The organism is Sorangium sp. So ce426 (assembly GCF_051475585.1).
Lineage (GTDB): Bacteria > Myxococcota_A > Polyangia > Polyangiales > Polyangiaceae > Sorangium > Sorangium cellulosum_B.
This window is the reverse complement of sequence record NZ_CP150341.1, coordinates 10,798,187-10,855,482: the sequence shown is the minus strand read 5'-3', so window position 1 is coordinate 10,855,482 and position 57,296 is coordinate 10,798,187. Positions and strand designations below refer to the sequence as shown.

The 57,296-nt window shown below is 72.0% G+C and carries 50 protein-coding genes (2 of these 50 running past the window's edge); 26 read left to right on the top strand and 24 right to left on the bottom strand.

All coding sequences use genetic code 11. The features are described 5' to 3' along the window. Both WMF44_RS40710 and WMF44_RS40705 read left to right on the top strand, forming a co-directional pair. Positions 1–634, top strand: partial view of a hypothetical protein gene (locus WMF44_RS40710; RefSeq protein WP_437295428.1) — the final stretch only. Its footprint begins 1,175 nt before the window's first position; 634 of the gene's 1,809 nt are visible here — the last part of the coding sequence; the start codon falls outside the window, past its left edge; it ends in the stop codon at positions 632–634. Then, positions 631–1,800 (top strand): trypsin-like peptidase domain-containing protein, encoded by a 1,170-nt coding sequence (locus WMF44_RS40705; protein ID WP_437295427.1) that lies wholly within the window; start codon positions 631–633, stop codon positions 1,798–1,800. The genes WMF44_RS40710 and WMF44_RS40705 overlap by 4 nt, the downstream gene beginning before the upstream one ends. 266 nt (positions 1,801–2,066) lie before the next feature. On the opposite strand, the gene WMF44_RS40700 is transcribed toward WMF44_RS40705, so the two are convergent. After that, positions 2,067–2,861: a hypothetical protein gene (locus WMF44_RS40700; RefSeq protein ID WP_437295426.1), complete on the bottom strand. Its 795-nt coding sequence runs from the start codon at positions 2,859–2,861 to the stop codon at positions 2,067–2,069. 1,018 nt (positions 2,862–3,879) lie between these two features. On the opposite strand from WMF44_RS40700, the gene WMF44_RS40695 reads away from it, so the two are divergent. The 11 genes from WMF44_RS40695 (at position 3,880) to WMF44_RS40645 (ending at position 16,199) form a co-directional block, all read left to right on the top strand. Then, positions 3,880–5,877: a protein kinase domain-containing protein gene (locus WMF44_RS40695; RefSeq protein ID WP_437295425.1), complete on the top strand. Its 1,998-nt coding sequence runs from the start codon at positions 3,880–3,882 to the stop codon at positions 5,875–5,877. 35 nt (positions 5,878–5,912) lie between these two features. Further along, entirely contained in the window at positions 5,913–6,176 is a 264-nt protein-coding gene (locus WMF44_RS40690; protein ID WP_437295424.1) for a hypothetical protein, read from the top strand. After that, a complete protein-coding gene (locus WMF44_RS40685) occupies positions 6,169–6,876 on the top strand; it encodes a sigma-70 family RNA polymerase sigma factor (RefSeq protein ID WP_437295423.1) in 708 nt (235 codons plus the stop codon). The genes WMF44_RS40690 and WMF44_RS40685 overlap by 8 nt, the downstream gene beginning before the upstream one ends. A 64-nt stretch (positions 6,877–6,940) precedes the next feature. After that, a complete protein-coding gene (locus tag WMF44_RS40680; protein WP_437295422.1) occupies positions 6,941–8,014 on the top strand; it encodes a hypothetical protein in 1,074 nt (357 codons plus the stop codon). Between the two features lie 2 nt (positions 8,015–8,016). Then, on the top strand, positions 8,017–9,099 hold the full coding sequence (locus tag WMF44_RS40675; RefSeq protein WP_437295421.1) for a PEGA domain-containing protein: 1,083 nt from the start codon (positions 8,017–8,019) through the stop codon (positions 9,097–9,099). Positions 9,100–9,119: 20 nt separating this feature from the next. Continuing rightward, entirely contained in the window at positions 9,120–10,703 is a 1,584-nt protein-coding gene (locus WMF44_RS40670) for a PGRS family protein (protein ID WP_437295420.1), read from the top strand. A 206-nt stretch (positions 10,704–10,909) separates the two neighbouring features. After that, positions 10,910–11,506, top strand: coding sequence for a PEGA domain-containing protein (locus WMF44_RS40665; RefSeq protein WP_437295419.1), 597 nt, complete (start codon positions 10,910–10,912; stop codon positions 11,504–11,506). Between the two features lie 247 nt (positions 11,507–11,753). Then, a complete protein-coding gene (locus WMF44_RS40660) occupies positions 11,754–12,539 on the top strand; it encodes a PP2C family protein-serine/threonine phosphatase (RefSeq protein WP_437295418.1) in 786 nt (261 codons plus the stop codon). 106 nt (positions 12,540–12,645) lie between these two features. After that, a complete protein-coding gene (locus WMF44_RS40655) occupies positions 12,646–13,509 on the top strand; it encodes a helix-turn-helix transcriptional regulator (RefSeq protein ID WP_437295417.1) in 864 nt (287 codons plus the stop codon). Between the two features lie 420 nt (positions 13,510–13,929). Continuing rightward, positions 13,930–14,256: a hypothetical protein gene (locus WMF44_RS40650; RefSeq protein ID WP_437295416.1), complete on the top strand. Its 327-nt coding sequence runs from the start codon at positions 13,930–13,932 to the stop codon at positions 14,254–14,256. Beyond that, on the top strand, positions 14,253–16,199 hold the full coding sequence (locus WMF44_RS40645) for an ATP-binding protein (protein ID WP_437295415.1): 1,947 nt from the start codon (positions 14,253–14,255) through the stop codon (positions 16,197–16,199). Before WMF44_RS40650 ends, WMF44_RS40645 begins: the two co-directional genes overlap by 4 nt. Before the next feature lie 34 nt (positions 16,200–16,233). Here WMF44_RS40645 and WMF44_RS40640 read toward each other — a convergent pair whose 3' ends face one another. The 19 genes from WMF44_RS40640 to WMF44_RS40550 are packed head-to-tail and all read right to left on the bottom strand — an operon-like array spanning position 16,234 to position 34,919. Then, positions 16,234–18,450 carry an ATP-binding protein gene (locus WMF44_RS40640; RefSeq protein ID WP_437295414.1) on the bottom strand — a complete coding sequence of 739 codons (2,217 nt, stop codon included), beginning with the start codon at positions 18,448–18,450 and terminating at the stop codon, positions 16,234–16,236. 23 nt (positions 18,451–18,473) lie between these two features. After that, positions 18,474–18,689, bottom strand: a complete 216-nt coding sequence (locus tag WMF44_RS40635; protein ID WP_437295413.1) for a hypothetical protein — start codon at positions 18,687–18,689, stop codon at positions 18,474–18,476. Beyond that, positions 18,686–20,404, bottom strand: coding sequence for a tail fiber domain-containing protein (locus tag WMF44_RS40630; protein WP_437295412.1), 1,719 nt, complete (start codon positions 20,402–20,404; stop codon positions 18,686–18,688). The genes WMF44_RS40635 and WMF44_RS40630 overlap by 4 nt, the downstream gene beginning before the upstream one ends. 53 nt (positions 20,405–20,457) lie before the next feature. After that, positions 20,458–21,159, bottom strand: a complete 702-nt coding sequence (locus WMF44_RS40625; protein ID WP_437295411.1) for a phage tail protein I — start codon at positions 21,157–21,159, stop codon at positions 20,458–20,460. Further along, positions 21,156–22,184, bottom strand: coding sequence for a hypothetical protein (locus WMF44_RS40620; protein WP_437295410.1), 1,029 nt, complete (start codon positions 22,182–22,184; stop codon positions 21,156–21,158). The genes WMF44_RS40625 and WMF44_RS40620 overlap by 4 nt, the downstream gene beginning before the upstream one ends. Positions 22,185–22,201: 17 nt before the next feature. Further along, complete coding sequence (locus WMF44_RS40615) at positions 22,202–25,243, bottom strand: putative baseplate assembly protein (RefSeq protein ID WP_437295409.1); 3,042 nt, start codon at positions 25,241–25,243, stop codon at positions 22,202–22,204. 11 nt (positions 25,244–25,254) lie between these two features. Then, positions 25,255–25,674, bottom strand: a complete 420-nt coding sequence (locus WMF44_RS40610; protein WP_437295408.1) for a GPW/gp25 family protein — start codon at positions 25,672–25,674, stop codon at positions 25,255–25,257. Beyond that, on the bottom strand, positions 25,674–26,372 hold the full coding sequence (locus WMF44_RS40605) for a phage baseplate assembly protein V (protein WP_437295407.1): 699 nt from the start codon (positions 26,370–26,372) through the stop codon (positions 25,674–25,676). The genes WMF44_RS40610 and WMF44_RS40605 overlap by 1 nt, the downstream gene beginning before the upstream one ends. After that, entirely contained in the window at positions 26,369–27,430 is a 1,062-nt protein-coding gene (locus WMF44_RS40600) for a phage late control D family protein (RefSeq protein ID WP_437295406.1), read from the bottom strand. Before WMF44_RS40600 ends, WMF44_RS40605 begins: the two co-directional genes overlap by 4 nt. A 9-nt stretch (positions 27,431–27,439) precedes the next feature. Continuing rightward, the gene (locus tag WMF44_RS40595) at positions 27,440–28,144 is read right to left on the bottom strand and encodes a CIS tube protein (protein ID WP_437295405.1); all 705 of its coding nucleotides are present in this window, start codon (positions 28,142–28,144) and stop codon (positions 27,440–27,442) included. Then, positions 28,141–29,454, bottom strand: a complete 1,314-nt coding sequence (locus WMF44_RS40590) for a hypothetical protein (RefSeq protein ID WP_437295404.1) — start codon at positions 29,452–29,454, stop codon at positions 28,141–28,143. Before WMF44_RS40590 ends, WMF44_RS40595 begins: the two co-directional genes overlap by 4 nt. Before the next feature lie 20 nt (positions 29,455–29,474). After that, positions 29,475–30,062, bottom strand: a complete 588-nt coding sequence (locus tag WMF44_RS40585; protein WP_437295403.1) for a phage tail protein — start codon at positions 30,060–30,062, stop codon at positions 29,475–29,477. A gap of 49 nt (positions 30,063–30,111) precedes the next feature. Beyond that, a complete protein-coding gene (locus WMF44_RS40580; protein WP_437277268.1) occupies positions 30,112–30,228 on the bottom strand; it encodes a DUF6760 family protein in 117 nt (38 codons plus the stop codon). Between the two features lie 50 nt (positions 30,229–30,278). Then, entirely contained in the window at positions 30,279–30,653 is a 375-nt protein-coding gene (locus WMF44_RS40575; protein WP_437277267.1) for a phage tail assembly protein, read from the bottom strand. Beyond that, complete coding sequence (locus WMF44_RS40570) at positions 30,647–31,087, bottom strand: phage tail protein (protein WP_437295402.1); 441 nt, start codon at positions 31,085–31,087, stop codon at positions 30,647–30,649. Before WMF44_RS40570 ends, WMF44_RS40575 begins: the two co-directional genes overlap by 7 nt. A gap of 52 nt (positions 31,088–31,139) precedes the next feature. Continuing rightward, positions 31,140–32,402 (bottom strand): phage tail sheath family protein, encoded by a 1,263-nt coding sequence (locus WMF44_RS40565; RefSeq protein WP_437295401.1) that lies wholly within the window; start codon positions 32,400–32,402, stop codon positions 31,140–31,142. 12 nt (positions 32,403–32,414) lie between these two features. After that, on the bottom strand, positions 32,415–33,638 hold the full coding sequence (locus WMF44_RS40560; protein ID WP_437295400.1) for a phage tail sheath family protein: 1,224 nt from the start codon (positions 33,636–33,638) through the stop codon (positions 32,415–32,417). A 51-nt stretch (positions 33,639–33,689) separates the two neighbouring features. Then, positions 33,690–34,331 carry an MSCRAMM family protein gene (locus WMF44_RS40555; RefSeq protein ID WP_437295399.1) on the bottom strand — a complete coding sequence of 214 codons (642 nt, stop codon included), beginning with the start codon at positions 34,329–34,331 and terminating at the stop codon, positions 33,690–33,692. Positions 34,332–34,346: 15 nt separating this feature from the next. After that, complete coding sequence (locus tag WMF44_RS40550) at positions 34,347–34,919, bottom strand: DUF4255 domain-containing protein (RefSeq protein WP_437295398.1); 573 nt, start codon at positions 34,917–34,919, stop codon at positions 34,347–34,349. Between the two features lie 569 nt (positions 34,920–35,488). Here WMF44_RS40550 and WMF44_RS40545 point away from each other — a divergent pair. The 8 genes from WMF44_RS40545 to WMF44_RS40510 all read left to right on the top strand — a co-directional run bounded on the left by WMF44_RS40545 (position 35,489) and on the right by WMF44_RS40510 (position 46,256). After that, a complete protein-coding gene (locus tag WMF44_RS40545; RefSeq protein ID WP_437295397.1) occupies positions 35,489–37,060 on the top strand; it encodes an eCIS core domain-containing protein in 1,572 nt (523 codons plus the stop codon). Positions 37,061–37,215: 155 nt separating this feature from the next. Then, a complete protein-coding gene (locus WMF44_RS40540; RefSeq protein WP_437295396.1) occupies positions 37,216–40,497 on the top strand; it encodes an eCIS core domain-containing protein in 3,282 nt (1,093 codons plus the stop codon). A gap of 7 nt (positions 40,498–40,504) precedes the next feature. Continuing rightward, positions 40,505–40,819 (top strand): hypothetical protein, encoded by a 315-nt coding sequence (locus WMF44_RS40535; RefSeq protein ID WP_437295395.1) that lies wholly within the window; start codon positions 40,505–40,507, stop codon positions 40,817–40,819. 61 nt (positions 40,820–40,880) lie between these two features. Continuing rightward, positions 40,881–41,351 carry an HAD domain-containing protein gene (locus WMF44_RS40530; protein ID WP_437295394.1) on the top strand — a complete coding sequence of 157 codons (471 nt, stop codon included), beginning with the start codon at positions 40,881–40,883 and terminating at the stop codon, positions 41,349–41,351. 268 nt (positions 41,352–41,619) lie between these two features. Beyond that, complete coding sequence (locus WMF44_RS40525) at positions 41,620–41,895, top strand: hypothetical protein (RefSeq protein ID WP_437277258.1); 276 nt, start codon at positions 41,620–41,622, stop codon at positions 41,893–41,895. Between the two features lie 407 nt (positions 41,896–42,302). Next, positions 42,303–44,684 carry a 3-hydroxyacyl-CoA dehydrogenase/enoyl-CoA hydratase family protein gene (locus WMF44_RS40520; RefSeq protein ID WP_437295393.1) on the top strand — a complete coding sequence of 794 codons (2,382 nt, stop codon included), beginning with the start codon at positions 42,303–42,305 and terminating at the stop codon, positions 44,682–44,684. A gap of 9 nt (positions 44,685–44,693) precedes the next feature. Next, positions 44,694–45,875 (top strand): thiolase family protein, encoded by a 1,182-nt coding sequence (locus WMF44_RS40515; protein WP_437295392.1) that lies wholly within the window; start codon positions 44,694–44,696, stop codon positions 45,873–45,875. A 123-nt stretch (positions 45,876–45,998) separates the two neighbouring features. Beyond that, positions 45,999–46,256, top strand: coding sequence for a BolA/IbaG family iron-sulfur metabolism protein (locus tag WMF44_RS40510; protein ID WP_012240161.1), 258 nt, complete (start codon positions 45,999–46,001; stop codon positions 46,254–46,256). A 43-nt stretch (positions 46,257–46,299) separates the two neighbouring features. Here the strand turns inward: WMF44_RS40510 and WMF44_RS40505 are convergent, their stop codons facing one another. After that, complete coding sequence (locus tag WMF44_RS40505) at positions 46,300–46,467, bottom strand: DUF4215 domain-containing protein (protein WP_437295391.1); 168 nt, start codon at positions 46,465–46,467, stop codon at positions 46,300–46,302. Positions 46,468–46,789: 322 nt separating this feature from the next. Between WMF44_RS40505 and WMF44_RS40500 the strand changes: the two genes are divergently transcribed. The 5 genes from WMF44_RS40500 to WMF44_RS40480 all read left to right on the top strand — a co-directional run bounded on the left by WMF44_RS40500 (position 46,790) and on the right by WMF44_RS40480 (position 54,328). Beyond that, positions 46,790–48,859, top strand: coding sequence for an OmpA family protein (locus WMF44_RS40500; protein ID WP_437295390.1), 2,070 nt, complete (start codon positions 46,790–46,792; stop codon positions 48,857–48,859). Positions 48,860–48,941: 82 nt separating this feature from the next. Continuing rightward, a complete protein-coding gene (locus WMF44_RS40495; RefSeq protein WP_437295389.1) occupies positions 48,942–49,547 on the top strand; it encodes a hypothetical protein in 606 nt (201 codons plus the stop codon). An 81-nt stretch (positions 49,548–49,628) separates the two neighbouring features. Next, on the top strand, positions 49,629–51,434 hold the full coding sequence (locus WMF44_RS40490; RefSeq protein ID WP_437295388.1) for an acyl-CoA mutase large subunit family protein: 1,806 nt from the start codon (positions 49,629–49,631) through the stop codon (positions 51,432–51,434). 379 nt (positions 51,435–51,813) lie between these two features. Beyond that, complete coding sequence (locus WMF44_RS40485) at positions 51,814–53,547, top strand: ABC transporter substrate-binding protein (RefSeq protein ID WP_437295387.1); 1,734 nt, start codon at positions 51,814–51,816, stop codon at positions 53,545–53,547. A gap of 133 nt (positions 53,548–53,680) precedes the next feature. Beyond that, complete coding sequence (locus tag WMF44_RS40480; protein ID WP_437295386.1) at positions 53,681–54,328, top strand: hypothetical protein; 648 nt, start codon at positions 53,681–53,683, stop codon at positions 54,326–54,328. 43 nt (positions 54,329–54,371) lie between these two features. Here WMF44_RS40480 and WMF44_RS40475 read toward each other — a convergent pair whose 3' ends face one another. The 3 genes from WMF44_RS40475 to WMF44_RS40465 all read right to left on the bottom strand — a co-directional run. Then, positions 54,372–55,061: a c-type cytochrome domain-containing protein gene (locus tag WMF44_RS40475; RefSeq protein WP_437295385.1), complete on the bottom strand. Its 690-nt coding sequence runs from the start codon at positions 55,059–55,061 to the stop codon at positions 54,372–54,374. A gap of 182 nt (positions 55,062–55,243) precedes the next feature. Next, complete coding sequence (locus WMF44_RS40470; protein WP_437295384.1) at positions 55,244–56,473, bottom strand: AAA family ATPase; 1,230 nt, start codon at positions 56,471–56,473, stop codon at positions 55,244–55,246. Between the two features lie 65 nt (positions 56,474–56,538). Further along, positions 56,539–57,296, bottom strand: the 3' portion of a protein-coding gene (locus WMF44_RS40465) for an FKBP-type peptidyl-prolyl cis-trans isomerase (RefSeq protein ID WP_437295383.1). It continues 181 nt past the right edge of the window; the window shows 758 of its 939 coding nt (coding positions 182–939); its start codon lies beyond the right edge, outside the window — the gene reads right to left on this strand; it ends in the stop codon at positions 56,539–56,541.

Below are 57,296 nucleotides of genomic sequence, written 5' to 3'. Positions count from 1 at the left end.
GGAGATCGAGCCGCCGTCGCGCCGGAGCATCCCGTCCCGCCCGGAGTCGGCGAACGCGGCGGCCGACCGGTTCTGCCAGCTGCTCCGGGACGCGCAGGTGCTCGGCGCGGCGCTCAGCTTCCAGGAGCGGCCGGGCGTCATGGTGCTCCTCATCCGGTGCACGGTCTTCCGCGCGATCTACGAGCACGGCGAGGCGATGCCCGACGCGGTGGCGCACCTCTACCGCTGCACGGCGGCCGCGACCCGCGAGCTCATCCAGGCCGAGGGCGGCGCGCGCCGCGGGAACACCGCCGGCGTCGCGGAGCCGGCGCTCCTCGCGATGGAGCGGCTCGTGGCGATGCGCGGCCAGGTGCCCGAGGAGAAGCCGCTGCACATCGATCCGCTCACCACGGCGGCGCTCGCGCGCGAGCACCTCGGCCGCTACCTGCGCGAGATCGAGCGCGCGCCGGCCGACCCGATGCTCCGCCACTTCCTCGCGATCGGGGCCCTGTCCGAGCTCCTCGTGCGCACGAAGCTGCCCGCCAAGACCGAGCAGCGGCTGCGCGACATCGTCGCCTACGCGCAGCGGGACGGCGCCAAACCCGGCACGATCGAGCTCCTGATGACGGCGCTCTCGAGGATCGTCGCGCAATGACGTCGCAGCTGGCGGCGCACGGCGACGGCGATCTCGCGCTGCTCCACGAGCGCGTCGCCCGCGCTCGCCGCTCGGTGGTGGCGATCCGCGCCGGCGCGCTCGTGACGACCGGCTGGGTGGCGCTCGGCAACGGCGTCGTGGTGGCGAGCCGGCGCGGGCTCGGCTACCCGACGGAGGTCGCGCTGACGTTCGAGGACGGGCGGGGCATGGCGGGTCGGGTGATCGCCGCGGACGTGGGCCGCGACGTGGCGCTCGTCGCGCCGGCCGATCCGCCCGGCGTCGCGGCGCTCGCCGCGCGCGCGGCGGCCGAGCCGCGGCTCGGCGAGCGCGCCGCGGTGCTGAGCTGCCTCCCGGGGCAGAGCCTGCGCCTCGCGGTCGCGCGGGTCTGCCACGTGGCGCGCAAGGTCGACGGGCAGCTCCCGGCGTTCGAGCTCGACGTGGCGGCGCCCCTCGGCGCGCCGGTGCTCGATCCCGAGGGGCGGGTGATCGGCGTGGTCGCGGCGCCGTCCGGCGCGGCCGGGGAGCTCGCGGGTCACTGCGTGGTGGTCCCGGCGGGCGCGTTCCAGCCGCTGCTCGTCCTCGGGGATCGTCCGCTCGCGGAGCTCAGGGACCGGGCGCCGGTGTACCGCTGCCCGGCGTGCGAGGAGCCGTTCGACGTCGAGTGCGACCGGTGCCTGGGCTGCGGGCGCCTGCTGCCGCACGCGTACCCGCCGTGCCCGGCGCGCGCGGGCGTCGAGCGGGTGATCCGGCAGGGCCTGTCGGCGCTCGGGCTCATCGCCAACCGGGTGCGTGTCGGTCCGAGGGCGTGGCGCATCGCGCAGCGGCCGTACCCCACGGCGGAGGCGGCGACGCAGGTGGACATCGAGATTGACGAGGCGGGGCGCCTGCTGACGCTGCGCGCGCCGGTCGTGGGGCTGCCTGCGGCGAACCACGAGCCGTTCTACCGGTTCCTGCTCACGATGAACGACCAGACGACGGGGGAGTTCCGCGTGTCGCTCACGGGCGACGAGGTGTCGGCGTCGTGCGTGGCGTCGCTGGAGGGCTGCGCGGACCACGACGTGGCGCTGCTCATCGATGGGCTCGTGCAGATGGCCGACGAGTACCGGAGGACGCTGGCGGAGACGTTCGACGCGGCGCCCAGGTTCGAGTCGGCGGCGGGGCGCTGAGGGGGCGCAGGTCGAAAGCTTCCGACGCGCTCCGGAGGTCTCCGATGCGCTCCGGAGGCTTCCGGCGCGGAGGCGGGATGTGGAATTTGCCGGGGAATTCGTCCCCCGGCGCGCGTCGGACGGCGCCGTGGGCGCGGCGGACGCCGCCAAGTAGGCGAAATTTCGTGCTCCAGAGCGCGTCGGAAGCTTTCAGAGCGCGCCGGAAGCTTTCGGAGCGCGTCGGAAGGTCTCACCGGCGCGCCGGAGGCGCTGGTTTGTGAGCCGGATTACTCGACGTCGGTCGAGTGGGTCTCTTCGGCCGGCGAGGTCGGCTGGGATGGCGTGGCCGTGGGCTTGCCCGGGTTGGGCGGCGCGGCGGTGGGCTTGCGCTGGCGCGCCTTGCGGCTCGCGAGGCCGAGGCGGATGAGGTAACCGCGCTTCTTGATGACGGCGCGGGCCGTGGTCGACCACTCGTCGAACCAGGAGCGCAGCTTCACGAGCGCTTCGCGCCGGCGCGCGGTCTCCGGGAGCTCGGCCTGCTCGGGCAGAGGGGATGTCGGGCCGAGCGCGACGTCGACGAGCCGCTGGAGGCGCTTGCGCTCGGCCTTGTCGAGGCTGCGCGTCGCGAGGAAAGCGACTGCCTTCTTGTCGCTCTGCTTCGTTCCGGTGCGGCCCGGGTCGGTGCCATTCTCGAGGGCATCGAGCCTCGCGAGGAAGGTGGCCACTCCCTGGACGGCGGCGGTGCCGGTCGAGGGCGCGAGGTCCTTGAAGACATAAGCGTTCACATCGGGGAAACGCCGGCGGAGCGCGGCGCCATGACGGGTGAAGTTGGGCTCGTCCCACTGATCGAGCTCGCCCGTCGCGGCGCGCTGCGCCCTGGCATCGTCGGTATCGGGCGGCGCGCCGATCTTGCGGGGAGCGGCGAGGACATCGAGGAGCAGCGTGCGGCCCTCCACGATATCGTCATCGATCATCCCCGCTCCGGCCATCGACGTGCGAATCGCGGCGACAGCGCCGAGCCCCGTCAAGAACTTGGTGACGCGCTCCGGCGTCATCTCGAGGACTTCGTCTGAATAATCCATGCTGAGTTCCTCCCTGCCGACCGGGGGATCCGGACGGCGGCAATGAGAACAGAAGCTACAGTGGGTGTTTCGACGATTGGAAGAGGATTGTTGCGCGCGCGCGGCTGAGCGACCGTCGATTTTTTGCTCTACCGGCTCGGCATGGTCAGCGCTCCATGGATCTGACGGCACCATCAATGAGAGCACCCGATTCGATAACACGCGATGACACGCGATAACACGCGATAACACGCGATAACACGCGATGACACGCGGCGGACCGAGCCGGAGAAAGCCATTCCTGCAGCCATGGCCCCCGAGCGTGCAGCCACGGCTCCCGCCTGCGCGGCCATGCACTCGGGGAGCGCAGCCGCACCCGCAGGCGCCCATGATTTTCTCGAGACCGATCACTTTTCTGAGAAATCGGTCGCGCAGGGTCGATGATACCCGTGGAAGGTAGGGAGAGCGACGACCCCCTTCCGATGTCACGCCCGGGATCCGTCGCCACCACCATCTCATGCCTGCGCTCATGACCGCACTTGCTGGAGAGGAACCTGGCCGTGACCGCCCGCAGCTCGATCGAATGCTCGCTCGCGACCGTGCCCCTGGACGAGGTCCTTCGCGCCGGCGAGCGCGCCGCCGGGCCACCGGGTCGCGTCGCGCCCCCTCCGGCCCCGCTGATCACCGCGCCGCTTCCCGTGTCGTTTCGCCCGGATTCGCCTCTTCCCTGGCAGCCGTCCCAGGCGCCGCCCGCTTCCGTGGCGACGGCGCCAGTGCCCGTGGCGACGGCGCCGTCGCCGTTCGCGCCGGTCGCACCGGCGGCCGTCACGCGGCCTGTCGTGACGCGACCCATCGTGATCGAAGTGCCCTGTCCTCCGGTCCGCCGGGCTCCACGCTCCGATCCGACGGAGGAGCGCGCGTGCTCCGCGCGGGCGCTCGCTCCGCGTCCGCCTGCGCCGGTGGCGAGCTGGCTCGCCGTCGCCGCGACCGCGGCCTTCTTTGGTATGGTCGGCGCGCTCTTGATGCGGGGGTGGCTTGGATGAGTCAGGGCGAGCGCAGCACGCGAGACGACGACGCCGGGACGTCCTCGCCGCCGGCGACCTATCTTCCGGGGAGCACCGTCGCGGGCCACAGGCTCGTGCGGATGATCGGCGCGGGCGGCGTCGGCGTCGTCTACGAGGCGATCCACGAGTTCACGCAGCGGCGGGTCGCGCTCAAGCTGCTGCTCCCGCACTACGCGGGCTCCGAGCAGGTGCGCGAGCGCGCCCACAAGGAGGCCATCGCGCTCTGCCGGCTGCGGCACAAGAACATCGTCGCCGTGCACAGCGCCGACACGCTGCCCGACGGCACGGTCTGGATCGCCATGGAGCTCCTGGAGGGCCAGTCGCTCCGCCGGATCTGCCAGGTGGAGTCGCCGCTTCCGATCGCGCGGGCGCTCCACATCGGGATCGAGATCGCCGACGGCCTCGCGGCGGCGCACGACCTCGGGATCGTGCACAGGGACGTGAAGCCGGAGAACGTGTTCGTCGACCGGCACGGCGAGGTCAAGCTGCTCGACCTGAACATCGCGAAGATCCGGGTCGACGGTCTGCCGAGCACCCGGCCGGGCCAGCGGTTCGGCACGACGGCGTACACGGCGCCGGAGGAGTTCGCGGGGGATCCGTGCTCGCCGGCGAGCGATGTCTACGCGCTGTCGCTGGTGATCTACGAGCTCCTGGCCGGCCGTTACGTGTTCGCCACGGGCCGGGGCCTCTCGGGGATGCCCAGCGAGGCGCAGCTCGTGGCGGCGCACATGCTGCGGATGCCGGTGCCGGTGCACGAGGCGCTGCCGTCGATCCCGGACTACGTCTGGCCGGTGCTCCAGACCGGCCTGGCGAAGCGGCCGGCCGAGCGCTTCAGGCACGCCGGCGCGGCGGCGAGCGCGCTGCGCGAGCTCCGGGAGCGCTACCTGTCGGACGTGCGCGCCGGCCGGTTCGCCGCAGCGCCGGACCGAGGGGCGCCGGGGGCCCGGCGGGAGCACCACGGTCCGCGATCGCCCGAGCGGCTGATCACGGCGCCGCAGCCCGACGAGAGCCGGGTGATCGTCCCCGGGCCGGCGGCCTCGGCCGAGCTCGGCGGGAGCGATGCGCGCGAGGACGCGGACACGGCGCCGGCGGCGCGCGAGGAGGACGCGGCGCACGCCGCGCGCGAGGAGGGCACGGCGCGGCCTTCGGCTCCTCCGTCGCATCCGCCGCCGAGCGCGCCGCCGGGGGCCGACCCGGGCTGGCCGCTGCTCGTGACCCCCGGGCCGGTCACGGTGCGATCGTCCCCGGGAGCCGAGGGAGCGAGCCTCGTGGGACCTGGCCTGCCGGCGACGGACCGCGTCGCCGACCGGCGCTGGCGAGCGCAGCTCCTGCGCCGCTGCGCCGTCGCGGCGGTGCTGGCGATCGCCGTCTCGGGCGCCGCGACGGCGCTGTACATCCATGCGCGCCGCGAGCGCGCTGCGATGGCCGCCTCCGAGAGCGGGGCCGTGCCGGCCGCGTCTGCGGGCGGGGTCGTCGCGAGCGCGCCGGCGGCGCCGGCGCGCTCCAACGCCATGCACGCCACGCGCGCCGCCCACGAGAGCGGGGCGCCGCCGGACGCGCGCGTGCCGGAGAGCGCAGCCGAACCCCTCGGCGTCGAGGCGTCCGAGGCCGCGCTGTCACCTCCCGCCGAATCCACGGGAACGGCGGCCCGACCGAGCGCGCCTGCGGAGGCGAGCACGCCGGCGCAGGCGAAGGCGCCACCGCAGACGAGTGTGCCGGCGCCGCCGAGCGCGCCGGCGACACGGGCGCGTCCGGTCGCGGGGGCGGCGCGCGCGCCCGCACGGCGCCCGTGGGACTGGCTGTTCACGCCGAAGGGGCGCGGCGGGCGCGGCGGGCAGAAGGACATCGCCCCGGACGAGGAGGACATCTACCCGATGCCCTCGCGCGGGCGCGCCCCGGCGCCGGCCGGGCCGGCACCGCCCCGGGACAGACGACACGAGGAGCTGCCGTTCGGGAACAAGCCCAATTTCTGAGGGTGAGCGCAGAGCAACGAGCAAGGAGCGAAGACATGTCGAACGACACACCCAGCACGAATGATCCTTTCCTCGACGAGGTCGTGGAGCGGGGGCTCGCGCCGTACCGCGGGAAGGTGTCGCCCGAGCAGCTCGAGACCATGCGCGAGATGCTCGTGGAGGCGCTCATCGAGGACGAGGTCGGGCGGGACTTGCTGGACCGGGCGCGGCCTCGCGCCACGCCGATCGGGAGCGGCGTGGAGACCCAGGAGGGCGCCCGGGAGCCCCGGCGCAAGGCGGGGAGCGACGAGGATGGCTGACCCCGAGGGGCGGCTCACGCCGGCGCAACAGGCGCTCGTGGCCTCGGCGCTGCACGAGGTGAGCCTCGCGGCGTGCAAGTTGGCCCCGAAGCTCCGCAAGCACCTGTCGTCCGACGAGCTGATGTCGCTCGGCCGGGCGGGGCTCGTCGAGGCGGCGCTCGCCTACGATCCGGCGCAGGACGACAGCTTCCCGCGCTTCGCGCGGCACCGCATCCGGGGCGCGATGCTCGACGGCTATCTGGGGGAGGCCGAGGAGCAGGATCGGGTGATCGCGCTCTGCCTGAAGGGCGGGTACGACTACCTCGGGCGGAGGCGGCGGCAGGGTGACGTGATGACCGACATGGACGGCAAGGCGGAGGAGCGGCTCCTCGACCACGTGGACGCCCTCGCGGCGTGCCTGTTCGCGACGGCCGCCGGGATGGCGAAGCCTCCGACCGGAGAAGAGGCGCTGTCGCGGCGCGAACAACACGCCCGGGCCCACGCGCTGCTCCGGAGCGCGCTGGCGAAGCTGACGCCGCGCGAGGCCGAGGTGCTGTCGATGCACTACCTGGAGGGGCGGCCACTCCTGGAGATCGGCGGCGCGCTCCGGCTCCGGCACCCGGGCGCGTACCGGGTCCACGACCGGGCGATCGCGCGGCTCGGCAATCTCCTGCGCGCGGCCGGGATGACCGAGCCGCCGCCCCGCGAGGACGAGCAGTGAGCGGGCGGCGGGCGGGCGGGTCGATCGGGGATGAGAAAGATGAGAAATCGCGCGCGCAGGGACGATGGATCACGGTGAGGGGCCGGCGGCGCGGACAGGAGGCGAGGCGGTGAAGGACGAGGACCGGGACGAGCGCGTGGAGCGCGATGCGGAGGGAGGCGCGGGGAGCGAGCCGGACGCCGGCGCGCCGGCCAGCCCGGCGCCGACGCCGAACCAGCTTGTGTCGCACCCGGCGTTCCGGACGGGGGTGATCTACATCGAGCCGGAGCTGCGCGCCGAGGTGGAGGCGTACTGGAAGGCGTACGCGGCGTGGGAGAGGACGAAGGAAGGGCCGCCGCCGCGAGAGCCGCGCGTGGACGTGCGGGTGGACCACGAGGAGAAGCCGAGCACGGCGGCGCGGCTGCGCGAGGCGATGGCGCCGCGCAAGGGCGCGGCGGAGCGGGGCGGAGGGAAGAGCGGCGCGGAGAAGAGCGGCGGGGGGAGCCCGTGGGCGGCGGATGCGGTGGCCGGGGCGGCGGTGATCGACAAGAGCGCGCTGCCGTCGGCGCACCGGCCGAGGAGCGAGGCGGCGGAGGAGAAGGACGGCGGCGAGACCGACGCCAGGCCGGGGAAGGCGCGGCGCTTGGGGACAGCGGCGGCGATGCTGGCGCTGGCGGCGGGGATCGGGGCCGCCGCGATGTGCGGGGCGAAGGAGAAGGCGCCAGTGGAGAGCGCGGTCGTGGCGAGCGCGCCGGCGGGGAGCGGCGCAGCAGGCAATGCGGCCGTGGCGAGCGGCGCAGCGAGCAATGCGGCGGCGAGCAGCGCGCCTACGGAGAGCGCTCCGCCGGCCGTCGCGGAGAGCGCGCCCGAGAAAGGGCGGCTCGAGGCGTCCGCCGAACGCGCAGCGTCTGCGGTGGTTTCCGATCGGGAGGAAGCCGAGCGCATCGCGCGCCGGCGGCCCGCTCCCGAGACGCATGCACCGGCGCCGACGGCGCCCGCGGCACAGATGCCGATCGCGCAGCCATCGCTGAAGCAGTCCGAGAGCGTCGGCACGGGGCAGAGGGTGCCCCCGATGCGTGCATCATCGCAGCCGCCCATGTCACCGCCGGCCGCGCCGCCGCAACCGCCATCCTACGTCGAAGGAATCCCGGAGTTCTGACCATGAAGAAGCCTGTATTGCTGTGCTCGCTCGGCCTGGCGATCGCGCTGCTCGCACCCGCCAGCAGCGCCCAATCCGGCGCCGAGGCGCGAGGCGCGACAGAGACGGAGGCGCTGACGGATAAGGCGCGGCAGCTGTATGACGAGGGGTTCGCGGCCCTCAACCGATCGCGATGGGCCGAGGCACACGCGGCGTTCCTGGCGGCATGGCGCATCAAGCAGCACTACCAGATCGCGTCGAACCTCGGCGTGGCCGAGCTGCGGCTCGGCAAGCACCGCGACGCCGCGGAGCACCTGTCGTGGTACCTGCGCGAGGCGCCCGCGGAGAGGACGGCGCAGCGGCAGCGCGCCGAGATATTACTGAAGGAAGCGCTGGCGAAGGTCGCGGCGATCACGATCACCACGGAGCCGGAAGGCGCGGAGGTGAAGGTCGACGGGGCCGCGGTCGGGCGGACGCCGCTCGCGCTGCCGGTGTTCCTGGAGCCGGGGCGGCACGTGATCGGCGCGGAGCTCGACGGGTACAAGCCGGCGCATGAGCAGATCGAGCCGGCAGCGGGCCACGCGGGCGGGATCACGCTGCACCTGGTCCGGCGCGACGCCGAGTCGCCGGCCGCGGCGGGCGTGCCAGCGGCGGCGGGGCCGCGGGCGGCGAACGATGCGCCTCCGGCGAAGCTGCCGGAGACCACGGCGGCGCCGCCGGAAGCGCGGAGCTGGGTGCCGGCGATCGCGCTGGGAGCGACGAGCATCGTGGCGCTCGGCGTGGGAATCGGCATGACCGCCGCGTCGAGCAGTGCGCGGCAGGAGGCAGACGAACAACGCGAGGGGATTCGGTCGGCGGACGGACGCTGCATCGAGCCGCCGAGCGGGTCGGTGAACCGATGCCAAGCGTTTCAGCGAAATGCGGATGATGCCGAGATCTTCGGTACGGCGGCGCTCGTGAGCTACGTAGCCGCCGGAGCCCTCGCGACGGCTGCGACGGCTTACCTCTTGTGGCCCCGACGCTCGCGTACAGCATCCACGGGCGTGCAGGTGTTTCCCACAGTGCGTGCGGATGGCGGCGCCCTCCTGCTCGTTGGCGCGTGGTGAGCAGGGAGCTGGAGGCCTCGATGCGACGACGAAAGATCTTCGTGTTCATGTGGACGGTGGGGCTCTTTGCGGCGGGCTCCGGATGCGATGCCCTCTCCATCGGCCTGACGAGCGACTGCGAGTACATGCTCACGTGCACGCACTTCCTCAGCGGCGGCGAGGGCGGCAGTACACCGATGGGTTGCATACCGAACGAGACCGAGGGAGCGGTGGATGACACTTGCGGCGTGTTCGTCGCCGCGAGCGGCAACGATGGCAACACGGGCACCAAGGCGGAGCCGGTCAAGACGCTCGCGGAGGCGCTCCGGCGCGCCGGCGACAAGGACAGCGACGTCTACGCGTGCGCCGAGCCGTTCGCCGAATCGGTCGAGGTCCCTGCCGGCGTCGCCCTCTTCGGCGGCCTCGACTGCGCCAACGGCTGGACCTGGATCGGCAAGCAGACCAAGACCACCGTCGCACCGGAAGCCGAGGCGATCCCGCTGACGCTCGCGCGCGGCGAGGGCACCACGCGCATCGAGGACATCGAGGCGCGCGCGTCCGACGCGCTGGCCATGGGCGGCTCGTCGATCGCCGTGCTCGCGGATGGCGCCACCGCAGAGCTCGCGCGCTGCGTGCTCGTCGCCGGCAACGCTGCGGATGGCGCCGACGGCGACGACGCGCCCAGCGAGGCGCCGGAGCGCGCGCCGGCCGGCAGCAATGGCGTCGATGCATGCAGCGACATGGATGATGTGGAGGGGCCGGACGCGACGCTCAACGGCGGCGCGCAGACGGTCAACGCGTGCGGCGAGGAGCGCTCCATCGGCGGGCGTGGTGGCGATGGGAATGTCGACAACGGAGCAGGTGGCGTTTCGGGCCAGACGGGGGCCGAGGGGCAAGCTGGTGCCGGAGAACCGCCGTCGATGAGCGAGAGCTGGAGCTGCGGTGCTATCCCGAACGATCCAACCAAGGGCGGTGGCAGCGCCGGCGCAAACGGCACTGCGGGCCCCGCCGGCGCCGGCGCCAGCGGCCTCGGCACGCTGAGCGCCACCGGCTACACCGGCGTGCCCGGCCGCGACGGCACACCCGGCACGCCCGGACAGGGCGGCGGTGGTGGCGGCGGCGCCAAGGGCGGCCCGGTCTGCACCGGCGGCGTCCCCGGCGCGGGCGCCAGCGGCGGCAGCGGCGGCGCCGGCGGTTGCGGCGGCATGCATGGAAAGGGCGGCCGCCCAGGCGGCGCCAGCATCGCCCTCGCCAGCGTCGATGCCAGCGTCACCCTCATCGACTGCACCCTCTCTGCCGGGCGCGGCGGCAACGGCGGCAAGGGCGGCGACCTCCAGCCGGGAGGCCTGGGCGGAAACGGTGGGACCGGCGGCGTCGGCGTCGGGCTATCCAAGGCGGCATGCGACGGCGGCAAGGGCGGACAGGGCGGCCCCGGCGGTCCCGGCGGCGGTGGCCTCGGCGGTCCCTCGCTCGCCATCGCCTTCCGCGGCACCCCCGTCGTCCAGCAGAGCCAGACCACGCTCACCCCCGGCGCCCCGGGCACCGGCGGTCCGGGCGGCAGCAACAACATCACCAAGAACGCCGGCCAGGACGGCCTCGCCCCCGAGAGCCAGGAGCTGCCGTGAGCCTCCATCAGCCTGGCCGCACCGCTCCCCTCTCCGCCCCCCGCCACCGCTTCCCTGCGTGTTCCAACGCACAGGATCACCGGGGTCGCGGAGCAAAAAATGAGGCCGGCGGACGATTTTGCAGCGAACCATGGCCGCTCGACGGAACTAGATGGGTAGAGGAGGCCGGAGACGGGCGAGCACAAGGCGCCGAGCACCGCTGGGGCGTGGGACTCTCTCCTCTCGCACCGCCACGGTTCGGCATCCTCGTCCTGGCCGCCAGCGTTTCGCTCGCGGGATGCGCCGTCCGGCCCGCGGATGTCCCGGCGACGCCAACGCCCCCGTCGTCGTCCCGGCAGGAAACGCCCACGGAGAGGACGGAGCTGGAGAGACGCGCGAGCTGCTGGCGCGCGGACATCCCGAGCGAGCCAACGCCGCGGTCCTCGTCGCTCGAGCCAACGTCCCAGGAGACATTAGCGCTGATGGAGCAGGCCGCGGTGAGGCAGAACGAAGTGTTGGCCAGGATCGTGACCCTCAACCTGGTGACCGTGCCGGAAGGCGCGCAAATGACCGTCGATGGGTGCGTGAGGGGGCGGAGCCCGCTCTTGTATAAGGTGTTCCTGGAGCCGGGTCGGCATGTGATCGAAGCCAACCTCGAGGGCTACATGCCGACGAGACATGTCATCGAGACAATGGCGGGAGAGACGCTGGGGCTGACGGTGGAGCTGCGTCCGTCGCGCACAGACGTGCTCCCCCACGAGGGATGCACGGAGAAGCAGACGCTGCCTGTGGAGCGCCGCATCCTCGAGACGTTGGAGCGCTGATGGAGTGAGCGCGCAGCCTTGATACACCGAGGCGGTGCGCGTGAGACGTGGCGGCGTCGCGCGAGAGTCGATCGAGCGCGAGAGGTGATCGAGGCGAAACGATGCTCCGCCATGGTAGCGGAGCGGTAACGACGTAGCGAAGGCCGCGCGCGGCGGGGCCTTCTCAGATCTTGAGGAACGCGCGCCGCACACGGCGGCGCGCCATGGCTCGGCTCGTCCCGAAGACGAGCGCGCGAGGAGGACGAAGGTGTATCCACAGCTCGCCATCGAGGCGGCGGCGCGGTCGGACGTGGGCCGCCGCAGAAGCCACAACGAGGACAGCTTCGCGGCGCTGCCGTGCGTGGGGCTCTTCATGGTGGCCGACGGCCTCGGCGGCAACGCGGCCGGAGAGGTGGCGTCGCGGATGGCGATCGAGGTGGTCAAGGGCTGCTTCGAAGCGGATGAGGACCTCGAGGAGACGTGGCCGTATGGCACGGGCAGCGCGCACGACCGGGACGAGGTGCGGCTGGTGATGAGCGTGCGGCGTGCGAACCGGGCGATCTACGACGCGAGCCAGCGGCAAGCGCTGCAGCGCGGGATGGCGACGACGTTTGCGGGCGTGCTGCTCGGGGCGGGAATGGCGTACATCGCGCACGTGGGCGACACGCGGGTCTACCGGATGCGGGACGGCAAGCTGGAGCGGCTGACGCGAGACCACACGCTGCTGGAAGAGCTGCTCGGCGACAGCGACGGAGCGCGGGAGGCTGTCCAGGCGCTGAGCAACCGGGCGAGGACGATCACCCGCGCGCTGGGGGCCGACGAGAACGTCGACATCGAGTCGCGCGTGGAGGCGACGGCGCCGGGCGACATCTTCCTCGTCTGCTCGGATGGGCTGTGGGGCCCGGTGCCCGAGAGGCGCATCGCCGGGATCCTCGAGGCGCATCGCGACCTGGGCTTTGCGGCGGAGCTGCTCATCGACCTCGCGAACGAGCACGGCGGACCGGACAACGTGACGTGCGTCCTGGCACGCCTGGGAGGCGAGGCGGCGCGCTGAGGCAGGCGCGATGAACGGCGGATGTGAGGGGATGCCTCGTGTCGGGCAGCACGAGGCCTGGCTCCGCCGTACAGCGGACAAGAAGGCTCACGGTTGAGGAGGGAACATGGAGGACATGGTGGGTGCAATGTGGCTCGTTTCGCCGCTCGGGCTCGCGATGATCGCGTGCGTGGCGATCGGCTTCGCGGTCACCGCGCGTGAAGCGCTGGGACGAGAGCGCGGGCTTCGTGAGGCGCGCGAGCACGCGCACGATGAAGAGGAGGCGACCCTCACCGATGCGAAGGCGCAGGCAGCGGGGGAGCGAGATCGATACCGGCGGCTCCTGGACTGTCACGTCGACGCGGCGCTCGCCGATCTGAGAGACGCCCGAGGGCGCCCCGTCCCCTGGCCGGGAAGGGTCCTCGAGTCGTTCTGCGCGACGACGCCTTCGTGGAGGAGGAAGCTGGGCGAGAGCACGGGGCTATCACCGAGGGAGGTGGAACGGTTGCTGAGGAGCGACCTGCCCATGACGCCTGGCCTCGCGCGGCAGCTGGAGACCTTCACCGGCACGCCGGCGCGGTACTGGGAGCGCCTGTGGCGGCTGCACGACGACCGCCGGACGGACGCGGAGGATACCGTGGTGATTCAGGTCGGCGAGCCCGTCACCAAGCGTGAGAGCTCGGCGTCGCCGGCTCCGCCGCCGATACCTCCCCGCGCGCTCGACATTCCACCTCCCGTGGTGCCGTCTCCCGAGCTCGCGGCCAGGAGCCCGCAGGCGAAGCTCCCGCCGCCTCCCCTGCCGCAGCTCCGGCCGCCGCGCCCTGCCCGCGCCGTCGCGGGGGAAGAGCTCGCCCGTCGCGCTGCCCCCCTGACGAGCTTCCCGCTACAGCCCGACGAAGGGGGGACGAGCGCTGCCAGTGCGTCCGATTGGGAGGAAGCGGAGCGCTCTCCCCTGAACACGACACTCCCGGGAGTAGGGCACCATGGGTGAGAGCATCTGTTTTGCGCCTTGGGTGCGCCAGGCAAAGCCTGGGCGAGGAGGAAGCTCATGTAGAAAGCTGAAACCTTGCCGCCAAGCGATTCGAGATCCAGCGGCTCGTCGAGCGGTCGCTCGATTCGGCGAAGTGTGCGCTTCTTCAAGAGGGCTGGGCGCTCCGCGCCTCATCCACGCCACAGTCGACGCCAGCGATAGGCCGGTCGGCCGCGCCTGACGGCCCTTCTTCCGGGCGAGAGATGCCGCGCTGAATGGCGTCGCCAATGCCTCGACGCCGGCGTCGCAATGCTGTCCGAGCGGCCAGCGTTGCTTGCGAATACGCCAGGATCCACGCTACAACTAGGCTTCTCCAGCACGCGCGCGCTCGCTCGCCGCGACGTGCGCGGCGGCGTGCCCGGTAACCCCGGAGGGAAGGTGATGGCCCAGCTCCTCACGGCTTCGAGCGTCCTTCTGTGCCCGCATGGCGGCACGGTGAGCATCGTTTCGTCCAACGTCCGCTCCCAGGCGGTGGGCGGCGCCCTCGCGCGCGCCTCCGACACCTTCCTCGTGAGCGGGTGCGCCCTGGCCGGCAGCTCCTCCCCGCCCTGCGTGACGGTGAAATGGATCGTGCCGAGCGCGCGCAGCAGGGCTGCCGGCGACAGCGCGCTCACCACGGACAGCGTCGGGCTGTGCATGTCGGCGGCGAACGCCCCTCTGGGGAGCGTCGTGGTGGCCGTCGCCCAGCCCAGGGTGAGCGGGCAATGACCGCGGCGGACGCGCAGGACGCGGACGACTGGCACGAGGCCAACCGGCGGTACCTCGTCGCGCGCCTCGCGGCGCTCGGGTGCCTGCTCTCGCCCGGATCCGGCGGCGAGGACGAGGCCCGGCGCGCCATCGCCGAGGCGGCCGCCGCCCTGCGCGCCCCCGCGGCGATCGACCGGGTGGCGGCCCTGTTCGATCTGTCGCCGTTCGAGCGCGATCTCCTGCTGCTCTGCGCGGGGGTCGAGCTCGACGCCTCGTTCGCCGCGCGCTGCGCGGCCGCGCAGGGCGATCCGCTGCGCGTCGCCCCCACCTTCAGCCTCGCGCTCGCGGCGCTGCCGGGCGCGCACTGGGGCGCCCTCGGGCCGGGCGCGCCCCTCAGGCGCATGCAGCTCATCGAGGTCGGCCAGGGGGAGACCTTGACGCTGAGCCCGCTGCGCATCTGCGAGCGCGTGCTGCACTTCATCGCGGGCGTCGAGCACCCCGACGAGCGGCTCGCCGGGCTCGTCGCGCCCGCGGCGCCGGTCGCGGCCCCGCTCGCCCCCTCGCAGGCGCGCCTCGCCGCGCGGATCGGCGAGGCCCTCCGCGCCGCGGCGGGCTCCGGCGGCGCGCGGCCGACCGTGGGCCTCACCGGCGCGGATCCGGCGTCGCGCCGCGCGGTCGCCGCGGCCGCGTGCGCCTCGGTCGGCCTCGGCCTGCTCGCGCTCTCGGCCGACGCGCTCGCCACGCGGCAGGACGCCCAGCTCGTGGGCCGGCTGCTCGGCCGCGAGGCGGCGCTCTCGTCCTCCGCGCTGCTCGTCGAGGCCGACGATCTCGACGCGACCGACGCCGCGCGGGCCGGCCTCGTGGGCCGCCTGCTCGACGGCCTGCCCGGCCCCGTGCTCGTGAGCGCGCGCGAGCGCCTGCGGCTCGGCCGCAGGCCGGACGCGACGTTCGAGGTGTCGCGCCCCGCCGCCCAGGAGCAGGCCGCGCTCTGGCGGCAGGCGCTCCCGGCGGCGCAAGGCGGCCTGATCGACCGGCTCGTCGCGCAGTTCGACCTCGACGAGCCCGCCCTCCGGCGCGCCGCCGCGGCCGCGGCGAGCGCGGGCGACGGCGCCGATCCGGACGCCGCGCTGTGGGACGCCTGCCGCGCCGAGGCGCGGCCCGCGCTCGACGAGCTCACCCAGCGCATCGAGCCGGCCGCGACGTGGGACGACCTGGTGCTGCCCGAGGCCGCGCGCGCGTCGCTGCGCGAGATCGCGGCGTCGCACCGGCAGCGCGGCACGGTGCACGGCGCCTTCGGGTTCGCCGAGCGCGGCGCGCGCGGGCTCGGCGCCGGCGCGCTCTTCGCGGGGCCGAGCGGTACGGGCAAGACCATGGCGGCCGAGGTGCTCGCGGCCGAGCTGAGGCTCGATCTTCATCGCGTCGACCTGAGCCAGCTCGTCAGCAGGTACATCGGCGAGACGGAGAAGAACCTGCGGCGCGTCTTCGACGCGGCCGAGCGGGGCGCCGCGATCCTCCTCTTCGACGAGGCCGACGCGCTCTTCGGCCGGCGCGGCGAGGTGCGGGACACCGTGGACCGCTACGCGAACATGGAGGTCGCCTACCTGCTCCAGCGCATCGAGGCGTACCGGGGCCTTTCGATCCTCACGACGAACCTCGAGCGCAACCTGGACCCCGCGTTCCTGCGCCGGCTCCGGTTCGTGGTGCGCTTCCCGCTGCCGGGCCCGGCGGAGCGGGCCGCGCTCTGGCGGCGCGCGTTCCCGCCCCGGGCGCCGGTCGTGCGGCTCGACGTCGAGCGGCTCGCGCAGATGAGCCTGACCGGGGGCAGCGTCCGGAACGTCGCGCTCCGCGCCGCGTTCCTCGCCGCCGAGGCGGGGACGCCCATCCGGATGGATCACGTGCTCGCCGCGGCCCGGGCGGAGTACGAGAAGCTCGGGCGAGGCGAGGTGAGGGCGGAGGGCGGCTGAGCGCCCCGGCCCGCGCCGCCGCGAGGGGCGCGGCTCACCGCGGCTCCCGGCTCGCCGGCAAGACGAGCCGCCCCGCGTCGACCACTTTGCCCATCTTCTGGTACTCGCGCCGCGCCGCGTGCACGAGGTGCCGCATGCCGATCGGCGCGCCCTCCTCGGCCGCGAGGAACGACGCGGCGAGCGCGACGTTGCGGATGTAGCCGCCCGACAGATCGATCCGATCCGCGAGGAAGGCCAGATCGACGTCGGGGGCGAGCGGCGCCTCGGCCGGCCAGATCTTCTGCCAGATCTTGAGCCGCTCCGCGGGCCCTGGCGCGGGGAACTCGATGACGAAGCCGAGCCTGCGCACGAACGCCTCGTCCACGTTCTTCACGAGGTTCGTGGCGAGGAGGACCACGCCCTCGTAGGCGTCGACGCGCTGGAGCAGGTAGCTGGTCTCCTGGTTCGCGTAGCGATCGTGCGCGTCGCGCACCTCGGTGCGCTTGCCGAAGAGCGCGTCGGCCTCGTCGAAGAAGAGCGCGGCGTTCGCGGCCTCGGCGTCGGCGAAGAGCTCGGCGAGGTGCTTCTCGGTCTCGCCGATGTACTTGCTCACGACGCGGCTCAGATCGATGTGGAACAGCTCGACGCCGAGCTCGCCGGCGATGACGCCCGCGGCCATCGTCTTGCCCGTGCCCGGCGGCCCCGAGAAGAGCGCCGAGAGCGGCCGGCCGGGGCCGAGCTTGCGCTCGAAGCCCCACGCGCCGAGCACGCGGCTCCGGTGCTTGAGCTGCAGGCAGACCTCGCGCAGCGCGGCCTTGCGATCCGGCGGGAGGACGAGGTCGTCCCAGCCGAACTGCGGCGGGATGCGGCGCGCGAGGGCAGCGAGCTTGCGGCCGTGGCGCAGCCGGCACGCGGCGGTGACGTCGGCCATGGACACGGGCCCGTCCGCCGCGCCGCGGAGCCGGGCGAGGCTCCGCGCGGCGTCCGCCGCGTCGCGGATCTGGCCGCCGGTGAGCCGGAAGGCGCCGGTCAAGGCCTCGAGGTCGACGTCGGGCGCGCGGCGCTCGCCGAGCGCGCGCGACCAGAGCTCTGCCTGCTCCGCCGCGCCCGGGCGGGGCAGCTCGGCCCGGACGAACGCGCGGCCGCGGAGGGCGCCGGCGGGCTCGAACGGCGCGTCGCCGGAGAGGAAGACGGGGCCGTCGTGCGCGGCGATCGTCGCGAGCAGCGCGGCGCGCGCGGCGGGGCGGGCCTCGTCGAGGGCGGCGTCGGCCGCGACGAGGTGCAGCGCCGCGCCGGCGAGCCGCGCCTCGCGCGCGGCGAGGCGCGCGGCGCGCGCGAGATCCGGCTCGCCCGCGGCGAGCAGGCCCGCGCAGTCGACCGCCACGAGCCGCGCGCCGAGCAGCCGGCAGAGCGCCTCCGCCGTGGCGCGCTTGCCCGCGCCATAGGGGCCCTGGAGGTACACGATGGGCCCGCCCGCGCCGCCCTGCGCCGTGACGAAGCGCGCGAGGCCCTCCTTGAGGGCGGCGGGCAGGAGCAGGTCGTCGAGCCGCGCGCGGGGCTCGTCGAGGCGGGCGTGCGGGGCGAGGCGCGCGTCGAGCTGGTCGTCGCCGTGGAGGTAGGCGGCGATGCGCTCGTCCACAACGACGGCGTGCGCGAGCAGCGAGGCGCGGGGGGCCGACGGATCGGCGCGCAGGTGCACGAGCTCGTGGCGGAGGAGCGGGGCGCGCGGCGAGAGGCGGGCGCGCGCGGCGAGGCGCGCCTCGAGCGCCGGCCCGAGGCACTCGACCGCGGCGCCGGCGGTCGCCTGGCCCCCGCCGTCGGGGTCGACGAGGGCGAGCAGGCGCGCGGCGTCGCGGTCGAGCTCGGCGAGCAGCGCGAGGAGCAGGAGGTCGATGTCGAGCCGGGAGAGCGCGAACCGCTCGGCGAGCTCGGCGAGGCGCAGCGGAACGCCGCGGCGCGCGCTCTCCTCGCAGCGGCGCGCGATGTCCGCGGCCATGGCGTCCGCGGCGGCCTCGGCCTCGGCAAGGGCGGGCGTGAGGTGGGGCGGGGCGGCGCTGCCGGGGCGCACGCCCCGGTCGAGCAGCGCGAAGAGCTCTTCCTCGGGGGAGAGGGCGGGCCCGCGCGCCCCGCCGCCCGGCGGGGCCGGCCTGGCGACCGCGATGCGCAGGAGCAGCGCGATGCGGTCGAGCTCGGCGCGCAGGTGCTCGAGCGAGCTCGCGAACGGCGCGGCGGGGCGCATCGGGGGGCGGTGCTCGACGGGGGAGAGGGGCATGGGTGCGATCTCGCCGCGCCGGCTCAGCCGGCCGGAGGCGCCTCCGCGGCGGCGCCGCCCGGGGCCTCGCCGGAGCGCTCCTGCTCGAGCATCTCGCGGAGGACCTGCATGGCCCCCTCGATGCGCAGGAGCGTGCTCGCGACGCCCTGGCGCCGGGTATCGAGGTCGGCGACCACCTTCTGTCCGGCGTCGTATTCGGCCTGGAGCTGCTTCATTCGTTCTTCGAGGCGTTGCTTCATTGGACGGGGTTTCCTTTCATCGCGTCGAGGCGGCGCTCGAGCGCCTGGAGGGCCTGGTCGTGCGCCTGCACGACCCGGGTGAGCACGGCGAGGATGCTGAACGGGGCGATGGCCTTCCGGTCGGGGGTGCCCACGAGCTCCGGGACGTCCTCGGCGATGAAGCCCACGAGGAGGCGCTTCTCCGGGTCGTCCTTGTAGGCATAGGTGACGGGCGTCAGGTGGCGGAAGACGGAGAGGGCCTCCTCGGCCGGGAGGGTCTGGATGCGCTCCTTCACGGCCGCGGAGGAGGTGACCGTCACCCCGGCGTTGGTCCTGACGTCCCCGAGCAGTGTGACCGTGGCGCCCGAGCCGCCGATGGTGCCAATGTTGACCGTGGTGCCAGCGCTGGTGCCGATGTTGACCGTGCTGCCTGTACTCGTGCCGCTGATGGGGCCAATGTTGACCGTGGTGCCAGCGGTGTTGCCGATGTTGACCGTGCTGCTTGAATTCGAGCCGAGGGTCGCGTTGCCGGGAACGGTCAGGGTCGCAGCGCTCGCGCTGCCAACCGTCGTCAGGTCGCCTGTGACGCGGAGATCCTGGCGGACCTCGACGCGGGAGCGGCCGCCGCCTCCCCCTGTATTTCCGACGAGGACGAGCGCCTTGGTGGCACCGGTACTGTTGACGATGAACGAGCGCGAAATCTCTCCGCCGCTCGGCGCCACAGAAGTGGAATTGAGCGTCAAACCGGAGGTGGTCGAGGTGTCGACGGCGAGGCTCCCCATGGAGACGCGCGTGTCCCCGTCTACCGTGAGGCGCGCGCTCGTTTGGGGCGACCCGCTTCCGATAGCTACCCTGCCGTCGTTGGTGATATAGAGTCGCCTCGGCGAAAAAGCGCTGCTTTCAATGTCGAGCACGTCCGCGCTTTGGTACGTCTCGAAGATGAAGCTGGGGGCGCGCAAGAGCATCTGGTTCGACGCTTCCGCGTTCGAGGCGAAAATAACGAAATTCCTGAAGACTTGCCCGTCGATATCCTCGTCGAACGCCCCGATGGCGCCCTTCGGCACTCCGTTCGGCGTGATGATGTCGAGCCGTCGTGTCGCACAATTCCCCGTGACACTGGCGTCGCCGGTGATGCTCAAGCTCGTGCTCAGCTCCGCCCAGCCCGGGCTCCCGTCGCCTTTCGCCCGCAGCGCGAAGCTCGTCTGGTTCGGCCCGGGGAGCCGCAAGCCCGAGTAAATGCGCCCCTCCGTGCCGACCGAGACCACGCCCGACGTCCTCTGGACCGTGCCGAGCACGACCTCGTGGGGAACGTTGGCGTTCAGCGCAACGACCTCGATGATCGGCGCCTGCTTGAAGCGCGTCGCCTCGGGGGCTCCCAGGTTGTCGTTCGGGATCTGATCGCCCAGCTCGTCAAAGAGCATCCTGAGGCGCCATACCCCGTTTCCAGTCGGGGTCACGTTCACCGTCCGCGCCGTCTCGAGCAGGATCTGCTGCCCCGTGTCGTCGACCGCCGCGCCCGGTGACACGGTGAGCACGCCCGCGTTGACGGTGACGTTCAGGCCCTCGAGGATCCCCGCGACGTGGAGGAGCCGCTCGTGCCGGTGCCGACGATCGGCGTGGAAGTGCTGCTCCTCGATGAAGTCCTTGTCCTTCAGGTACTGACCATCGAAGTAGCGGACCCGCGAGAGGACAATGTCTGGAAGCCTGTGATCGTCTGTCATCCAGCTGTCAGTCATGGTGGTTCTCCATTCGTGCTAGGTTGAACTTCGCTCGCTCGACGGACCTGACCTCAGCCCGTCTCGGTCCCGAGGAGCGTGTTCGTCCCGACGAGGATGCCCGGACCGAACTCGGGCCTCGCCGCAGGACCGCTGTTGTTGATCTGCATCGCCGGCGCGATGGTCTCCAGCGCATAACAGGTGTGCGCCGGCTTCTCGCGGTCGATGATCGCCCGCACCCGGCGCAGCTTGCGGTTGATCTCGTGCGGGTCGCCGTCCTCCACCGTGACGATCACCTTGAAGTAGTGCGTCCGGTCCGGGTGCTCGACGATCTGCGCCGGATCGCCGGACAGCCGGAGCACCTCCGCCATCCCGAAGACGGTGCCCCGCACGTTGTAGAGCGGGACGATGGAGCGGATGAACTGGCGCTGTGTCTGGACGCTCCAGTCGTCGCGCAGGCTGGTCGCCACCCACTGCGCGAGCCAGGGCAGGAAATCCTCGGGGACCTCGTCCGGATCGAAGAAGGCCTGCACGCTCCCGAGGAGCTGCTCGATCCCGACGATCTGGCCTGCTGTGGCGAAGCCCGCCGGCAGCGAGAGGCCCTCCCTGTCGGCCGCCGCGAGGGTCTCCCGGCCCTCCTGGTCCAGCGGCAGCTCGCCTTCCGGGAGCTGGCTCAGATCGAGCCCGCTCAGCACCGCCTCGAAGGCGCGCAGGAACTGCCCGAGGAACGACCCCTGCCGCAGGACGGCAGGCAAGTAGTGCAGATAGCTGCTCACGTTACCTCCACCCACGCGTCGCCGACGCGCTCCTTGATCACGAGATCTCCCGCCTCCACCTCGAAGCGCGGCAGCTCGTGCGGCTGCAACAGCACGGCGTCCGGGCTCCCGGGCGCGCCGACGATCCGCTCAGGGGGCACGCCCGGCGCGGACACGACGACCGCCTCGGCGAACTCCACCCCGCGGACGCCGTCGAGCGTCGCATAGATCTCCGAGGCATAGACGCCGCGCCCGAACGGCCACCCGCCGCCGCCCCGTCCGCCCTCCAGCGGATCGAAATAGGCCTCGAGCGCCGTGGCCGCCGCGCTCCGCACGTCGGCCGCCCGCGCGTCGTCCTTGATGTGGAGCGTCGCCGTGAGGCTCATGCTCACGTACGCCGGCGCGACCGCGTGGAAGCGCGTGCCAGCGAGCAGCCGCGAGCGCATGAAGAGCTCGATCGCGTCGCGGAGCGCCTGCGCCGGCAAAGGCCACCGGGCCGCGTCGCTCCCGGGCGGCGCCCCGGGCACGTGGCGCGGGACCACGACGAGGCTCACATGCCCTGTCCTGTCCCATTGCGGTGAGAGCGCGTCCGTGAGATCGCAGCCGGACAGCGACCGCACCCGCGCGAGCGCGCTGGCCGGCGCGCCGGGCGACCCAGCCGTCGCATCGTGCGCCGCGGCCAACGACGATCCGGGCCAGTGGTGTCGCGCGATGTACTCGAAATCGTCCAGGCTGACCGCGCGGTACCGCTCTCGCAGGTCGACGATGGCGCCGTGAACCGCCTCGTCGAGCGGCAATGCCTCCCTCGATACCGCGCGGTCGGCGTCGAGGATTTTCAGGAAGGTGCGCGTGCTCGCCTCCGGGATCCTCCCCGTGCGATAGACGAGCATCTCCGTCAGCCAGGCGAAGAGCTCGACGAGCGCGATCCCCGGGTCGGAGGGGTTGTGGTCGGTCCAGGCGGGATCGATCGTCGGAATGGCCGCACGGGCCTCCTCGACCAGCTCCTCGTACGTCTTGTTGTCGAGCTCAGGCAGCGCAATGGGCATCGAAGTCTCCTCTCCGGCTAGACGATCTCGATGGCGTGAGGCCCCGAGTACACGAGGGCGCGCGCCCTCCACGCGGGGTCCAGCGGGCCACCCGCGAGCGGCGTCTCGGTCAGGTCCACGGAGATCACGCTCTCGACGCCGGCGATCGAGAACAGCAATCGATAGATATCGGACACGTGCGGGAGCTCCCCGAACTGCCAGCCGACGCCGCCGGGCGCGCCGGTGAGCGGGTGCAAGAAGTCGGTGAGCGCGCGCAGCACCCTTCCGCGGAGATCCTCGACGCCCTCGAGCGTCGCGGGGACGAGCCGGACATGCGCGCTCACCTCCAGCCACTCGGGCCCGACGACGCGCAGCGCGGCGGTCGCGGGGCTCCGCCTTCGTAAATAGTCCTCCACATCCATCAAGAGGCCCATGCTCGGCCGCGGCGGCACCTCGGGGCTGTTCGGCACGACGAGCACGGTGACCTGCCCGCCGCCCTCGACCGCCGCCTCGAACGCGACGTCGTCGTCCTCCAGCTCCGCGAGCTGGAACGGCGAGAACCGCGGCGTGATGGCCCGGGCGCGCGCCACGGCGGGCGAGGCCTCGCGCGCGAGATCCTCGATGTCCTCTGCCGTGACCCCGCGGCCCCGGTGGCGCAGGATCCGCGGGCCGTGCTCCACCACGCGCGCGTCGGTCTCCCACTCCGTGCCCGCGGTCGCGGGCTCGTGGTTCAGCGCGCCGTCGACGTAGGCGACCGTGGTCTTGAGCTGCGCGAGCGCGCCCGCCGGCCGGTTGCCGTCGGCGCCGCCGCCCGCGCGGTAGACAGCGGCCCGCACGCTGCGCACCCCGCGGGGGGGCGCCATCCCGCGTTGCCCGTCGCCGAAGCGCACCTCGCCGGTCCGGCGATCCAGGCGGTAATGGCGGTCGCGCGGCCCCGAGCCGTGGAAGTCCGGCACCTCGTGCCACCGCACCCAGATCTCCTGCGCTCCGCCCGGCGCGCTGGTGGCGCGCACGGCGTCCGGACCCTCGAGCCGCTCGATCTCGGCGAGCTCCTCCGGAGGAGGCGCCGCCGGCTCGAGCACCTCGATGTGCTGGCCCTCCAGCACCGGGCGGTGCGACAGCGCGAACGTGTGGCCCGCGCCGCCGTCGCTCGATCCGAGCACCTCGCCCTTGATCGTCGTCGCGTGGGTCGCCCACACGGTGTTCGTGAGCACGCGGCCGAGCCGCGGCGCCGCCGCGAACGAGCCCTCCGCGAGCCGCGCGCGGAGCCAGCAGAGCTCCTGGCCGAACCGCGCGCAGGGCGCGAGATCGGTCGGGCCGATGAACGCGACGAGGCCGCTCTGGGCGAGGTCGCGCGTCTCGTCCGCGGGGAAGAGCGCCTTCCAGCCGAGCGCGTCGTCGCCGGCCGCGATCCCGCCGGCCGCGGCGGCGGTCGCGTATTCCCAGACGAGCTTCGCCGGCGCCCCGCCCGGGGCCTCGAGCAGCGCCGCGCCGCTCGAGATCGGCTCGACCTGGAGATAAAGCAGGGTGTCCCGGTTGGCGAAGGGCTGGTTGAAGCCGAAGTAGATGGCGCGGCCAGCCGCGAGCCGCCGCCACGGGGCGAACGCGGCGCCGGGCTGGTGCTCCACGAACGCGAAATCGTCGCGCGAGACGCAGAAGGGCGTGTTGCTCGTGACCGTCTGGGTATAGCGGAGCGAGAGCGCGGCGAGGATCGGCGGCCGGTACCCGTCGTCGGTGATCGTGGAGCCGACCTGGATCCCCTTGCCATAATCGTTCTGCACGAGGCGGATCCGCAGCCAGTGCGCCTGTTTGCCGAGCACCTCGGCAGGCGCGACGTTGGCCGGCAGCGTGAACGTGACCGTGTGAATGGCGTTGTTCTGGTGCATCGACGGGACGTTCGGGTCCGCGGCGCCGGTCTTCTTCATGTCCGGGGAGACGACGCGCACCCAGCCCGACGCCGTGGACACCTCCCACGCGAGCGTGGGGTCCTCCGTGGTGCGGAGGGGCGCCATGGCGGGGCTCGGCGTGATCTCCACGGTGACCTGCGCCCCCGCGCGCGAGAGCACCGCCGCGCTCGCGACGTAGAACGTGTCGCCCAGGCGAGGGCGCTCGCCGAGCGGGCGGAAGTCCATCGAGAGGTCCACCTTGCGGAAGGCCGCCAGCGCGAGATCCGGCGCGATCCCGCCCGCCGCGGGCCACGCGATCTCCGCGCGCATCCTCGCGGCCTGGACCTCGGGGATCGGATCGAGCGGCCACGCCTGGAGATCGGCGCGCAGGAAGCGCGCGGTCCGGCCGGCGACGGTGGTGGACGCCATGTCGGCGGGGATCGCGAAGTCGAGGTTCCACGCCGTGGTCGAGCCGAGGTCGAGGCTCGGCGTGCAGTCGAGCGCCTGCCATCCGGCGCCGTTCCAGTACGACCAGCGCACGAGCGGCGGCGCAGGCGGGGGGCTCTCGTGCAGGGCGTGGAAGCGCTCCCGGTCGGCCGCGGCGATCTCCAGCGTGACGGTGACCTCGGTGCCCGCGGGCGCGCCGAGGATCGCGTCGTCGGCCAGGTAGAGGGCGTGCTCCACCGGCCGGTCGCCCGCGAACGCGTCATAGAAGCCCGCGCCCGCCGCGGCGGCGGTGCGATCCGCGTAGCGGTCGCCGTCGGGATCGCGGACGAAGACGGCCCTGAGCTCCGCGCGCGTCGTGGCGAGCTCGCGGTCGGTCTCGAACACGATCTCGCGCGTGTCGCCCGGGACCGCCGCGGCGCCAACGCGCGTGCCCTCGGGCACCACGGGCTCCGCGCTCGAGCGCTGCACGAGCGTGAACGTGAGCGGGACGCGCGCCGGGCGCGGCGGCGTGGGCTCGACGCCGACGAGGTTGAGGAACGCGACGAAGCTCCGCTCCGGCACGCGGTTGAGCCGTTCGAGCGCGTGGCGGGCCATGCGGTCGAACACGCGGATGAGCGCGCGGCCGGGATCGGCCGCGTCGCCCGCGGGCGGCCTCCACGGCGAGAGCGCTTGCGCGAGCTTCTCGGTCCGCGCGGCGATGTCGTCGTGCGGCGCACCAGCGATCAGGGGGCGGTCGGGGCTCTGCATCACACCACCGGTCAGGTCGAGAGGTAGAAGGGAAAGACGAGGTTCTGGCGGCTGTTCGTCGCGCGGACCTCGTACTGGATGTCGATGAGGATCCCCGCCGGGTCGGCGGGGTGCAGCCGGGCATCGACGCCGAGCAGCGCGACGCGCGGCTCCCATCGTTCGAGCGCCTCGGTCACCGCGCGGCGGACCTCCCCGAGCGTGCCCGTCGTGCGCGGCGCGAACACGAGATCGTGAAGGCCGCAGCCGAAATCGGGCCGCCCGATGCGCTCTCCCCGCGCCGTCGAGAGGAGGAGCCATATCGACTGGCGGACCTTGTCCTCGCCGCTCGCCGCGGCGATGGCGCTGCCCGGATCGAGGCCGACGCCGGGCGCCCCCTCGTCCAGCCCGAAGGCCCAGCCGCTGCCCAGGAAGCCGTCGTCCGTATTCTCCATCACCGCACCTCCAGCGCGCCGCTGTTCATGTCGATTCCCGCGAGGCACTCCAGCGCGAGGCCCGATTGCGCCTCCACCCTGCCGTCCTGCCCGCCCGTGATCGCGAACGACTGACTCGCCTCCACGGAGAGCGCCTTGCACTTGATGGCCAGATCGCCGTCGCCCGCGTCGATGGTGACGCCGCCCTTCGCCTGGATGGCGAGGTCCTTGTCCGAGGTGATCGCGATCGAGCCCGCCGGCCCGTCGATCACGATCGTGTTCTTGCCGGTGCCGTCCGCGATCGTGATCTTCTCCGCTCCTTCGGTGTCGTCGAGCAGGATGGTGTGTCCGCTGCGCGATTTGATGACGCGCACGTTGTTCTTGCCGTCACCGTTCCCGGCCGGCGGCCTGTCCTTGCCGTTCCAGAGCGCGCCGACGACGAAGGGGCGCTCGAGGCTGCCGTGCTCGAACGCGACAAGAACCTCGTCGTCCACCTCCAGGCCGAAATAGACCCCGCGGCCGTCGCCGGCCATCGGCGCCGCGACGCGCGCCCAGTTGCTCTCGTCGGCCTCGGCGAGCCACGGGAACTTCAGCCTCACCCGGCCGAGCCCCTCGGGATCCTGCGTGTTGGTCACGACCCCGATGGCCACGCCCTGGATCGGCGCCTCCCGGCGGCGCCCGGGCTCGTAGGAGGGCTCGAGCAGCTCAAAGCCGTTCATGTCGCGTTCCTCCTCGCGGAGAAGCTGGTCCGATAACCCCGCTGCGGGGAATAGCTGTGTGATGTCGAGGTCACGTAATACCTGCCCTCGAAGCGCCCGACGCTCTTCACCTCGATGACGATGCCGGCCCTGAGGTCGGTCCGGCCGAGGCACGCGCCGCTCGCCTGCACGAAGCCGAGCGCGGCCGCCTCGAGCTGCTCGCGGGCGATCCGGTCGGCCTCCTCCTGCGTGGCGACGTTCCTGTCCGCGACCACGAGCGGCGCGTCGCCGAGCGCCCGCTGCGCGGCCGCGGCGGCGGCGACCTTGCCCATCGACGATTGATCCGCGGCCGCCGCCCTGCCGATGATGGGCGACTTCGTCTTGGGGTCCCAGCCGCGCACCTCGACCGCGCTCGGGATGTCGCCGACCGACATCTGCGCGGAGAACTCGAGCAGGTCGCTGCCGGCCTCCAGGACGAGGTCCGGCGCGGCGCCGTGCCTGCGCGGCTGGAAGTGGAGCGTCTTGCCCCGGACGAGCACCTCGTAGCCGATCGACGACGCGCGCTGGCGCAGGAAATCATGGTCGGAGACGCGATCCTGCTCGACGTGATCGAGCTGGATGCCGCTGTCGACGACGTCCGGGGTCAGGCCGTAATCCTTGTCCCTCGCGATCTCGGCGGCGATGTCGCTGTCCTTGAGCTTGACGAACGGTTTGCGCTTCTTCCTGCCGCGCTGCATGCGGTAGCGCCGGTCGCACGCGCTCACCACGAACGACGGCGACTCGCCCCCCTGGAGATCGAGCTCCAGGCGCATGATGTCGCCGAAGAGCAGTGTCTCGAGCTTGCCCGAATAGCCGAGCTGGATCTCGATCTCTCCGCCGATATCGAAGAGATCGTCCTCGGCCCACGAGAGGCTCCGCCGCTCGTCGTTCCACGCCGACAGGCGCAGGGTGAGCTGCGAGGGCGCGTCCAGATCCTCCTGCACCGCCACGTCGCGCAGGTCACGATAGGCCTCCTCGGGCAAGGGGCGCCCGTTGAGGAGGACGGCGACGTCGGGGGTTCTGCTCTGTGCGTCAGGCATGGCGCTCGCTCAGCGGATCCGGGGGATGGTGAGGGTCTGCCCGGGCGAGATGCGCCGCGGGTCGTCGATGCGGTTCGCCTCGGCGATGTGGCGCCACGCGGACCTGTCGCCGTACAGCGCGGCCGCGATGCCCATCAGCGTGTCGCCCGGGCGCACGACGTGCTTCTTCGCCACGTCGGGAGAGTGCTGCTCGTCCGACACGAGGGGCCGCCCCGGGTGCTCCACGAAGGTGCAGCTCATGGTGGCGCGCACCGGCGTGCCATCGTCGAGGAAGAGCAGGTAGGTGCGCGAGGCTTGCTGGAGGACGCCCTGGAACAGCGTGAACGCGCCCCAGGACAGCCTGCAGACAGGGGGGCGGTGCAGCTCGATGTCCTGCTTGGCGAGGCTCGCGACGGCGTCCGTGGCCTTCACGACGCTCTCCGCGCCCGGCCCCGCGCCGAACGAGGGCAAGAGCCCGAGGAGGTCGCCCCCGGCGCCGCCCCGCGCGTACGTGTCGAAGAACAGCTCGAGGGTGAGCGTCTCGGGCGCCGAGGACTGATAGAGCATCTCGAAGCCCGGGCGGTACTTCGACGCACCCGTGGTGTAGCTCGGAGCCCACGTCACGCTCTTGCTGTAGACGAGCTGGTTCGGGTTGAAATAAGCCCCGGGCTCCAGGAGGACGAAGTTGTTCTGCTGATCCTTCTCGTGATGAATCGTGAGCTTCTCGAGGGTCATCGAAATCCTCCTCTGCGCTCGCGCTCCGCGGACATGCGCCGGACGAGCTTGCGTTGCACCTTGTCGACGAGGGTCTCGAGATCCATGCCCAGGGCGCCCGCGGCAGCGCCGGGCGCCGCCGCGAGGGGGGAGACGGATCCCGGGACGGCTTGGGTCGCCGCGGCGACGGGCATGGCGCGCGGCGGGAGCACCGGAGCGCCCGGCGCCGCGACCGGAGCGGCGCTGTCCGGCGCGGCCGCGGCCTGGGCCTCGGTGCGGCCGCCTGCGACGCGCACGTGCGGCAGGTGATCGGGCCGGGGCGCGGCCGGCTCGGTCGCCGGCGCGACGCGCGGCAGCGGCGGCGCGCCATGGGGCAGGGGCCCCGGCGCCGCAGCGACGGCAGCAGCGCCGCGCTGCGCGGGCGACGGCTGCACCACGGGGCGCCGCGGCCCATCGCGCAGCGCGAGCGGGGTGTCGTCGTCGTCCACGCCGCGCGCGGGGCGGAGGGGCGCCTGCGCGCCGCGCGACGACGGTGCATGGGGCAGCTGCGCGCGCGCCTCCAGAGGAGCGGGCGAGCGCGCCGGCGAGCGGGGCGCCACGACGGACCGCGAGGACGGCGCGACAGCCGCAGAGGCGGCCCGCGGCGCAACGGGCGGCGGCGCGGCCGGCCGCTGCGCTGGTGCGGCCAGGACGAGCGGCAGCGACGCACGCGACGCACCGGCCGCGCGCGTCGCGTGCGCGACGGGCAAGGGCGCTGAGCTCACGACCGGCAACGTCGCTGCCGGGCCTCCTGCGACGGGCGAGGGCGCCCGATCGGAATCGAACGCCGCGCGAGGCGCCGCCGGCGCGGCGCTCGCCGCCCGCGCCGCCCGCTCCTCACCTCCCTGCAGCGCGCCGGCGCTCGTCGCCGCCGTGGCGGGGACCGTGACATGGACCAGCGCCACGCCGGCGGTCGCGGGGGCGCCCGCCTCGGGGGCGGCAGGCGAGCCGCGCAGCCCCGCGCCCTCGCCCGGGCGCGCCGGGGGCGCGGCCTTCACCACGATGACCTCGCGCGTCGCCGCCGGCGCCAGCGCCGGCGCGCTCGGCTCCGGCCGCGCCGGCGCGACCCAGCGGCCGTGGACGATCGGCACCTCGTCCACGCGCAGCCCGCCCGCCTGGCCGCGCCGCCGCGCGAGGTGGGCGAGCAGCGGCAGCCGCGCCGAGAAGCGCTCGACACCGCGCAGGATGCGCCGCACCAGCGCGAGCGAGATCACCCCGGGAGCGACGAGCGGCCTGAGGAGCCGCTCGAGCAGCACCGGATTCACGCTCTCTTGCCACGCAGCAGCGCTCATGGTGGTTTCGCCCTCGCTCGTCAGAGGAGCTGCCCGGCCCCGGCGCGCACCGCCGTGAGCGCGCGGCTCGCCGTGGGCTTGACGATCCCCCGGTGCACGAGCTCGATGGTCTCCGTCGCCACCTCGCCGTCGCTGCCCGCGTTCAGCGTCGGGCCGACCCACTTGACCGGCAGCGCCTCGCGGACGTTCCACCACATCGCGGGCAGCCGTCGCCCGTCGAGCAGCATGAGCGTGAGGTTGCGCCGGACGATGATCCCGCGGGCGACGTCGTCGTACCAGGACCACATCGTGTCGAGATCGACGAGCCCGCGCGCGAGCACGAGGTTCGCGTGCCGCACGGGGCCCGGGAGCCTGTGCAGAAAGCCGTTCTCGCCCCCCTCGGCGTACTCCTTGATCTCCACGCTGCTCTCGAGCCCCCGCACCTCGCGGAAGCCCCCGGAGAGCAGCCCCTCGATCTCGACGAGGAAATTGCAGCCGAGGTACGGATCGAGGCGGGCCCCGAGCGTCCCTGCGGCGGCCGAGAACACCGCGCTCAGCCCGGCGGCGGCGCCGAGGCCCACAGTGGCGTTCACGTTGACGCTGGCGCTGACTCCGAAACCAAAGGCCATGATCTCGTATCCTTATCTCCAGGATGGTTGTGCCGGCCGCGCGCCGCCTCTACGGTCGGCGCGCGGCCTCCTCGTTGATCTGCTGGTTCATCCGCGCGACCTCCGTCACCCACCGCTGCCTCTCGCGGTGATCGAGGCGCATCACCTCGTCGTACGACCAGCGCATGTAATGGGACAGATAAGCTACCTCCTCGAACAGGCGATCCGAGGGGTAGCTCAGGCTTCCCCCAGAGGGCTCGTCTCCACCTCGAACTCTCCCTGGCAATGAGGACAGCTCACGACGAGGCGCGCGTGGCCGTTCTCGTTGATGCGCCGGTAGAGGTCCTGCAAGAACATGAGATCCCCCGAGAGCAGGCCCTCCATGACCTTCGGGTTCACGAACTCGAGGGTGCCGAGCCTGGTGACCACCCTCGAGAGGAGGATGATCACCAGATAGCCCGGGTTCGCCTGCACGCGCGGGTCCTTGAGCGGGGCGATCTCGTCGAAGGCCGTGGCCAGACGCATCGCCCCCTCGCGGTGCACGGCGCCGTCCGGGCCCGTGAACCCGTGCGGCAGCGTGAACGGGAACTCCGCGGGCGCGGCTCCTACCACCTCTGCACCTCGACGCCCTCGTGCGCGAGCTCGAGCGTCTCGACGGCCACCGCGTCGCTCGCCGCGTCGAAGCTCGGCCCCGACCACTTGATCGGCCAGCAGTTGCGGATGTTCCAGCGGATCTTCTCGTTGCCCGCGTCGTCGCGCAGGATGACCGAGATCGTCCGCCGGAGCGGCGTGCCCGTGGCCACGCTGTCGCGCCAGTCCCAGAGCGCGCGGTCATCGGTGACGCCGCGCTGGAGCGAGATGTTCGAGAACGACAGGAGCCCGGGGAGCTGGCGCTGCGCCAGCGTGGGATCGGTGCCCTCCCGGTACTTCACCGCCGCGCTCGAGCTGTCGAGCCCCGACGCCTGCTTGAAGCCCATCCGGGTGATCCCGTCGAGCTCCACCGCGAAGTTGTAGCCGTTGAACGGATCCTTGCGATCGATTGCCATGGTTTCCCTCTCGAGTGCTTCGACGTTCTCTCAAAGCGTCCTTCAAAGTGCGTCACCGGCCGGCGGGCGCGCCGGCGATGGACGCGCCGGCGGCGCCCGAGACCAGGCGCACGACCACGAACTCACTGGGCCTCGCGAGCGAGAGCCCCACCTCGGTCACCACCATTCCCTGGTCGCGCGTCGCGGCCGGGTTGGTCTCTGCGTCGCAGCGGACGTAGAACGCCTCGTCCGCCGTCGCGCCCGCGAGCGCGCCCCTCCGGTGGAGCGCCTCCAGGAACGCGGACGTCTCACGGCCGATCCGGGCCCACAGCCGGAGGTCGTTCGGCTCGAACGCGACGGCCGTCATGGTCTGCTCGAGCCACCGGGCGACCGTGATCAGCACGCGGCGCGCGTTCACGTGAGCAAAGCTCGATCCGTGGAGCGCCAGCTGGTCGCTGCTCGCCAGCGTGCGCGCTCCCCAGACCCGGACGCCGCGCCCTGGCAAGGCGCGCAGGGCGTTGACGCCCTTGCCCTTGAGCTCGACGAGCGCCGCGTCGTCGAGGTGGGCGGCGAGGTCGACGACCCCCTCCACCACCTCGTTCGCGGGCGCCTTGTGCGCGCCGACCCTCCGGTCGGTGCGCGCATAGACGCCCGCCACGTGGCCGGCGGGCGGGACGAAGCCGTCGCCCGTCCCCGCGCAGCCGTTGCACGCCCAGCCCTCGAGCCGGCCCGATCCCTTGCAGATCGGGCAGCCGCGCACCCGGACCCAGGGCGCGTAGAGCGCGGCGCTCTCGCTCCGGAACGGCGCGTCGAGCGCGGCGGCCGTGAGCGCGTCCCCGGGCGCGTGGAGGACGAAGAACCGCCGCGGGGGCCGCTGATCGAAGAAGCCCACGAGCCCCGCGAGCAGGCCCCCGGCCGCGGCGGGGAGATCCGGCGCGCAGACCAGATCGAAGTCCTCCACCGCGTCGAGCGCCTCGAACGCGCCCGCGACGGGCGCGGGCGGCGCCGCGACGTAGCAGCGGCGGCCGCCGTTCTCGAAGAAGCCGCGCACCGCGAAGCCGAGGTACCCCTCGGCCCACGCCGTGCCCCTGGCCGCGCCCGTGAAGCGAAGGTCCGCGACCTCCGCGGACGCGGCAGCGCGGATCTCGAGCGCGCTCCACGCCGCGCGATCCAGCGGGACCGCGCCCCCGCCGCCCTCGAACGGCGCGAGGCTCCGGCCGAGGACCGAGAGCTGCCCCAGGAAGAGCGGCACGCCCGTCTCGAGCGCCGGCGTCGGTCGCCGCGGCGCCTCCTCGAGGTAGACGCCCGGCGCGAGGATCTCGGTCGAAGCAGCCATGGTGGTCCCCGCTCAGCTCCCCGCCGTCTGCCCGAGCCGGAAGATCACGAACTCGGCCGGCCGGACGATGGCGATGCCGATCTCCGTGACGACCTGGCCGAGATCCCGCTGCGCCGGCGGGTTCGTCTCCGCGTCGCACTTGACGTAGAACGCTTGCTCGGGCTTGTCCCCGAACAGGCCCCCTGCCGCCCAGACGGTGGTGAGGAAGGCCGCGGTGTTGCGCGTGATCTTCGCCCAGAGGTCGGGGTTGTTGGGCTCGAAGACGGCCCACTGCATGCCCTGATCGATCGACCCGCGCACGAAGTTGAACAGGCGGCGGACATTGAGGTACTTGAACTCGCCGTTCTCGTCGCCGCCCAGCGTGCGCGCCCCCCAGACCTTGACGGCGCCGTTCACGGAGCGGATGGCGTTGACGCCCTGAGGGTTCAGCCCCTCCTGCTGCGATTTGCTGAGCGCGTGCCGCACGCCGAGCGCGCCGCGGATCGGCTCGTTCGCCGGGGCCTTGTGCACGCCCCGCTGCGCGTCGACCCGCGCGTAGATGCCCGCGATGTGCCCGCTCGGCGGGACGAACTTGTTCGTCTTCGAGGCGGGGTCGAAGACCTCGATCCAGGGGAAATAGAGCGCCGTGCTGTCGGAGAACGAGGGGAGCGTGTTGTTCACGCCGTCCGGGTCCAGCGCCGAGAGCGCGTTCGTGACGTTGTCGAACTCCTCCGTTTCGAGGATCGCCACGCGGGTCCCCATCTTCTCGCAATGATCCTTGAGCGCCGTGCGCGCCGCGCTGATCGCGAGCCCGGGCGACGCGACGATGGCGATCTCGTCGATCGACTCGAAGCGCTCGAGCACGCCCGTGATATCGGGCAACGCCGGCGACGCCGGGGGCACGACATAGGCGACGTAGCAGCGCGTACCGCCGTTGAGGAAGAAGCCGTTCACGGCGTGCGCGAGCGGCCGGTGCGAGCTTTCGTCCAGGAAGCCCTTGAAGGCGGCCTTGAACTCCGAGAAGTTGGTGATGAGCTTGACCTCGCCCGGGGCCGTCGGGATGGTCTCGGTGATGGTCGGGCTATGCCTTGGATCGTTCGTGTCCGTGATGCTCGAGTCGTAGATCGGGTTCGGGACCGTGAAAGTCTGGGCGAATGCGCCGACGAAGCCCGCGGTGCTCGTGCCGACGCCGGCGATAGGAGCAGAGCCGGACGGAACCTGCTCCACGTACACGCCCGGTGAACTATAGTTGGCCATGTTCTCACACTCCAGCGTTCAGTTGACGGTTGCCTGGTTCGGCGGCGCGGTCTAGACCGGAGCCGCGTCGAGCAAGACTGTGCCGATATCGGCGATGACACCCTTCGTGATCTGGACGTCGACCGTGGCGAGCAGGAAGCCTGACGCGCTGAATTGCAGCGCGCGCTCGCCCACCTCGACGCCGGTCAGGTAGAATCGACCCTGAGCGTCGCAATACGCCTCTTCCCCGGTGCCCGCGACGCGCACGCGCGCGAGCGGCAGCGCCTCGGGCGCCCCCTGCACGGGCCCGTGGATGATCCCTCGAACCCCGGTCGGCGGCAGGGCGACCTCCGCGAGCTGCGCCGCGAGCTCGCCCTCTGCGCCGCGCGCGATCGTGAAGGCCCGCGTGGCGTCCCCGTAGCGCCGCGCGCCGCCGGGGACCGTATACGATAGGACGTAATCTCCGTCGGGCAAGTCCACGAATCGATAACAGCCGTCCCGCGCGGTGCGCGTGCGATCCGGCCGCTCGACGAGGGAGCCCCACGCGCTGCCGTGGCGGAGCGCCGCCATGGCGAGCTCTCGTGAGAACGCGGTGGGCATCCCGGTGATGACCACATGGACGCCCGCGACCGGCTGCTCGGTCTCCTGATCGATCACGCGCCCCGCGATCGCGGCCTGGTGGACGCGACTCTGGATCTGAAGAAGGCTCGGCATGGTCTCCCTCGCTCCTCAGCCCTGGGTGGAGAGCACGACGCGGCCCGCGTCCTCCGGCGGGCGCGGGTCGACGGCGATGGTCACGGTGAAGCTGAACGCGGCCCGCGGCTTGCCGCCGAGGGCCTGCCAGAAATCGCCGTTCGCGCGCTCGTTCCCCGGCGCGAGCACGGCTGTCCGCACCGGGAACGCCTGCGATTTGAGGCTGCCTTGCAGCGCCTCGCGCGGGAGCTCGCGGTGGCGGTGGAGCACGCGCAGCGCCTCGCCCAGCAGGCGGTGCTCGTCCTCCTCGGGCCGCGGCGCGTTGGCCGTCCCCCACGCCGTGACGAGATAACGACAGTCGACGCGCAGCGGAGGCGGCGTGCGCGTCACCGCGCCGTCCGCGCTCCGCTCCACCCACGCCTCGCTCGCGCGCAGCTCGCGGTGCTCCGTGAGCTCGTGGAGAAAGAGATCGATGGCCGGGAGCGTCACCGACGCCGGAGGGAAGTCGTCGCCTGGCGCGGCGAACGTGATGCTCACCTGCGACACGATCTCCGGCGGGAGCTCGCGGCGGAGCAACTCGGCCAGCGTGCTGTCCAGATCGTTGAACATGCTACTCCGTGTCTCCCGCCGCCGCGCGGCCGGGGCTGAACGATGGTGTGAACATTCGCTTCCATGAGTCGAGTTGTCAAACAGGTCAGATGCCGTGAGCAGGCAGTCGACGGCGGGATCAGTACGTGAGTCGTGGCGTCGCGCTCGTGACGCCACGATCTGTGCTTATGTTTGCTCGAGCCGACAGCGCCCGTCTTTATGAGGCGGAGGCGCCGGCGCCGGCGTGGCCGATCATCATGTTTGCTTCATGCGACGGAGCGCGCAGCGCGTCGCGGCGCGGCGCGGGGCGTCATGGATTCACGGATGATGACGAGATGCGCTGTGCCATTCTTGCGGAAGCTTGCGAGACGGCGGGCGACGTCGATTGTTGGAACACTGCTCGTGTTGGCGTCGTCCGTCGAGAGCTGATAGGTTAGAGTCGTTCGCAAGTGGGTCTTTGCGGCAGCGGTGACATGGCGCTGTCAGGACCGGAGGATTCGATGGAGCACGCTATCGCACGTGGGCCGCGAGCCAGGCAGAGCGCTCCGGCGCAGGGGGCGCCCGCGGCGCCCTGGGCGCCGAGGAGCTCCGTGGCGGCGCGGGGTCGGTCGTCCAGGAGCCAGGCGGCGGCGCCGCTCCCGGTCGCAGGGGGTCACTCGCTATCCATCCCGGGCCGGCTCCGCCGCGCCGTGGAGCGAGCGACGGGGGCATCCACGGACGGCGTCCGGGCCTTCCGCGGCGCGCTCCCTGCCGGCGCCCCGGCGAGCATCGCCGCCACGTTCGGGCGCGACTGCTTCCTCTCCCCCTCGGCGCCGTCGCTGGGGACGCTCGAGGGGGATCTCGTCATGATCCACGAGATGGCCCACGCGGTGGCCCAGCCGAAGGTCGGCCCGGCGCAGGCCGGGATCGCGCCGAGCGGCGGCCCGGCGCCCGCCGGGGCCGAGTCGGAGGCCCATCACGTCGCGCTGGCGACCCTGGGCCTCTCGCCGCCCGCGCGGGTGCGCCCTGGCCCCACGCCGTACTGGGCTCCTTTCGACGACGCCGTGCACCGCGTGATCGAGGAGCTGGCGCTCCGTGGTGTCTTCACGAAGGAGGAGATCGCGGAGATCTATCGAGGGAATCTGATGAGGGACATGTCCCAGGTGCCCGCGATCGCGAACCCCGCCTTGATCCACGAGTACGGCGATTTCGGTGGATACCGGCCTGTGGAGCATTTCGACAACTATGTGTGGGATCGCTCGAGCCATCGGTTCACCGGCCGCGGTCAGGGACAGGGGGATCCCATCGAGTACATCAACGACATGCTCGAGCAGAGCATGGGCAGCGCCGGACGCCCCAACCTGGTTCGCCTGGGCGACGCGCTGCACGCCATCGAGGATTTCTTTAGCCATTCCAATTTTCTGTCGCTCATCCAGATGTCCGAGGAAGAGCGCGCGAAGCACCCCCTCGTCACCGGGAGCTTCGACGGCCACGACCAGCTGGTCACCTTCCAGGAGAAGCTCGCCACCTACGCGGGCGACGAAGAGCGCCGCAAGAGGACGAACGAGGATCTGGAGAAGAGCAGGCTCCTGAAGCCCGACGGGCATTCGCACCTGAACAAGGATGGCTCCCATCGCCACGGCTTCGCGCAGGCCGCCTCCCTGGCGCTGAGCACGATCGAGGGCGTCGCGCGCCTGATGGCCGCCGCCTACCGGGAGCCTGGAGATAGAGGCGCCGCGCACCTCCTCGAAGCGCAGCGGCTCGTCGCCGAGCGGCTCCGGTTTCCGGAGGGCGCCCCCGAGGAGGGCTGGTGGGCCGAAGCGCTCACGGATTTCAACGTCCGCCGGATACAGGAGGCGTTCCGCGGGGTCGACCCGGCGTCGAACATGGGCCCGTTCAGCATCGCGCGCATGCTCCGCTGGGCGCAGGGGCCCATTCTCCCTCTCGCCCCCTTTGCGTCGATGCACTCGTTCCGCTCCGAGGCGATCCCCGGCCAGCCGATGGAGATCAACCTGGCCATGGGCCTGCTCACCATGCAGAAGCTCGCGCCTCAGGACCCGCGCTGGAAGAACACGCTGATGGAGCGCACGGCGGGCGTCCCCCTCGTCCCGGGCTGGCCCGACGGCAAGGACGACGGGTGGCCGCTCCTGGCCATGGGCTTGGCCATCCAGGGGCGATTCTGATGTCGGGCCAGGCGCCCGAGAGGGCGCGCCGGACCGTGATTGGAACGGCGATGCAGGACCGAACGCCACGTTGAAAGGCCCTTCTCGGAAAAGGATCCGCCATGCTCACGTTCGACCGAAAACCGTGCTCCTCGCCAGCCCGTTCCCCCGACCCCATGACGGTGTCGCAGCGCGCGGTGCGGTCGCCGTCGGTGAGCCCGCCCCGGTTCCGGCTGGCCTCACCGGGCGAGGGCGGCGCCGCCGGCCGGCTCGATCTCGCCCGCTTCCGCATCACGCCGCCGGTCCAGCGCAAGCCGACCATCAGCGCGCCGGGAGACGCGTCCGAGCGCGAGGCGGACGAGGTGGCGGAGCGCGTGATGCGGATGGCCGATCCTGCGCCCATCGGCGCGGCGCCCGCGGCGGTGCAGCGGAAGTGCGCGGCGTGCGAGGACGAGGAGGACGCGGCGATCCAGACCAAGCGTGCGCCCGCCGCGAACGCCGGGGCGGCGCTGGACGGGGAGGCCGCCGTCCGCGCGGCGAGGCGCGGTGGAGAGCCGCTGCCAAGGGCGGTGCGCGAGCTCTTCGAGCCGCGGTTCGGGTACGATTTCGGCGATGTGCGCGTGCACGTCGGCGGCGACGCGGCGAGCGCGGCGCGCGCCGTGGAGGCGCGGGCGTACACCACGGGGCGCGATATCGTGTTCGGCGCCGGCGAGTATGCGCCGGCCACCCTCGAGGGCCAAAGGCTCCTCGCGCACGAGCTGACCCACGTCGTTCAGCAAGCCTCGTTCGCCTCGCGGCCCTCGGGTCTGTCAGGCGCGCGCCCCGCCCGGATCGCCCGCCAGCCGGCGCCGTCCGCGGACGGCGAGGTAACGAACTTGCTCGGCGACGCCCTCGCCACGGCGATCGTCGAGGAGCGCTTCGCGTTCGTCTTCGCCGAGCTCGACATGCGCGACATGAAGCCGATGCTCGACGTGCTCGATCGGCTCGCCGCCGCGGAGATCGAAGTCCTGATCGCGCACTGCCATGCGCCGCACACCGACGGTCGCTTCGTCGAGCGGCTGCGCGCGGCGCTCACCACGGTCTGGATCGCCAAGGGCGGCGGCAGCGCCGGCATGGCGGCGGTCACGAGCGGTGTCGAGGCGATCGCACAGACCGCGCAGACCGCGGCGATCGTCGCGTACCTGAAGGCGCACGCCGCGACGGAGGACGCCAGGATCCTGCTTCATCAGCTCTCGCCCGAGGCCGACGAGGCGCCCAGGGGCGCGGCCGGCGCGGCCGAAGGCGGCGTCCTCTCGGCCTTCAAGCAGGCGGTGCGCAAGAGGGCGCTTGCCGCGCTCGAGGGCAACCTGACGGCGATCGAGCGGGAAGAGGCCAAGTACGCGGACACGCGCGAGGAGAGCGCGGCCTGGGCGAGGCTGCGCGAGATCGTCAAGCCGATGCTCGCCCGCGACCGCCAGCTCAAGCAGGCAGCGGAGGACTTCGACGCGCAGGCGGCGAGGGCGGGGGAGGCGGCGCGCGCGGTCGCTGCCCTGGTGGAGAGGAGCGAGGGAGAGGGGGGCGCCGAGGGGGGGCGCGCCGATTCTCCCATGGACCACGCGAGCGCGCTCCTCGACGAGCAGGCGCAGCTCGCCGCTCCACTGCAGGGCGCCGAGGAAGGGGCGCCGGCAGAGCGCGCGCGCGAGGCGGACGTCTCCGACGCGCAGGGGGAGCTCGAGGCGAGCGCGGCGCTGTGGAAGCAGAGGGCGGCGAGCGCGCGCGCGGCGCGCCAGGCCTTGCGCGCGGCGTATCCGATCCTGGCCGCGGGGGATCTCCTGCACGACGAAGGGCAGGAGGGCGCGTCGGGCGCGAGCGCGAAAGGCGCGGACACGAACGAGCAGCTGCTCGCGAAGATCCGGGTGCGGGTGTTTGGCGCGAGCCGCGAGGCCATCGCCAGGACCAAGGAGCGGATCCTGAGCGACAGCGTGCCGCTCGACGAGCTCGGGCCGATCGTGCGGGAGGTCGAGCGGGAGATGCGCCTCGGCGACCCGGCGCGCGCGCAGGACAAGGCGATCGTCGACGGATGGATCGCGCAGACGCGGAGCCGGGAGCGCACCCTCCAGATCGTCGTCGCGGGCGCGGCGGTCGCCTTCGGCATCGCGGCCATCGTGACCGGCGGCGCGGCGGCGGTGATGCTCGGGCTCATCGGCTCCACGGTCGAGCTGGCAGGCGCGATCCACGACGTCCGGCGCGCCGGCGCGCTGAGCGACGCGGCGACCGCGGGCGACATCGGCGCCCCGCTGCTCGACGATCCGGACGCGGCCAAGGCGGCCTACCACATGGCGCTCGTCGACCTGGTCCTGCGCGGCATCGACTTCGCGGTCGCGCTCAAGCAGGCCAGGTCGATGGCCACGGTGATGGCGCCGGAGCGCGCGGCCGGGAGGGGCGCCGGCGGCGGCGCCAGGGCCGCCGGGGGCGCGACCGCCGACGTGACCCGCGAGCAGCTGGCCGCGGAGCTCGACTACCTCGCGAGGAACGCGAAGAACCCCAAGGTCGTCCGGGGCGAGCCGCCGCGCCGCACCGCCCGCCTCGGCGAGCACGACTGGATTGAGCAGCCGGGCGGCGGGTGGTGCCGCTACTCGACAAAGCCGGTATGCACCCCGCAGAACGATGTCCCCGCAGCGCTTCGAAGCGCGCCAGTCGTCGCGGAGCCGGACGACTCCTTGTTCAAGCCGCAAACGCGGGTCCTCGACCCGGCCGACTTCCACGAGCTTGGTGAGGTGGGGAATGGCGTAAACGAAGGCAAGCTCAAGCTGAAGCACAAACTGACCAAGAAGGAGTACCTGTTCAAGCCGGCCTCGGAGGAGGCGCCCATCGGTTGGGCGGAGTTCATGGAGATCCGGGCCGGCGACCGTGCCCGGCGGACGCCTGCAGTCGCAGAGCTGGCCGAGCGGGCGGGGCTACCGACGCCGAAGGCGGAGCTCGTGGATTACGGCGGAAAGATCGGCTCCCTCCAGGATTGGCAGGACGACCTGGCCGCCGCGAAGCCCCTGATCGGTTATAAGGTGAGCGATCCAGCGCTCTATAGCGGCGTGAAGGCGTCGCAGCTGAAGAAGGACCTCGACACCTTCAACTACTTCATCGGCGCCATGGACGCCCATGAAGGCGACATCTTCGTCTTCATCGGCGAGGGTACCAAAACGCCGAACCGGCTCGTCCAGGTAGACGCAGACGCATCGCTGGGGCCGCTGCCCGCGCGTTACCCACGCCTGGGGCCCCACCCGGGCATCCTCGAGCCGCTCCCGGACGTCATCAGCAGGGATCTGTACGACAGGCTCTCTGCGATGAACACGGCCAGCGGCCAGGCGGACGTGCGGAAAACCTTGCAGGCATGGCTGACCAAGAAGGAGATTGACAGCGCCTTCGTCCGATTGAACGAGATCCTCGCCAAGGTCAAGGCCGGGGAAATCAAGGTAGAGTGAGATCAAGATGGCCAAGGTCAAGTTCGTGGAGCTCCACCTCATCATGGATCCGCCGGAGGTGACCCCGCTGGCTCGTTTCGTCCTCGGGGCGGAGGGCCCCCCCGTGCGGGTCGTGAAGCTCCACCCGAAGTGCATGAACGTGGTGGGCGACATCGTCGAGTACGGGCTGCCCGGGGTTCAGCGCGTCTATCGCCTCGAGGACGGGCTCGAGTTCCTGGAGGTCTTGCGGGAGGCCTATCACTCGCTTCGGTTCTACGCGACTCCGGTCGCCGAGATGGACGAAGAGGAGGCGCTCCGTGGCTGCGAGGACGCCGAGGGGTAACGCGCGCAGGCCCACCGCGCGCGCTTGACGTCGATCCTGGCCTCGGGTTGCATCGACGGCGGTGAAGGTCCTCTTCCTCGACTTCGACGGCGTGCTGAATGATCTCCTCACGATCACCCAGGCGCACGGCGCGGGCGCGAGGAGGTTCAGCGCGGGCGCCATCGACCGGCTGAACACCATCGTGGCGCGGACCGGCGCGAGGGTCGTAGTCACGTCGAGCTGGCGGGAGAAGCACACGCTCGACGCGCTGAGGGCGCTCCTTGCGTCGGAGGGGTTCACGGGCGAGATCCTCGACTGCACGCCGGTGCTCCATGCGAGGACGGCCGGCGCGCGCGATCTGGATCCCGGCCAGACCCGCTGCCGGGAGATCCAGGCGTGGCTCGATCGCCAGGCCGAGCCACCGGAGCGGTTCGCGGTCCTCGACGACATCGAGCTCGAGCTCCTCGCGGCGGTTCAGGTCAAGACCGAGGTCGACGCGGGCCTCTGCGACGAGCACGTCGAGGTGGCGATTTCCCTCCTCGGGACGGACTGAGCGGCGCTCAGCGCAGCTTCATCGGCGCGAGCGACACGCGCGGGGCCCGGGGAAGCGCGGTCGCCTGGCTCGGCACGCACACCCCCTGAAAGAAGTCAACCCACACGCCCCCACGCCGCCGCCGTCCGCGGGCGACGTCGCGCGGGTCCGTCCCGCACCGCCGCGCCGCCGCCTTCCGCACAGGCCGCCGGGACCCTCGCCCAGCGACGCGTGGTAGCTTCACCCGCGCCCGCACGAGGCCGTGCGGCCACCCGTCATCGAGGAGATCATGAAGCGAGAGAAGCGACTGACCAAGCGCGAGCGGAAGGCGCTCGCGCCCGCGCGCCCGGCGCAGCCCCACGAGCACAAGCACATCCACTGCGTCGCCTGCGGCAAGCACCTCGACGCGGAGGAGTTCCTCGCGCAAGGGACGGCGACCTGGATCCAGTGCCTGCACAAGTCGCGCTTCGCCACCTGTGTCGAGTGCGTCGAGATCTCGAAGCGCCTCCTCGCCGAGCACGACCGCACCGGACAGCCCGTGCAGTCCGCTCAGGCATGGCACTGAGCGACCGACCCCAGCCGACGCGCCCGCGCGGCCACGCTCGAGCACGCCCGCACAGCCACGCCTGAGCACGCCCGTACCGCAGAGGGGCGCCCTGGACAGGGCGTCCCGGGAACCCACTCGCCATCTCCTGCTCTCCCGGAAACCAAAGCGCGTCTCGCACCACACTCCCGCGCTGGCCCGTGCGGTGTCCCACGTGCGCCGCCTCTCATTGCAGCTGTCGCTCGGTGTCGTACACCCGCGCTGGTCCGCCCGGCGTCCCGCGGCGCCCCGCCGATCAGCGCGCGCCCTCGACGGCGACGCGTAACCTTGCTCGCTCTCCCGCGCGGCCGTCCACCCCGGATACGCTTGCGCTCGGGGCCCTTTCCGTCAATGGTTTGCGCCCCATTCATCTCTCTCGGAGGATCTGCATGACGAAACCAATCCGCCGCGCGGGCGTCATCGGCGCGGGCGTCATGGGCAGCGGCATCGCCGCCCACTTCGCGAACGCCGGCATCGAGGTCCTGCTCCTCGATATCGTGCCCCCGAACCTCACCGACGCCGAAAAGAAGGACCCGGCCGCCCGCAGCAGGTTCGCCGCAGGCGGGCTCGAGAAGGCCCTCAAGGCCAGGCCCGCCGCGTTCTTCCACCCGTCGAACGCCCGCCTCGTGCGCACAGGCAACACCGAAGACCACTTCGCCGAGCTCGCCCAATGCGACCTCGTTATCGAGGCCATCATCGAGAAGATGGAGCCGAAGCGCGCCCTCTTCGCGCGGCTCGAAGAGGTCTTGCGGCCCGACGCGGTCGTGGCGTCGAATACGTCCGGGCTGCGCATCGAGGAGATGATGCAAGGGCGCTCCGCGGACTTCCGCAAGCGATTCCTCGTCATGCACTTCTTCAACCCGGTCCGGTACATGAAGCTCCTCGAGCTCGTCGTCGGGCCCGACACCGATCCCGCCGTCGTCGCGCGCGTGCGGAAGCTCGGCGAGGACGTGCTCGGAAAGGGCCTCGTCTTCGGCAAGGACACCCCGAACTTCGTCGGCAATCGCATCGGCACCCACGCGATGCTGACCGCCATCCACCTCATGATCGAGGACGGCCTCGCGCCGGAAGACGTCGACGCCATCACCGGCGTCGCCATGGCCCACCCGAAGAGCGCGAGCTTCAGGACTGGCGATATCGTCGGGCTCGACACCCTCGTCCACGTCGCCGACAACTGTTACTCGTCGCTCGAGCGCGACGAGGACCGCGACGTCTTCAAGGTGCCCGCCTACATGCGGAAGATGATCGAGGCGAAGCTGCTCGGCGACAAGACCAAGGGCGGCTTCTACCGCAAGGCCAAGGAAGGCCTGGAGACGCTCGACCCGGCCAAGCTCGAGTACCGCCCCCACGGCGGCGACGAGGCCATCAAGAAGGCCACGAGGTCGTGCGAGAAGATCGAGGACCCCGCCGCGCGCGTGAAGAAGCTCGCCAGCGACCCCGGCAAGGCCGGGCAGTTCGCCTGGAAGGTGCTCTCCCGCTCGCTGGCGTACACGGCGCGGCGCGTCGGCGAGATCGCCGACAGCATCGTGGCGATCGATGACGCCATGCGCTGGGGGTACAACTGGGAGCTCGGGCCGTTCCAGACCTGGGACGCGCTCGGGTTCGCCGAGACCGTCGAGCGCATGCAGAAGGACGGCATCAAGCTGCCCGAGGCGATCCTCCGCATGAAGCAGAGCGGGGCGACGTCGTTCTACCGCGCCGATGGGGCGGTGTTCGATCTGCTCAAGGGGGAGTACGTCGCCCGGCCCGTCGATCCGCGCAACGTGACGCTCGCCGGCGCGCGCGCGGCCGCGAAGGGCGCGAAGGCCGTGCTCGCCAACGACGGCGCGGAGGCCTGGGACCTCGGCGACGGCGTGCTCGGCGTCACCTTCAAGACCAAGGCGAACAGCCTCGATCCGGACTCGATCGGGATGCTCTCGCTCGCGGCCGAGAAGGCCGAGCAGGACTTCCGCGCGCTCGTGGTCTTCAACCAGGGCGAGCACTTCTGCGTCGGCGCCAACCTGTTCCTCGTGGCCATGGCCGCGGGCAACAAGGACTGGGACGCGATCCGCAAGATGGTGAAGGCGTACCAGGACGCGACCCAGCGGCTGAAGTACGCGAGCGTGCCGGTCGTGGCCGCGCCCTACGGGATGACCCTCGGCGGCGGCCTCGAGCTCTGCTTCGCCTGCGACGCGGTGCAGGCCGCGGCCGAGACGTACGCGGGGCTCGTCGAGGTCGGCGTCGGCCTGATCCCGGGCGGCGCGGGGACGCTCAACATGCTCTGGCGCGCGCTGGAGGGGATCCCCGAGGGCGTGACGGTGCCGACGTACGACATCGTGACGCAGGTCTTCAAGAACATCGCCCTCGCCAAGGTCGCGACAAGCGCGGACGAGGCGAAGGCGCTCGGCTTCTTCCGCAAGACGGACGGCGTCTCGTTCGACAGGGCCCGCCAGCTGTACGAGGTGAAGGCGCGCGCGATCGGGCTGGCCGAGGCCGGCTACCACGCGCCCGTGCCGCGCGCCTACAAGCTGCCGGGCGAGAGCGGGATCGCGACGCTGCAGATGATGATCGACACGCTCGTCGCCGGCGGCCACGCCAGCGAGCACGACGCGAAGATCGCGCGCAAGCTCGCCGAGGTGCTCTGCGGCGGCGCCGGCGGCGCGGCGCGCGAGGTGACCGAGGGCGAGATCCTCGAGCTCGAGCGCGAGGCGTTCGTCAGCCTGTGCGGCGAGCCCAAGAGCGCCGAGCGTATGCAGTACATGCTGATGAACAACAAGCCCCTCCGGAACTAGGTGAACGCCATGGTCGACGTCGTAATTGCAGAGGCCGTCCGCTCGGCCGTTGGCCGGGCCCACAAAGGGTCGCTCGCGCTGAAGCGCCCCGACGAGCTCGCCGGCGAGGTCGTCGCCGCGCTGCTCCAGCGCGTCCCCCAGGTGAAGCCGGAGGACGTCGAGGACCTCGTCCTCGGCTGCGCCATGCCGGAAGGTGAGCAGGGGCTCAACATCGCGCGCGTCGTCTCGCTCCTCGGCGGGATGGCGCAGGAAGGGTCCGCGATCACCATCAACCGCTTCTGCTCGAGCGGGCTCCAGGCGATCGCGAGCGCGGCGGGCAGCATCGCGATGGGATCGCTCGACATCGCCGTCGCCGGCGGCGTCGAGTCGATGACGATGGTGCCGATGACCGGCAACAAGCTGAGCGCGTCGCCGGAGGCGATGGAGCGGTGTCCGACGGTGTACACGCCGATGGGCATCACCGCGGAGAACGTGGCGAACCGCTTCCAGGTGAGCCGCGCCGACCAGGACGCGTTCGCGCTGAAGAGCCACCAGAAGGCGGCGGCGGCGCGCGCGGCCGGGCGCTTCGAGGACGAGATCGTCACCGTGAAGGGGGTGCGCTTCGAGAACGGCAAGCGCGCGACCTTCGACTTCCGCACCGATGAGCTGATCCGCAAGGAGACGACGGCGGAGGCGCTCGCGGGGCTGAAGCCGGCGTTCTCGGCGAAGGGGAGCGTCACGCCGGGCAACAGCTCGCCGCTGTCGGACGGCGCTGCCGCCGCGCTCGTGATGAGCAAGGCGAAGGCGGACGCGCTCGGGGTGAAGCCGCTCGGGTACTTCCGGGCGTTCGTGACCGTCGGCGTCGATCCCGCCATCATGGGCATCGGCCCGGTGCCCGCGGTGCGCAAGCTGCTCGCGAGGACGGGGCTGAAGATGGCCGACATCGACCTCTTCGAGGTCAACGAGGCGTTCGCGTCGCAGGCCGTCTACGTGCAGCGGACGCTCGAGATCCCCGAGGAGAAGCTCAACGTGAACGGCGGCGCGATCGCGCTCGGCCACCCGCTCGGGTGCACCGGCGCGAAGCTCACCGCGACCGCGCTCTACGAGCTGCGCCGGCGCGGCGGCCGGTACGCCGTCGTGACGATGTGCATCGGCGGCGGCATGGGCGCGGCCGGCCTCATCGAGCTGGCCGGCGCGACAGCGCGCGCCTGATCCCAGCGCGCCGATCCCGCCTCGCCCATCCCGTCGCCTCGATCCCGTCGACAGCCGCCCCGCCGCGGCCCGAGCCCCGCGCTCCGGCTTTCCCGCGGCGGGGCGATGGCCTATAGATCGCCCATGCCGAGCCACCTGACGACCTTTCAGGGGTCGATCCCCGAGGCCCTGAAGCAGGCCATCGAAGCGAAGATCGAGGGTTCCACCGCCGAGGTGACCGGCGGCGGGGGCCACTTCAACCTGGTCGTGACCTCGCCGGTGTTCGCCGGCAAGAGCATGCTGGAGAGCCAGCGGCTGGTCTACGGGGCGATCGCCCACCTGATGGCCGGCGACCAGGCGCCCGTCCACGCGATCGACAGCCTGAAAACGCGCACCCCCTGAACGAGCGGGTGCGAGCGGGTGCGCCCCGCTCGGCGGGCGGCAGTCAGCCGTCGTCCTCGACGTGGCAGGTGCTGCTGCAGCCGTCGCCGCTGGTGGTGTTGCCGTCGTCGCACTCCTCCGGGCCCGCCTCGATGCCGTCGCCGCAGACGGGGGCGCAGGCGCTGGCTGCCCCAACCTTCCACGGAATACTCCGCTCCGATCGTCCGGACAACTTCGCCCTACCCGGACGTCCCGGCGTTCGGCCGCGCGGTCCGCCGGCGCGCATCAGCGCGCATCTCCTCATGATTCCGGCGGATCGCGGGCCCTCGCGAGGGAGCGGCGGGCGCGCGCCGCTCCCGGGCTGAGCGCCTGGCGCCGGGCGCGCGGCGGGCCGCGTGGCACTCGCGCGGCAGGCCAACCACGCGCCGCGATCGCTCGCGCCGCGCGCTGGCCGCGTCGTCTGTTTGACACCGGAATTCGCGCGATGGTACGTGGCGCCGGGCGCCCCACGCGCTGGCCTGATAGCGACCTCACACGATCCCGAGGACCCTCCCATGACGCCTCGTTCCCCGTTGCTCCCCGCCGAACCGCCGCTCCCAGGCGCTCCTGGGGCGAACGACGCCCGGCTCCCGGCCCAGGCGCGCCCCGGCCGAGCCTCCCGCCTCGGCGCCGGGCTGCTCTCCTTCGTCCTCGGCGCAGCGATGACCGCCGCCGCCGCGGGCGACGCCGCGGCCCAGACGCGCACGGGAGACGGCGCCAACGGCGACGGCATGGACCTGCACCTGTTCCGGCCGGCGGTCGACTCCAAGGGGCTCTTCTCCGTCAACGGGGCGGACATCCTCGGCGCGAACGACATCAGCCTGGGGCTCGTGCTCGATTACGGGCACAACATCCTGCCGCTCACCAAGAACGACCGGGGAACGGACGTGATGCTCAATCACGCGTTCCAGGGGACGTTCCAGTTCGATTACGGCATCGCTAACTTCCTGGTCGTCGGGCTCTCGGTCCCGGTGGTGCTCAACGGGGGCAAGCCGGTCGACGACATCGGCCCGGGCGGCAGCGCCAACTACAACGACGACTCGCTCGACGCGGAGGCGCTCGGCAACCTGGCGATCCACGCGAAGGCGCGCATCCTCCGCCCCGATCAGGACGTGATCGGGCTCGCGGTGATCGCCCAGGCCGGGATCGGCGTCGGCGGGAGCCAGGACTTCGCGTCGGACCCGGGGTTCTTCTTCTGGCCGCAGCTCGTGCTGGAGAAGCGGCTCGGCACGACCAACCCGTTCCGGATCGCGGCGAACGTCGGTTACCGCGGCCACGCAGGGAAGAACCCCGTGTTCGGCCTGCGCCAGGACGGCGCGACCTTCCAGCTGGAGCACGGGGACCTCGAGTACTCCGACCTGATCACCGCCGGGGCCGGCATGAGCTACCGCGTCCTCACGCCGCTCGACCTCGTGGTCGAGACCTACCTGACCCAGCAGGTGGGCGGCGGCGACAGCGCCAAGCAGAAGCTATCGGCCGAGGCGATCGGGGGCATCAAGCTCTTCATCGAGCGGAACAGCTTCCTCATGCTCGGCGCCGGCGTCGGCTACACGCCCGGGTTCCAGTCCGCGGCGCAGCGCGCGACCATCGGGTTCGTCTTCGAGCCGTCGATCGGCGATCGGGACGGCGACGGCATCAAGGACGACCAGGACGACTGCCCCGACGAGCCCGAGGACTACGACGGCTTCCAGGACACGAAGGCCGACTCGCCCCCCGGGAAGTACGGCTGCCCGGATCCGGACAACGACGAGGACGGCATCCTCGACGTTGACGACCGCTGCCCGAACAACCCGGAGGACCGCGACGGCGACGAGGACGACGACGGCTGCCCGGAGGGGAGCGACGGCGATCGCGACGGCGACGGCATCCTCGACTCGCGCGACAAGTGCCCGGACGACCCGGAGGACCGCGACGGCTTCCAGGACAAGGACGGCTGCCCGGATCCGGACAACGACAAGGACGGCATCCCCGACAAGTCCGACCAGTGCCCGAACGACCCCGAGGACAGGGACGACTTCGAGGACGAGGACGGGTGCCCGGAGCCCGACAACGACAGGGACGGCATCCCGGACGTGGCCGACAAGTGCCCGAACGATCCGGAGACGTTCAACGGCCTCGAGGACGAGGACGGGTGCCCGGACAAGGGCAGCGTCGTGATCGAGGAGAACAACATCGTCATCCTCGAGAAGATCCAGTTCGCGACCGGCAGCGCCGAGATCCTCCCGGAGTCGTTCGGCATCGTGCAGGCGGTGGCCGAGACGCTGAAGCACCACCCGGAGTTCACGATGATCGAGGTGCAGGGGCACGCCGACGAGCGCTCGGCCGACGCGTACAACCTCAAGCTGACCCAGGCCCGCGCGGACGCGGTCGCCGCGGCGCTGGCGCAGCGCGGCGTCAACAAGAACAGCGTTCGCTCGATGGGCTACGGCGAGTACTGCCCGATCGATCCGGCCCACAACGCGGCCGCCTGGGAGAAGAACCGGCGCGTCGAGTTCAAGGTCGTGCGGACCGACAAGGGGCCGACCAACGTGGAGCTCGGCTGCGCCCTGGCCCGCTCCAAGGGCGTCATCCCGCCGCCTCCCTGAGCGGAGGCGCGGCGCCGCCCGGAGCAGGACCGCGGCGCCGCCGATCTGGACAGGACCGGTCGGGCCGGGAGAGAGTGAGCCCATGAAGGCCCGCGCCAGGCGCTCCGCCGCCACCACGCTCGCCGCCGCCGCGCTCGCCATCATGTCGAACGCCGCACCAGCGGCGCTCGCCATGGTGTCGAACGCCGCACCAGCGGCGCTCGCCATGGTGTCGAACGCCGCACCAGCGGCGCTCGCCATGGTGACGAGCGGCTGCATCAACACCGACGCGGCCGTGTTCGTCGAGCCGTCCATCGCGGCGCCCGAGGCGACCGTCTCGGCGAATGCGCTCGGGACCGGCCTGACGGCGAGCTTCGCGCTGCAGCTCCACCTGGGCGCGCGGGCCAGCGGGCCCAGCCGCGTCGCGGTGCGCACCTTCGCGATCACGAGCGCCGATCAGAAGACCTCGATCGTCGAGCCGCTCCCCGTCGAGACCACGGCGGTGCTGCCGGTCGAGGTCGCTCCGGACAGCGACGTCACCGTGGCGTTCACCGTCGATACCGGCGCTCAGGGCGGGACGCTCAAGGCTGACGCCGCGGCGGCGCTCTGCGCCCCGGAGGGGATCCGCATCACGGGCGCGATCGAGGACTCGCTGGAGGACGGGGCGACGCCGGTCGCCTCCGCGGTGTTCCACCCGGTCTGCCCGTGATGCGGCGCACGCCCGCCGCCCTGGCGCGCTCGCCGGCATTGCCCGGCGTCAGCGCGCGCGCGGCGCGCTAAAATGCCCGCCATGGCGCCTCGAGAGATCACCCCCCCTCCGGAGACCGCGGCGGACCGAGCGGTCGGGTCCCCGGAAAACGCCGACGCGAGCGGCGGCGACGCGCTCCGTTCCACGAACGGCGGGGGCGGAGAGGGGCTCGCGCTCGACGAGGCAGGGCTCGCGGCGCTCCGGCGCGCGGTGGCCGCGTGGCGCGCGGGCCCGGTCGCCGAGGCGTCGGCGCGCTTCCCGCCGCGGAGCGAGCGCTTCACCACGTGGAGCGGCATCGACGTCCCCGACCTCGCGACCCCGGCCGACGCGCCGGTCGACCACGCGGCGGATCTCGGGCTGCCCGGGGAGTACCCGTTCACGCGGGGCGTCCAGCCGACGATGTACCGCGGCAGGCTCTGGACGATGCGGATGTTCGCGGGCTTCGGCACGCCGGAGCAGACGAACGCGCGGTTCAAATACCTGCTCGCAGAGGGCCAGACGGGCCTGTCGACCGCCTTCGATTTCCCGACCCTCATGGGCTACGACTCCGACTCTCCGCGGTCGCTCGGCGAGGTGGGGATGTGCGGTGTCGCGGTCGACACGCTCCGCGACATGGAGGTGCTCTTCGACGGCATCCCGCTCGACCAGGTGACGACGTCGATGACCATCAACGGCCCCGCCGCCGTGCTGCTCGCGTTCTATATCGCGCTCGCCGACAAGCGCGGGATCCCGCGGAGCCGCATCGGCGGCACCGTGCAGAACGACTGCCTCAAGGAGTTCATCGCCCAGCACGCCTGGCTCGTCCCGCCGCGCCCGGCGATGCGCGTCGTGACCGACATGATCGAGTTCTGCGCGCGCGAGGTGCCGCGGTGGAACTCGGTGTCGATCAGCGGCTACCACATCCGGGAGGCGGGCTCGACCGCCGCGCAGGAGCTCGCGTTCACGCTCGCGGACGGGCTCGCCTACGTCGAGAGCTGCGTCGCGCGCGGCCTCGACGTCGACGCCTTCGCGCCGCGCCTGTCGTTCTTCTTCGACGTCCACAGCGACTTCTTCGAGGAGATCGCGAAGTTCCGCGCCGCGCGCCGCATGTGGGCGCGGTTCCTCAAGGTGCGGTACGGGGCGAAGAAGGCCGAGAGCATGAAGCTCCGGACGCACGCGCAGACGGCCGGCGTGTCGCTGACGGCGCAGCAGCCGTACAACAACGTGGTCCGCGTCTCGCTCCAGGCGCTCGCCGCCGTGCTCGGCGGCACCCAGTCGCTCCACACGAACTCGCTCGACGAGACGTACGCGCTCCCGACCGAGGAGAGCGTGACCATCGCCCTCCGGACCCAGCAGATCATCGCCCACGAGAGCGGGGTCGCGAACACCATCGATCCGCTCGGCGGGAGCTACTATGTGGAGTGGCTCACGGACCGCCTGGAGAAGGAGGCCCTCGAGTACATCCAGCGGATCGACGAGATGGGCGGGATGGTGGCCGCCATCGAGAAGGGGTATCCGCAGCGCGAGATCGCCGCCTCGGCCTACAGGTTTCAACGAGAGCTGGAATCGAACGAGCGGATCATGGTGGGCGTCAACCGCTACGCCGCGGTGGGCGAGAAGACGATCCCCCTCCTCCGGATCGACGAGGAGGTGCAGCGCGTCCAGTGCGAGAACCTGGCCCGGGTCAAGGCCCAGCGCGACCAGGACCGGGTGCGGCGCGCCCTGGCCGACGTGAGGAGCGCCGCGCGCGGCCGTGACAACCTGATGCCGCCCCTCATCGCGGCGGCCAGCGCCTACGCGACCGAGCAGGAGATCTGCGACGTGCTGCGCGACGTCCTGGGGACCTACAGCGATCCGGCCGAGTTCTGAGCGCGCGGGAACGCGCGGGTGAACGTGCGGGTAAACGCGCGGGTAAACGCGCGGGAACGCGCGGGAACGCGCGGGAACGCGCGGGAACGCGCGGGCAGGAGCGAGCGCGCGCGCGGCTTGCTGCGGTGCGCCGCGGCCCCGGCGTGCGCATCCGATCAGGTCGCGGGCGGCGCGGTGGCCGGGGAATCCCTCGATTCGTCAGGTTGACACTTCTCTACGTCGGCCGGTAGAGTGCGCCGGCGTCAGGTTGCCGCAGTCGCGGCTCATCCGTGGCGCCGCCGTACGGTCTGCTGTTGTCGCTGCGCTGCGGCGCTGCGAGCTGTCGGTCGAGTGAGAGGATCGTCGTGGGCGACCGAGGTCGCCGCGTAGGAGCAAGCTTATGAAGAGTCGATCCATGTCGCGCCGCATTTTTGCCCTTTCGGCGCTCGTCCTATCTGTCGGCGCCACGGCGGCCTGCGACAACAAGTCCGAGTCCGGCGGCACGGCGCCCGCGGGCTCGGCCGGTGCCGCGGCCGGGCCGGCTGCGAAGGGCGATGCGAAGGGCGGCGCGAAGTTCGTCACCATCTCCAGGGAGCAGCAGGCGTCCTGGGTTCGTAACTTCAACCCCCTTCTCGGCGAGGGGGCCACGCGCTTCCCCACCGTCGCGGGCATCTACGAGCCCATGATCGTGTACAACACGATGAAGGGCGAGTACGTCCCGTGGCTCGCCACGAAGTACGAGTGGAGCGACGCGAACAAGAAGCTCACCTTCACGACCCGCTCCGAAGTCAAGTGGTCTGACGGACAACCCTTCTCGGCGAAGGACGTCGCGTTCACGTTCGGGCTCCTCAAGAAGTTCCCGGCGCTCGATCTCACGGGCGTGTGGAAGCTCGTCGACTCGGTCGAGGCCAAGAACGACACCACGGTCGAGTTCGTCTTCAAGGAGGCGTTCGTCCCCGGCCTCACCTACATCGGCCATCAGCCGATCGTGCCGGAGCACAAGTGGAAGGACGTCGCCGACCCGGTCACGTTCACGAACGAGAACCCGGTCGCGACGGGGCCCTTCACCGAGGTGAAGACCTTCCAGAACCAGATCTACGAGCTCGGCAAGAACCCGAACTACTGGCAGAAGGGCAAGCCGGCGGTCGAGGGCCTGCGCTTCCCGGCGTACCCGGGCAACGACCAGGCGAACCTGGCGCTCATCAACGGCGAGGTCGACTGGGCCGGCAACTTCGTGCCCGACATCGACAAGACCTACGTCGCCAAGGACCCGGAGAACAACCACTACTGGTTCCCGCTCGTCGGCGGCACCGTGACCATCTACCCGAACGCCACGAAGAAGCCGTTCAACGACATCAAGCTGCGCAAGGCCATCAGCATGGCCATCGACCGCGCCCAGATCGCGAAGGTCGCGGTCAACGGCTACACGGTCGGCGCGGACGGGACCGGGCTCGACGACGCCTACGGGCGCTGGCGCAGCGAGAAGGCCGCCGCGGCCGGCGACTGGACGACCTTCGACGTGGCCAAGGCGAACGCCCTCCTCGACGAGGCCGGCTACGCCAAGGGCGCCGACGGCATCCGCGCGAAGGACGGCAAGCCGCTGAAGTTCGACATCAACGTCGTGACCGGCTGGTCCGACTGGGTGCGCGCGGTCCAGATCACAACGCAGAGCCTGAAGGCCGTCGGCATCGAGGCCACGCTGAAGACGTACGACTTCAGCGCGTTCTTCGAGGCGCTCCAGAAGGGCACGTTCGACATGTCGATGGGCTGGACCAACACCGAGCCCACGCCGTTCAACTACTACCGCGATCTCATGGCGCCGGAGTTCGTGAAGGCCGTCGGCGAGGTCTCGAACCGCAACTGGCACCGCTTCGCCGCCAAGGAGGCCGAGCCGCTGTTCAAGAAGTTCGCGGCCGCGACGGATCCGGCGGAGCAGAAGAGCATCGTCGAGGACCTGCAGATGATCTATGCCACGCAGGTGCCGGTCATCCCGCTGTTCAAGAACCCCTCCTGGGGCGAGTACAGCACGAAGCGCTTCGTCGGGTGGCCCAGCAAGGAGAACCCGTACGCGAAGCTGTCGCCGAACAACTCGCCGGACTACCTGCTCGTCCTGACCGAGATCAAGCCGAAGTGACGGCTCCTGCGCTGCGCGCCGGGCGTCCGGCGCGCAGCGCGTGTGTCCTCGCCTAGCAGCGCTTCTCTCTCTTTTCTCTCCGACCCAGCACAAACCTTGGCCGCCGGCGGCGCCGGTGCGAAGATCGCGCTGCATGCTCCCCTCGGGCGTCCAGATTGCGCGCTTCGCTGCGCTCCTCTCCGGAGTCTTCCTCGCCGCCTGCGGCGGCAACCAGCACGCGGGCGCCGCGGCGTTCTGGGAGGGCGACACCGTCGATCCCGCCGTCCCGGCGGATCAGGCGAGCGCGAAGAAGAAGGCGCCGCGCAGGGCTTTCGGCGCGCCCGACGATTTCGGCGGCGCCCCGTCGACGCCCGAGGAGCGGGCGCCCTCGGCGTGGGTGGGCGTGCGGCACGATCTCTCGCTCGCGCGCGCCGACGCGCGCAAGGAGCGCTGCAGCTGCCTGGCCGTGGAGGTGGGGGAGGCGCGCGATCCCAGGTTCCAGTGGGCGGCCGGCGCGCCGGAGACCTCGGCCAACACGCTGGCCGTCGCGCTGAGCGCGCGCGGGGTGCCCTGCCCGGGCGGCGCTCCCGACGAGGAGAGCCGGCGCCCCTCGATCTCGGCGGTCGATCAGGACGGGAACGATATCGTCATCGAGGTCGAGGAGCTGCCCGCAGGACGGCCGCTCGCGACGGGCGCCGTGATCCCGAGGCCCGCTCCGGGCGGGGCGATCTACGTGAAGGGGCGCAGCGCGAAGATCCCGTATGCGCGCGCCGCGGGCGGCGCGCGCTGCAAGGTCTACTGAGCGCCCGCGCTGCCGGGACAGGCGCTGAGCCGGGCAGACGGGCTCACTGCTGGGGAGCGCCGGCGCAGATCCAGTCGTTGATCTTCTTGATGCTGGCCTCGGGCAGGGCATTGCCCGAGTCCGGGGGGGGCATGCGCGTGTCGTCGCCGCAGAGGCCGGAGCCGCGCACCTTGTTGATGATGTAGCTCTCGCTCGGCTTGCCCGGCACGACGAGCTTCCGGCCGGTGCATTCCGTGCTGTTCCCGTTGACGAGCTCGCCATGGGCCGCGTTCGCGCGGAGATCGAGGCCGGCGGCCGCGGGGCCGGCGTTGCCGTGGCAGCCCGCGCAGGTCGTCGTCAGGATCGGCCGCACATCAGCGAAGGTCGCGGTGCCCGCGCCGCAGAGGGGGTCGCCGGCGGGAGCGGAGCCGCCTTCGCCGCCTTCGCCGCCGGTGCCGGCGCCGCCGGTGCCGCCGCCCTGGCCGCCCGTGCCGACATCCGAACCGCCGGTGCCGCCGCCCTGGCCGCCCGTGCCGACATCCGAACCGCCGGTGCCGCCGCCCTGGCCGTCGGTCCCGCCGGTGCCGCCGCCCTGGCCCGCGCTGCTGCTGCTGGTGGCGCTGCCGCTGGCCGAGGTGCTGGTGCTGGTGCTGGTGCTGTTGTCGGTCTCGCCACCGTCGTCAGAGCAGGCAGCCGCCGAGAACCCGATGGTCAGACAGAGGACCAGTTGAAGTGCAGTTTTCTGGGAAAGCATGTGAGGACCCTCTTTGACGCTGTGTTCGCGCGGCGAGCGCCGCGCTGTCGATTCGCGGAGGACCCTAGATGGCATTGTGGGCATCCACAACGCATTTCATGAAGTGAAAATGGTTATCGTTATCGCGAGCTCGCGACACTGCAATGAAATGATGGTGCTGTACCGGGATCGGCTCGCCGCGTCTACGAGGAGAGCGCCTTCGAGGAGAGCAGCTCTCCGGGATCGCGCTCGGCCATGTCCTCGAAGCGCGGGAGGTCGGCGAGGCGGCGCGTCGTCGTGGCGGAGGTCTCGGGGTCGCGCTGGAACGCGATCGCGCGGCTGAGGCCCTGCTTCGACACCCCCCTGAGCAGCGCGGGCGAGTGCGTCGTCGCCACGATCTGGCAGACGGACGGCCGCGCCGCCCCCTCGAGGAGCTGCGCGAGCACGGCGGCGCGCTCGGGGTGCAAGCCGGCGTCCGGGTCCTCCACGAGGAGGAGCGAGCCCTCCGGCGCGGTGAGCACGCCGGCGATCTTGCCGAGCGCGCGCAGCGCGCCGTCCGGGAGGCTCGGCGCCGGGACGCGGGCGCCGCCCTTCTCGACGAGCACCATCATGACGTCGCCGAGGCCCGTCTCGGCGAACTCGATATCCTCGATCTCGGGCGCGAAGATCGCGCGCACCCAGCCGAGCACGTCGGCCTTGTGCTCGGCCTCCTGGCAGAGCCAGCGGAGCACGGCGGAGAGGTTCTGCCCGCCGGCGCCGAGGTTCTCTATCTCGTGCGGCACATAACCCCTCATCCGCGAAGGATCGATGTCGAGCGACAGCGTGCTCCGCATCGCGACCTGGAGCGCGTTGCAGAGCGCGATGACGTCCGCGAGGCTCACGTCCTCGCCGCGCCCGCGGTGGTGCTCTATCTGGCCGAGCAGGCTGCGCCGGGCGGGGTTGCGATCCATGGAGGCGATCCGCATCGAGCGGCCCTTCTTCGACGCCGCCTTCATCGCTCCGCCCGAGGCGAACCCCTCCAGCCCCTTCAGCGCCGACGCCGGCGTGTCGAAGAGCGAACCCCCGGCTGACTTCGCCTCGAGCGACTCGTGCTCCACGATCACGTCAGGCTCGACCTGACACGTGATCTTGTGTGTGAGCTCCTCCTTCCCGATCGCCCATCGGCTCTCGATGGTGAACGATTTGGCGCCCCTGTGCGTGGCCCCTTGCGTGCCGCCGCGCAGGCCCGGCCACACCTCGCGCCTGCCGTCGACGCGGCCGCGGAAGATGTCGCACAGGGGTAGATCCAGCCCGACGCCCTGCAGGAAGCGCAGGGCGTCGAGGAAGTTGCTCTTCCCGGAGCCGTTGGCCCCGAGCAGCAGCGTGAAGGGGGACAGCTCCACCGTTTGATCGGCGAAGCTCTTGAAGTTCCTGAGTCGGATGGATGTCAGCATGCCTGGCCGCTCGCAGCCATCATGTGACCAGGCAGTCGGCCGGATGTAAAGCGCCGGCCGACGGCTCAGCGAAAGTCGATGAGCTCGACGTCGAACACCAGCATGCCGGCGGGCGCGCCGGGCCGTGTGGGCTTGTCGCCGTAAGCGAGGTCGGCCGGTATCCAGAATCGCGCCTTCTCGCCTTTCACCATCAGCTGTAAGCCCTCCGTCCACCCCTTGATCACGCCACCCACCGGGAAGGTGGCCGGCTCGTCGCGGACGACGGAGCTGTCGAACATCTTCCCGTCGGTCGTCCAGCCCGTGTAGTGGACGACGACGCGGCTCGTCGGCTTCGGGTGCTCGGTGCCCGTGCCCTTCTGCAGGACCTGGTAGGCGAGCCCGGAGGCGGTCTTCTTCGCGGTCTTCGGCGCCGCCTTCACGTCCTTCGGCGCGGGCGGCGGCTTCGGCGCGGGGGCGAAGTCGAGCAGCTCGACGTCGAACACGAGCATTCCGGCCGGGGCGCCCGGTTGCATCGGCTTGTCGCCATAGGCGAGGGGCCCGGGGATCCAGAGGCGGCGCTTCTCGCCCTTGGTCATGAGCTGGAGCGCCTCCGTCCACCCCTTGATCACGCCGCCCACCGGGAAGGTGGCCGGCTCGTTGCGGACGATGGAGCTGTCGAACATCTTCCCGTCCGTGGTCCACCCCGTGTAGTGGACCGTCACCTTGTCGTCCGGGCCGGGATGCGCCGTGTCCTTGCCCGGCGCCAGCACCTTGGACGCGAGGCCCGATGCCGTCTTCTGCGCGTCGGCGGGCGGCGCCGCGACGTCCGGCGGCGCGGGCAAGC

Bases quoted from the DNA above. Each gene is read 5' to 3' on its own strand.
- WMF44_RS40650 (WP_437295416.1), top strand. From the start codon at position 13,930: ATGGCCCAGCTCCTCACGGCTTCGAGCGTCCTTCTGTGCCCGCATGGC.
- WMF44_RS40580 (WP_437277268.1), bottom strand. From the start codon at position 30,228: ATGCGCTGGTCGTACGACGAGGTGATGCGCCTCGATCACCGCGAGAGG.
- WMF44_RS40490 (WP_437295388.1), top strand. From the start codon at position 49,629: ATGGCGCCTCGAGAGATCACCCCCCCTCCGGAGACCGCGGCGGACCGA.
- WMF44_RS40670 (WP_437295420.1), top strand. From the start codon at position 9,120: ATGCGACGACGAAAGATCTTCGTGTTCATGTGGACGGTGGGGCTCTTT.
- WMF44_RS40685 (WP_437295423.1), top strand. From the start codon at position 6,169: ATGGCTGACCCCGAGGGGCGGCTCACGCCGGCGCAACAGGCGCTCGTG.
- WMF44_RS40515 (WP_437295392.1), top strand. From the start codon at position 44,694: ATGGTCGACGTCGTAATTGCAGAGGCCGTCCGCTCGGCCGTTGGCCGG.
- WMF44_RS40620 (WP_437295410.1), bottom strand. From the start codon at position 22,184: ATGCCCATTGCGCTGCCTGAGCTCGACAACAAGACGTACGAGGAGCTG.
- WMF44_RS40570 (WP_437295402.1), bottom strand. From the start codon at position 31,087: ATGGCAATCGATCGCAAGGATCCGTTCAACGGCTACAACTTCGCGGTG.
- WMF44_RS40500 (WP_437295390.1), top strand. From the start codon at position 46,790: ATGACGCCTCGTTCCCCGTTGCTCCCCGCCGAACCGCCGCTCCCAGGC.
- WMF44_RS40480 (WP_437295386.1), top strand. From the start codon at position 53,681: ATGCTCCCCTCGGGCGTCCAGATTGCGCGCTTCGCTGCGCTCCTCTCC.
- WMF44_RS40615 (WP_437295409.1), bottom strand. From the start codon at position 25,243: ATGCAGAGCCCCGACCGCCCCCTGATCGCTGGTGCGCCGCACGACGAC.
- WMF44_RS40585 (WP_437295403.1), bottom strand. From the start codon at position 30,062: ATGGCCTTTGGTTTCGGAGTCAGCGCCAGCGTCAACGTGAACGCCACT.
- WMF44_RS40595 (WP_437295405.1), bottom strand. From the start codon at position 28,144: ATGACCCTCGAGAAGCTCACGATTCATCACGAGAAGGATCAGCAGAAC.
- WMF44_RS40705 (WP_437295427.1), top strand. From the start codon at position 631: ATGACGTCGCAGCTGGCGGCGCACGGCGACGGCGATCTCGCGCTGCTC.
- WMF44_RS40630 (WP_437295412.1), bottom strand. From the start codon at position 20,404: ATGACTGACAGCTGGATGACAGACGATCACAGGCTTCCAGACATTGTC.
- WMF44_RS40610 (WP_437295408.1), bottom strand. From the start codon at position 25,674: ATGGAGAATACGGACGACGGCTTCCTGGGCAGCGGCTGGGCCTTCGGG.
- WMF44_RS40680 (WP_437295422.1), top strand. From the start codon at position 6,941: ATGGATCACGGTGAGGGGCCGGCGGCGCGGACAGGAGGCGAGGCGGTG.
- WMF44_RS40655 (WP_437295417.1), top strand. From the start codon at position 12,646: ATGGAGGACATGGTGGGTGCAATGTGGCTCGTTTCGCCGCTCGGGCTC.
- WMF44_RS40635 (WP_437295413.1), bottom strand. From the start codon at position 18,689: ATGAAGCAACGCCTCGAAGAACGAATGAAGCAGCTCCAGGCCGAATAC.
- WMF44_RS40695 (WP_437295425.1), top strand. From the start codon at position 3,880: ATGAGTCAGGGCGAGCGCAGCACGCGAGACGACGACGCCGGGACGTCC.
- WMF44_RS40590 (WP_437295404.1), bottom strand. From the start codon at position 29,454: ATGAGCGCTGCTGCGTGGCAAGAGAGCGTGAATCCGGTGCTGCTCGAG.
- WMF44_RS40640 (WP_437295414.1), bottom strand. From the start codon at position 18,450: ATGCCCCTCTCCCCCGTCGAGCACCGCCCCCCGATGCGCCCCGCCGCG.
- WMF44_RS40510 (WP_012240161.1), top strand. From the start codon at position 45,999: ATGCCGAGCCACCTGACGACCTTTCAGGGGTCGATCCCCGAGGCCCTG.
- WMF44_RS40690 (WP_437295424.1), top strand. From the start codon at position 5,913: ATGTCGAACGACACACCCAGCACGAATGATCCTTTCCTCGACGAGGTC.
- WMF44_RS40540 (WP_437295396.1), top strand. From the start codon at position 37,216: ATGACGGTGTCGCAGCGCGCGGTGCGGTCGCCGTCGGTGAGCCCGCCC.
- WMF44_RS40520 (WP_437295393.1), top strand. From the start codon at position 42,303: ATGACGAAACCAATCCGCCGCGCGGGCGTCATCGGCGCGGGCGTCATG.
- WMF44_RS40495 (WP_437295389.1), top strand. From the start codon at position 48,942: ATGAAGGCCCGCGCCAGGCGCTCCGCCGCCACCACGCTCGCCGCCGCC.
- WMF44_RS40700 (WP_437295426.1), bottom strand. From the start codon at position 2,861: ATGGATTATTCAGACGAAGTCCTCGAGATGACGCCGGAGCGCGTCACC.
- WMF44_RS40605 (WP_437295407.1), bottom strand. From the start codon at position 26,372: ATGAACGGCTTTGAGCTGCTCGAGCCCTCCTACGAGCCCGGGCGCCGC.
- WMF44_RS40485 (WP_437295387.1), top strand. From the start codon at position 51,814: ATGAAGAGTCGATCCATGTCGCGCCGCATTTTTGCCCTTTCGGCGCTC.
- WMF44_RS40600 (WP_437295406.1), bottom strand. From the start codon at position 27,430: ATGCCTGACGCACAGAGCAGAACCCCCGACGTCGCCGTCCTCCTCAAC.
- WMF44_RS40555 (WP_437295399.1), bottom strand. From the start codon at position 34,331: ATGCCGAGCCTTCTTCAGATCCAGAGTCGCGTCCACCAGGCCGCGATC.
- WMF44_RS40645 (WP_437295415.1), top strand. From the start codon at position 14,253: ATGACCGCGGCGGACGCGCAGGACGCGGACGACTGGCACGAGGCCAAC.
- WMF44_RS40475 (WP_437295385.1), bottom strand. From the start codon at position 55,061: ATGCTTTCCCAGAAAACTGCACTTCAACTGGTCCTCTGTCTGACCATC.
- WMF44_RS40535 (WP_437295395.1), top strand. From the start codon at position 40,505: ATGGCCAAGGTCAAGTTCGTGGAGCTCCACCTCATCATGGATCCGCCG.
- WMF44_RS40550 (WP_437295398.1), bottom strand. From the start codon at position 34,919: ATGTTCAACGATCTGGACAGCACGCTGGCCGAGTTGCTCCGCCGCGAG.
- WMF44_RS40565 (WP_437295401.1), bottom strand. From the start codon at position 32,402: ATGGCTGCTTCGACCGAGATCCTCGCGCCGGGCGTCTACCTCGAGGAG.
- WMF44_RS40560 (WP_437295400.1), bottom strand. From the start codon at position 33,638: ATGGCCAACTATAGTTCACCGGGCGTGTACGTGGAGCAGGTTCCGTCC.
- WMF44_RS40675 (WP_437295421.1), top strand. From the start codon at position 8,017: ATGAAGAAGCCTGTATTGCTGTGCTCGCTCGGCCTGGCGATCGCGCTG.
- WMF44_RS40470 (WP_437295384.1), bottom strand. From the start codon at position 56,473: ATGCTGACATCCATCCGACTCAGGAACTTCAAGAGCTTCGCCGATCAA.
- WMF44_RS40525 (WP_437277258.1), top strand. From the start codon at position 41,620: ATGAAGCGAGAGAAGCGACTGACCAAGCGCGAGCGGAAGGCGCTCGCG.